At 67.5% G+C, this 56,855-nt stretch carries 54 protein-coding genes, 1 tRNA gene and 1 riboswitch (2 of these 56 cut by a window edge); of the genes, 26 read left to right on the forward strand and 29 right to left on the reverse strand.

The window, feature by feature from the left end:
- Both ACOGW9_RS13465 and ACOGW9_RS13470 read left to right on the forward strand, forming a co-directional pair.
- Window positions 1–1,803, forward strand: the final stretch of a protein-coding gene (locus tag ACOGW9_RS13465) for a RecQ family ATP-dependent DNA helicase (RefSeq protein ID WP_419912073.1). It extends 3,402 nt beyond the left edge of the window; 1,803 of the gene's 5,205 nt are visible here — the last part of the coding sequence; its start codon lies beyond the left edge, outside the window; its stop codon occupies window positions 1,801–1,803.
- Window positions 1,804–2,181: 378 nt separating this feature from the next.
- Window positions 2,182–3,765: a DEAD/DEAH box helicase gene (locus tag ACOGW9_RS13470; RefSeq protein WP_419912075.1), complete on the forward strand. Its 1,584-nt coding sequence runs from the start codon at window positions 2,182–2,184 to the stop codon at window positions 3,763–3,765.
- Window positions 3,766–3,772: 7 nt separating this feature from the next.
- Here ACOGW9_RS13470 and ACOGW9_RS13475 read toward each other — a convergent pair whose 3' ends face one another.
- Window positions 3,773–4,270 (reverse strand): RES family NAD+ phosphorylase, encoded by a 498-nt coding sequence (locus ACOGW9_RS13475; protein WP_419912077.1) that lies wholly within the window; start codon window positions 4,268–4,270, stop codon window positions 3,773–3,775.
- A 39-nt stretch (window positions 4,271–4,309) separates the two neighbouring features.
- Window positions 4,310–4,648 (reverse strand): helix-turn-helix domain-containing protein, encoded by a 339-nt coding sequence (locus ACOGW9_RS13480; protein ID WP_419912079.1) that lies wholly within the window; start codon window positions 4,646–4,648, stop codon window positions 4,310–4,312.
- A 292-nt stretch (window positions 4,649–4,940) separates the two neighbouring features.
- Between ACOGW9_RS13480 and ACOGW9_RS13485 the strand changes: the two genes are divergently transcribed.
- Window positions 4,941–5,861, forward strand: coding sequence for a P1 family peptidase (locus ACOGW9_RS13485; protein WP_419912081.1), 921 nt, complete (start codon window positions 4,941–4,943; stop codon window positions 5,859–5,861).
- Between the two features lie 466 nt (window positions 5,862–6,327).
- On the forward strand, window positions 6,328–7,530 hold the full coding sequence (locus ACOGW9_RS13490; RefSeq protein ID WP_419912083.1) for an acyl-CoA dehydrogenase family protein: 1,203 nt from the start codon (window positions 6,328–6,330) through the stop codon (window positions 7,528–7,530).
- A 46-nt stretch (window positions 7,531–7,576) separates the two neighbouring features.
- Here ACOGW9_RS13490 and ACOGW9_RS13495 read toward each other — a convergent pair whose 3' ends face one another.
- The 12 genes from ACOGW9_RS13495 to ACOGW9_RS13550 form a co-directional block, all read right to left on the reverse strand.
- Window positions 7,577–8,371: an enoyl-CoA hydratase/isomerase family protein gene (locus ACOGW9_RS13495; RefSeq protein WP_419912085.1), complete on the reverse strand. Its 795-nt coding sequence runs from the start codon at window positions 8,369–8,371 to the stop codon at window positions 7,577–7,579.
- Between the two features lie 43 nt (window positions 8,372–8,414).
- The gene (locus ACOGW9_RS13500) at window positions 8,415–9,572 is read right to left on the reverse strand and encodes a pyridoxal phosphate-dependent aminotransferase (RefSeq protein WP_419912087.1); all 1,158 of its coding nucleotides are present in this window, start codon (window positions 9,570–9,572) and stop codon (window positions 8,415–8,417) included.
- 89 nt (window positions 9,573–9,661) lie between these two features.
- Window positions 9,662–10,855 carry an ABC transporter permease gene (locus ACOGW9_RS13505; RefSeq protein WP_419912089.1) on the reverse strand — a complete coding sequence of 398 codons (1,194 nt, stop codon included), beginning with the start codon at window positions 10,853–10,855 and terminating at the stop codon, window positions 9,662–9,664.
- On the reverse strand, window positions 10,852–11,571 hold the full coding sequence (locus ACOGW9_RS13510) for an ABC transporter ATP-binding protein (RefSeq protein ID WP_419912091.1): 720 nt from the start codon (window positions 11,569–11,571) through the stop codon (window positions 10,852–10,854). The genes ACOGW9_RS13505 and ACOGW9_RS13510 overlap by 4 nt, the downstream gene beginning before the upstream one ends.
- Complete coding sequence (locus tag ACOGW9_RS13515) at window positions 11,568–13,082, reverse strand: peptidoglycan-binding protein (protein WP_419912093.1); 1,515 nt, start codon at window positions 13,080–13,082, stop codon at window positions 11,568–11,570. The genes ACOGW9_RS13510 and ACOGW9_RS13515 overlap by 4 nt, the downstream gene beginning before the upstream one ends.
- A complete protein-coding gene (locus tag ACOGW9_RS13520) occupies window positions 13,057–13,659 on the reverse strand; it encodes a hypothetical protein (RefSeq protein WP_419912095.1) in 603 nt (200 codons plus the stop codon). The genes ACOGW9_RS13515 and ACOGW9_RS13520 overlap by 26 nt, the downstream gene beginning before the upstream one ends.
- Before the next feature lie 2 nt (window positions 13,660–13,661).
- A complete protein-coding gene (locus tag ACOGW9_RS13525; protein WP_419912097.1) occupies window positions 13,662–14,408 on the reverse strand; it encodes a hypothetical protein in 747 nt (248 codons plus the stop codon).
- A 102-nt stretch (window positions 14,409–14,510) separates the two neighbouring features.
- Window positions 14,511–15,095, reverse strand: a complete 585-nt coding sequence (gene cobO / locus ACOGW9_RS13530; protein ID WP_419912099.1) for a cob(I)yrinic acid a,c-diamide adenosyltransferase — start codon at window positions 15,093–15,095, stop codon at window positions 14,511–14,513.
- Complete coding sequence (locus tag ACOGW9_RS13535; protein WP_419912101.1) at window positions 15,095–15,913, reverse strand: ABC transporter ATP-binding protein; 819 nt, start codon at window positions 15,911–15,913, stop codon at window positions 15,095–15,097. Before ACOGW9_RS13535 ends, cobO begins: the two co-directional genes overlap by 1 nt.
- Window positions 15,913–16,998: a FecCD family ABC transporter permease gene (locus tag ACOGW9_RS13540; RefSeq protein WP_419912103.1), complete on the reverse strand. Its 1,086-nt coding sequence runs from the start codon at window positions 16,996–16,998 to the stop codon at window positions 15,913–15,915. The genes ACOGW9_RS13535 and ACOGW9_RS13540 overlap by 1 nt, the downstream gene beginning before the upstream one ends.
- Window positions 16,999–17,010: 12 nt before the next feature.
- Window positions 17,011–17,907: an ABC transporter substrate-binding protein gene (locus tag ACOGW9_RS13545; RefSeq protein ID WP_419912105.1), complete on the reverse strand. Its 897-nt coding sequence runs from the start codon at window positions 17,905–17,907 to the stop codon at window positions 17,011–17,013.
- A 52-nt stretch (window positions 17,908–17,959) separates the two neighbouring features.
- A riboswitch (adenosylcobalamin (AdoCbl) riboswitch) is annotated at window positions 17,960–18,104 on the reverse strand.
- Between the two features lie 22 nt (window positions 18,105–18,126).
- On the reverse strand, window positions 18,127–18,513 hold the full coding sequence (locus ACOGW9_RS13550) for a DUF2784 domain-containing protein (protein WP_419912107.1): 387 nt from the start codon (window positions 18,511–18,513) through the stop codon (window positions 18,127–18,129).
- A 120-nt stretch (window positions 18,514–18,633) separates the two neighbouring features.
- Here ACOGW9_RS13550 and pncB point away from each other — a divergent pair, with 120 nt between their 5' ends.
- The gene (gene pncB / locus ACOGW9_RS13555) at window positions 18,634–19,944 is read left to right on the forward strand and encodes a nicotinate phosphoribosyltransferase (RefSeq protein WP_419912109.1); all 1,311 of its coding nucleotides are present in this window, start codon (window positions 18,634–18,636) and stop codon (window positions 19,942–19,944) included.
- Window positions 19,945–20,007: 63 nt separating this feature from the next.
- Here the strand turns inward: pncB and ACOGW9_RS13560 are convergent, their stop codons facing one another.
- Window positions 20,008–20,670, reverse strand: a complete 663-nt coding sequence (locus ACOGW9_RS13560) for a peroxiredoxin (protein WP_419912111.1) — start codon at window positions 20,668–20,670, stop codon at window positions 20,008–20,010.
- 160 nt (window positions 20,671–20,830) lie between these two features.
- On the reverse strand, window positions 20,831–21,982 hold the full coding sequence (locus ACOGW9_RS13565) for an NAD(+)/NADH kinase (RefSeq protein WP_419912113.1): 1,152 nt from the start codon (window positions 21,980–21,982) through the stop codon (window positions 20,831–20,833).
- A 68-nt stretch (window positions 21,983–22,050) separates the two neighbouring features.
- Here ACOGW9_RS13565 and thiD point away from each other — a divergent pair, with 68 nt between their 5' ends.
- From thiD to ACOGW9_RS13585, 4 genes are all read left to right on the forward strand, one after another.
- Complete coding sequence (gene thiD / locus ACOGW9_RS13570; protein ID WP_419912115.1) at window positions 22,051–22,893, forward strand: bifunctional hydroxymethylpyrimidine kinase/phosphomethylpyrimidine kinase; 843 nt, start codon at window positions 22,051–22,053, stop codon at window positions 22,891–22,893.
- A gap of 102 nt (window positions 22,894–22,995) precedes the next feature.
- The gene (locus ACOGW9_RS13575) at window positions 22,996–24,639 is read left to right on the forward strand and encodes an acyl-CoA mutase large subunit family protein (RefSeq protein ID WP_419912117.1); all 1,644 of its coding nucleotides are present in this window, start codon (window positions 22,996–22,998) and stop codon (window positions 24,637–24,639) included.
- Window positions 24,640–24,798: 159 nt separating this feature from the next.
- A complete protein-coding gene (locus ACOGW9_RS13580) occupies window positions 24,799–25,278 on the forward strand; it encodes a DUF4333 domain-containing protein (RefSeq protein ID WP_419912119.1) in 480 nt (159 codons plus the stop codon).
- A gap of 9 nt (window positions 25,279–25,287) precedes the next feature.
- Complete coding sequence (locus ACOGW9_RS13585; protein ID WP_419912121.1) at window positions 25,288–25,425, forward strand: hypothetical protein; 138 nt, start codon at window positions 25,288–25,290, stop codon at window positions 25,423–25,425.
- On the opposite strand, the gene ACOGW9_RS13590 is transcribed toward ACOGW9_RS13585, so the two are convergent.
- Window positions 25,426–26,409: an MDR family oxidoreductase gene (locus ACOGW9_RS13590; protein WP_419912123.1), complete on the reverse strand. Its 984-nt coding sequence runs from the start codon at window positions 26,407–26,409 to the stop codon at window positions 25,426–25,428.
- 127 nt (window positions 26,410–26,536) lie between these two features.
- Here ACOGW9_RS13590 and ACOGW9_RS13595 point away from each other — a divergent pair, with 127 nt between their 5' ends.
- From ACOGW9_RS13595 to ACOGW9_RS13610, 4 genes are all read left to right on the forward strand, one after another.
- Window positions 26,537–27,202, forward strand: a complete 666-nt coding sequence (locus ACOGW9_RS13595) for a NifU family protein (RefSeq protein WP_419912125.1) — start codon at window positions 26,537–26,539, stop codon at window positions 27,200–27,202.
- Between the two features lie 50 nt (window positions 27,203–27,252).
- The gene (locus ACOGW9_RS13600; protein WP_419912127.1) at window positions 27,253–27,987 is read left to right on the forward strand and encodes a PIG-L deacetylase family protein; all 735 of its coding nucleotides are present in this window, start codon (window positions 27,253–27,255) and stop codon (window positions 27,985–27,987) included.
- A gap of 126 nt (window positions 27,988–28,113) precedes the next feature.
- A complete protein-coding gene (locus tag ACOGW9_RS13605) occupies window positions 28,114–29,514 on the forward strand; it encodes an OB-fold domain-containing protein (protein ID WP_419912129.1) in 1,401 nt (466 codons plus the stop codon).
- 65 nt (window positions 29,515–29,579) lie between these two features.
- Window positions 29,580–30,782 (forward strand): acetyl-CoA acetyltransferase, encoded by a 1,203-nt coding sequence (locus tag ACOGW9_RS13610; protein ID WP_419912131.1) that lies wholly within the window; start codon window positions 29,580–29,582, stop codon window positions 30,780–30,782.
- 104 nt (window positions 30,783–30,886) lie between these two features.
- On the opposite strand, the gene ACOGW9_RS13615 is transcribed toward ACOGW9_RS13610, so the two are convergent.
- Together ACOGW9_RS13615 and ACOGW9_RS13620 are read right to left on the reverse strand one after the other, a co-directional pair.
- Window positions 30,887–32,866 (reverse strand): 1-deoxy-D-xylulose-5-phosphate synthase, encoded by a 1,980-nt coding sequence (locus tag ACOGW9_RS13615; RefSeq protein WP_419912133.1) that lies wholly within the window; start codon window positions 32,864–32,866, stop codon window positions 30,887–30,889.
- Window positions 32,867–32,882: 16 nt separating this feature from the next.
- Complete coding sequence (locus ACOGW9_RS13620; RefSeq protein ID WP_419912135.1) at window positions 32,883–33,860, reverse strand: lysylphosphatidylglycerol synthase transmembrane domain-containing protein; 978 nt, start codon at window positions 33,858–33,860, stop codon at window positions 32,883–32,885.
- Between the two features lie 189 nt (window positions 33,861–34,049).
- Here ACOGW9_RS13620 and ACOGW9_RS13625 point away from each other — a divergent pair, with 189 nt between their 5' ends.
- The 4 genes from ACOGW9_RS13625 to ACOGW9_RS13640 are packed head-to-tail and all read left to right on the forward strand — an operon-like array spanning window position 34,050 to window position 38,457.
- Entirely contained in the window at window positions 34,050–35,495 is a 1,446-nt protein-coding gene (locus ACOGW9_RS13625) for a TldD/PmbA family protein (RefSeq protein WP_419912137.1), read from the forward strand.
- Window positions 35,492–36,838 (forward strand): TldD/PmbA family protein, encoded by a 1,347-nt coding sequence (locus tag ACOGW9_RS13630; protein WP_419912139.1) that lies wholly within the window; start codon window positions 35,492–35,494, stop codon window positions 36,836–36,838. Before ACOGW9_RS13625 ends, ACOGW9_RS13630 begins: the two co-directional genes overlap by 4 nt.
- 3 nt (window positions 36,839–36,841) lie before the next feature.
- Window positions 36,842–37,567 (forward strand): PHP-associated domain-containing protein, encoded by a 726-nt coding sequence (locus ACOGW9_RS13635; protein ID WP_419912141.1) that lies wholly within the window; start codon window positions 36,842–36,844, stop codon window positions 37,565–37,567.
- An 11-nt stretch (window positions 37,568–37,578) separates the two neighbouring features.
- Window positions 37,579–38,457 (forward strand): undecaprenyl-diphosphate phosphatase, encoded by an 879-nt coding sequence (locus ACOGW9_RS13640; protein WP_419912143.1) that lies wholly within the window; start codon window positions 37,579–37,581, stop codon window positions 38,455–38,457.
- Here the strand turns inward: ACOGW9_RS13640 and ACOGW9_RS13645 are convergent.
- Both ACOGW9_RS13645 and ACOGW9_RS13650 read right to left on the reverse strand, forming a co-directional pair.
- Window positions 38,441–39,058, reverse strand: coding sequence for a hypothetical protein (locus tag ACOGW9_RS13645; RefSeq protein WP_419912145.1), 618 nt, complete (start codon window positions 39,056–39,058; stop codon window positions 38,441–38,443). The genes ACOGW9_RS13640 and ACOGW9_RS13645 overlap by 17 nt on opposite strands.
- Before the next feature lie 103 nt (window positions 39,059–39,161).
- Window positions 39,162–39,548, reverse strand: a complete 387-nt coding sequence (locus ACOGW9_RS13650) for an FmdB family zinc ribbon protein (RefSeq protein ID WP_419912147.1) — start codon at window positions 39,546–39,548, stop codon at window positions 39,162–39,164.
- 128 nt (window positions 39,549–39,676) lie between these two features.
- Here ACOGW9_RS13650 and ACOGW9_RS13655 point away from each other — a divergent pair, with 128 nt between their 5' ends.
- From ACOGW9_RS13655 to ACOGW9_RS13690, 8 genes are all read left to right on the forward strand, one after another.
- Window positions 39,677–40,840: a UTP--glucose-1-phosphate uridylyltransferase gene (locus ACOGW9_RS13655; RefSeq protein WP_419912149.1), complete on the forward strand. Its 1,164-nt coding sequence runs from the start codon at window positions 39,677–39,679 to the stop codon at window positions 40,838–40,840.
- Between the two features lie 24 nt (window positions 40,841–40,864).
- Window positions 40,865–42,076, forward strand: a complete 1,212-nt coding sequence (gene glp, locus ACOGW9_RS13660; RefSeq protein ID WP_419912151.1) for a gephyrin-like molybdotransferase Glp — start codon at window positions 40,865–40,867, stop codon at window positions 42,074–42,076.
- A 46-nt stretch (window positions 42,077–42,122) separates the two neighbouring features.
- Window positions 42,123–43,151, forward strand: coding sequence for a GTP 3',8-cyclase MoaA (gene moaA / locus ACOGW9_RS13665; RefSeq protein WP_419912153.1), 1,029 nt, complete (start codon window positions 42,123–42,125; stop codon window positions 43,149–43,151).
- A 37-nt stretch (window positions 43,152–43,188) separates the two neighbouring features.
- Entirely contained in the window at window positions 43,189–43,674 is a 486-nt protein-coding gene (gene moaC, locus ACOGW9_RS13670) for a cyclic pyranopterin monophosphate synthase MoaC (protein ID WP_419912155.1), read from the forward strand.
- Window positions 43,675–43,706: 32 nt separating this feature from the next.
- Window positions 43,707–44,225 (forward strand): hypothetical protein, encoded by a 519-nt coding sequence (locus tag ACOGW9_RS13675; protein WP_419912157.1) that lies wholly within the window; start codon window positions 43,707–43,709, stop codon window positions 44,223–44,225.
- A 122-nt stretch (window positions 44,226–44,347) separates the two neighbouring features.
- Window positions 44,348–44,420, forward strand: a tRNA-Ala gene (locus ACOGW9_RS13680).
- Window positions 44,421–44,473: 53 nt separating this feature from the next.
- On the forward strand, window positions 44,474–45,160 hold the full coding sequence (locus ACOGW9_RS13685; protein WP_419912159.1) for an SCO family protein: 687 nt from the start codon (window positions 44,474–44,476) through the stop codon (window positions 45,158–45,160).
- A 2-nt stretch (window positions 45,161–45,162) separates the two neighbouring features.
- The gene (locus tag ACOGW9_RS13690) at window positions 45,163–46,011 is read left to right on the forward strand and encodes a cytochrome c oxidase assembly protein (RefSeq protein WP_419912161.1); all 849 of its coding nucleotides are present in this window, start codon (window positions 45,163–45,165) and stop codon (window positions 46,009–46,011) included.
- On the opposite strand, the gene ACOGW9_RS13695 is transcribed toward ACOGW9_RS13690, so the two are convergent.
- Window positions 45,998–46,126 carry a hypothetical protein gene (locus ACOGW9_RS13695; protein WP_419912163.1) on the reverse strand — a complete coding sequence of 43 codons (129 nt, stop codon included), beginning with the start codon at window positions 46,124–46,126 and terminating at the stop codon, window positions 45,998–46,000. The genes ACOGW9_RS13690 and ACOGW9_RS13695 overlap by 14 nt on opposite strands.
- On the reverse strand, window positions 46,126–48,711 hold the full coding sequence (locus ACOGW9_RS13700; RefSeq protein WP_419912165.1) for a M1 family metallopeptidase: 2,586 nt from the start codon (window positions 48,709–48,711) through the stop codon (window positions 46,126–46,128). The genes ACOGW9_RS13695 and ACOGW9_RS13700 overlap by 1 nt, the downstream gene beginning before the upstream one ends.
- Before the next feature lie 77 nt (window positions 48,712–48,788).
- On the opposite strand from ACOGW9_RS13700, the gene ACOGW9_RS13705 reads away from it, so the two are divergent.
- Complete coding sequence (locus ACOGW9_RS13705; protein WP_419912167.1) at window positions 48,789–49,916, forward strand: adenosine kinase; 1,128 nt, start codon at window positions 48,789–48,791, stop codon at window positions 49,914–49,916.
- A 9-nt stretch (window positions 49,917–49,925) separates the two neighbouring features.
- On the opposite strand, the gene ACOGW9_RS13710 is transcribed toward ACOGW9_RS13705, so the two are convergent.
- The 6 genes in view from ACOGW9_RS13710 to ACOGW9_RS13735 are tightly spaced (at most 59 nt apart) and all read right to left on the reverse strand, a layout consistent with a single transcriptional unit that may run on beyond the window.
- Window positions 49,926–50,909 carry an alpha/beta hydrolase family protein gene (locus ACOGW9_RS13710; protein WP_419912169.1) on the reverse strand — a complete coding sequence of 328 codons (984 nt, stop codon included), beginning with the start codon at window positions 50,907–50,909 and terminating at the stop codon, window positions 49,926–49,928.
- Window positions 50,906–51,916, reverse strand: a complete 1,011-nt coding sequence (locus ACOGW9_RS13715) for an ABC transporter ATP-binding protein (RefSeq protein ID WP_419912171.1) — start codon at window positions 51,914–51,916, stop codon at window positions 50,906–50,908. Before ACOGW9_RS13715 ends, ACOGW9_RS13710 begins: the two co-directional genes overlap by 4 nt.
- Window positions 51,913–53,910 carry a dipeptide/oligopeptide/nickel ABC transporter permease/ATP-binding protein gene (locus ACOGW9_RS13720; RefSeq protein WP_419912173.1) on the reverse strand — a complete coding sequence of 666 codons (1,998 nt, stop codon included), beginning with the start codon at window positions 53,908–53,910 and terminating at the stop codon, window positions 51,913–51,915. The genes ACOGW9_RS13715 and ACOGW9_RS13720 overlap by 4 nt, the downstream gene beginning before the upstream one ends.
- On the reverse strand, window positions 53,907–54,851 hold the full coding sequence (locus ACOGW9_RS13725) for an ABC transporter permease (RefSeq protein WP_419912175.1): 945 nt from the start codon (window positions 54,849–54,851) through the stop codon (window positions 53,907–53,909). The genes ACOGW9_RS13720 and ACOGW9_RS13725 overlap by 4 nt, the downstream gene beginning before the upstream one ends.
- Window positions 54,852–54,910: 59 nt before the next feature.
- Window positions 54,911–56,677 carry an ABC transporter substrate-binding protein gene (locus ACOGW9_RS13730; RefSeq protein ID WP_419912177.1) on the reverse strand — a complete coding sequence of 589 codons (1,767 nt, stop codon included), beginning with the start codon at window positions 56,675–56,677 and terminating at the stop codon, window positions 54,911–54,913.
- A gap of 48 nt (window positions 56,678–56,725) precedes the next feature.
- Window positions 56,726–56,855: the 3' end of a phospho-sugar mutase gene (locus ACOGW9_RS13735; RefSeq protein ID WP_419912179.1), read on the reverse strand. Its footprint extends 1,586 nt past the window's final position; the window shows 130 of its 1,716 coding nt (coding positions 1,587–1,716); the start codon falls outside the window, past its right edge — the gene reads right to left on this strand; its stop codon occupies window positions 56,726–56,728.

The raw sequence follows: 56,855 nt of genomic DNA on the forward strand, positions 1-56,855 counted from the left end.
CAGAGCGAGCAGGCCGAAGTGCTTCGTCGTGCCCGCAATGGGGCCTACAAGTTGCTGTACGTGTCCCCGGAGCGCCTGTGGTCGAGTCGTCTGAGGCAGGCCTTGGCCGACGTCGAAGTCTCGGCGGTGGCCATCGACGAGGCGCATTGCATTTCCCAGTGGGGGCATAGCTTCCGCCCCGAGTACCGGACCATCGCACAGGCGGTAGGCGAACTGTCGTCGGGCGTCCGTCCCCCAATCTTGGCAGTGACCGCGACTGGCACTCGAGAGGTCACTGGCGACATCGTCGCGAGCCTCAGGATGCGTGCTGCACCGGTCACCGTGGAGCTGGACCCCAACCGAGCCGAGCTCTGCTACTACGTCGAAGACTGCGACTCGTTCGACGAGCGCGATGTCGCAGTCATGCGGATCGCCGAGGCCTTCCGGCATCGAGCGATGATCGTGTATGTGCCCAGTCGAGCGACTGCCGCACGCTTGTCCGAGCTGCTGCGGCTCGACGGCCATACTGCGCGGCCGTATCACGGCGGCATGACGTCGGCACAACGCGTGCACACCGAAGAGGCCTTCCGATCTGGCGAGATTGACGTGGTCGTTGGCACGAACGCGTTCGGCTTGGGCATCGACAAGCCCGATGTGGAGGTGGTCGTTCACTTCGAAATGCCTGCCTCAATCGAGGGCTACGTTCAGGAAGTGGGGCGCGCGGCGCGTGGCGCCGCCGATGGCAGTGGGTCCGGTGTCGGTCACTGCATCCTGCTGAGGACGCCCGGTGACTGCGGTGTCCATGAGTCGTTCATCAGAGACGCAACTCCCAGTCTTGATGCGGTCATGCAGCACTGGCAATCGCTCGTGATTGCCAGTGAGCGGATGGACGCGCCGGTTGCGCTCGAGGGGCTCGCTGGCACTCGCTCCGCTGCGAAAGACCGCGACCGCGAACATCTCGAACTCGCCGCGCACTTGCTGGCCGAGCAGGGATGCGTCGAGCGCATCGAAGACATGATCGAGGAGGGCATCGTCCGGGTCCTTCCCGGTGCGGCTCGGCACCCGAGTGCTGAAGGCGGCGAAGGGCCGCTCAGTGCCGACGCGTGTGAGGTCCTGGAGTCGCTCAGCGGTATTGATGAGCGAGCATTCGGCATTCGCTTGTGGGCATCGGAGTTGGGTTGGACATCGCCGCGTCGACTCGAACGCGCACTTGTCGAGCTCAGCTATGCCGAGGCTGTCGACCTGTCGGCGTGGCAGGTCTCGTCGATGTGGCGCCGAGTACCTGGCAAGACCCCCGATTTTGCTGCCATCGACGAAGCGCTCGAACAGCGCAGGAGTGCAGTTCGCAAGCTCAGCGACAGCGCGAAGCGATATCGCGACAGCAACCGGATCTGCCGCCGTCGGATCCTGCTCGACTACCTCGGCGTCAACCCAGCGCCGAGCTGCGCGGCCTGCGACGTCTGCAGATGCGATCTGGAGCGGCCGTGGGAGCAGGTAGCGATCTCGCGCGAACATCTCGACGAAGCCCTCAACGCTGAAAGCGTGATATTTGAGATCGCCGCCGAGGTGCCCCCCGGGGATCGGAACCGGCGACCGCCGTCCCGGGTGAACATCGAGCGGTGTCTCGCCGGCGAATCCGGCGACGGCACTCGCAGTGAGTTGTCACTGCCATTGCGCACGCACCGGCTGTACGGTCGGTTGGCTGCCTTGGGCCAGCGTGGCGTCCGGCGCGAAGTCGACCGTCTGCTTCGCGAGGGCAAATTGCGCGTCGAACGTGTCGAAAGTCAAGGCACCAGCTGGGAGACACTGCGCTTGATGGCGTAGATAGCCACAAGCCCATCAGGAGTGCTCGCGCGCTTGAGTTCGGCGCTGCCCGTACCGGTCGCAACGGCAGCCGAGACCTCCTTGCCTCGAACTTCACGGCTACCGTGAACGCCCTGCATGGCTTTCCTGCTCCCTGCGAATCTCGTCAACAATATGGAAGTGCCGGCGCCGCTACGGCAAGCCGCCCAAGCGTTCCGGGATTGGTTGCCGGAGCAGGTCACAGTGACGCTCCATACGGACGCGGAGTCACGACCGGCGGCTGACGACGTGCCGTCAGCTGGTTCCCGGGACGGCAAGAGCAGGCCCTACTTGGTCGTCTTGCATCCGGCTCTTGGCGTTGTGTTCTTGGATTTCGTCCCAGGGAGCACGGTTCGCGCCTTGGGGACCAGTCGCCGCTCGCGTGCTGTCCTTCGGCGCTTCGCCGAGGAGACACGTGAACATCTGGGCCAGCAGTCCGATGAGGTCCGCGGGCGGCTTGCCGCCCAAGGCTTGACCGACGAGAGCGTGCCGGTCGCACTCGCCGTGGCAGCACCGAGGCTGACGCGCGCGAGGGCGCTCGCGGGCGGCCGAGCCGACGTGGACCAGTTCCTGCTGCAGGACGACCTCACGTCCGCGTCGATTGAAGCTGCGTTGCGGCGCGTGATTGCCCAAGCTCACGGCGGCCGACTGCACCTGGGCGCGACCCTCAGCGCCGCAGACGAGCGCCGCGTTCGAGCGGCCATCAATCCTCAGCTGATCGTGCACCGTGAGACGCCGCCCGAGCAGGGTCAGCTCGTGTTTCGACCACCGGACGGCGGCGAGGACGTTGTCGGAGTGCTGGATCGACGTCAAGAGCGTCTTGCCGATCACCTCGGCAGCGGTTACCGAGTCATCAAGGGCGTAGCGGGTTCCGGCAAGACTCTTGTGCTCACCTTTCGAGCACGGCATCTTGCCCGCCATCACCCGCGCTGGCGCATCTTGCTGACGTGCTTCAACCGGCCGCTCGCATCGTCGTTGGCACGTCAGCTCGATGGCCTTCCTCGAGTCGAAGTTCGCACCGTCGACGGCATGGCAAACCAGATCTGTACGGCACTTGGGATTCGGACGGACCACTTGGGCAACGAGAAGTACGACCGCCGAATTCGAGAGGTGCTGCAAGCGATTGAAGCCAGTCGCGTGCCGGAGCACTTTCGCTACGACGCTGTCTTGATCGACGAGGCTCAAGACCTCGACAAGAGCCGGACCCAGATGCTCTTCGGACTCTTGAAGCAGCCATGGAACGATTTCGTAGTTGCTCTCGACTCGGCGCAGAACCTGTATCGGCGCCAGCCGGGGCTCCCACCCCCCGCTCAACACCCTCCGGATTCGACGGATACGACCGAGATCAGCGGCCGTGGCCGGACCGAGATACTGCGCTTGAACTACCGAAACACCTACCAAGTCCTCAAGTTCGCTGACGACTTCTTGCGTGCAGACGGTTTGCTCGAGAGCGGCGATCTGGAAGATCCGGCGACCTACATCCCGCCTGAGGCCGCAGAACGGACGGGTCCCGAGCCTGATGTACGTCCATTCTCCTCGAGCGACGCCGGCTATCAGGCCATCTGCACAGCCCTGCGCCGGTCGCACGACGAGGGCCTCCGCTGGTCAGACATGTCGGTGCTTGCCGGCAATTGGGATGCGCTCAATGACTTCGAGCGTTTAGCTCGGGAGCAGCGAATCCCTACCTTCAAGCTCGCGGACCTCGACAATCGCGGCAGCGAACCCGAGGACGGCGTGCGCCTGTCGACGCTGCAGCACGCCAAGGGTCTCGAGTTCGCTCGGGTGTACATCATCGGTGTGGATGACATCAGAGGCGGCCCCGACGCTGACGTCACCCTGCAACGTCGTTTGCTGTATGTAGGCATGACCCGCGCCACCGATGTACTCAAGATCGCAGTTTCTGGCAGCGGTGCCATCGTCGAGTCGCTCTTGGAAGCCCGCTGAGTTTGAGTCAAAGGTAGGAACCGAGTTCCTCTGTCCTGACAATTCGCACTCTGCTCCTCGGGAACTGTGCCTCGAAGAGGACGATGACACGGCCGATGCCGGTGGCTGATGGGGCACGTAGGCCGCCGAACCCTGCCCTTGCGACTGCTTCGCCTACCTGTTGGCAGCGAGTCCAGTTCTCGGCGACGATGTCGTTGAAGCTGAGCCCGGCTGTCTTGAGAGCGTCGGGCGCGGCGAGATCTGCGAGGTGGACGCCGTTAAGGGCGACGTGGTGCAATGCGCGCGGAAGCAATGACGCGGCACCCCGGCCTTGTCCGTCCGCCATTCGCTGGAATTCGGCAATGCACGTCGGCAACGAGTCGGCCAGATAGATGGCGGCACTGCCGCTGGGACGATTCCATCGACCGCCGAATTTTTGGGATCCGCCGCCGGAGAGCGGTTGGCGACCGGGGGACGTGTGCCGGAAGGCCACTGCGTGGAGCACGGTCGACGAGAAGTCGGTCACGAGTTTCGGAGCAGCGCATGTGGCCGCGGGGGTCCGGAACTACACAGTGACGCCGTCGGCCAGGGCTTCAAGAAGCGCCACAACCGATCGGTAGTCGCCGGCGGCGATGCGGTCGGCGGGCGAGTCGTGGTCGAGCAGCCGGTTGGGGGCGAACAACCAGAGCGACAAGTCGGTGGGTTGGATGACCGCGGTCGCCTGCTCGGCCACGTAGGCCAACTCGAGCAGCCGTTGCCGGGCATCAGGCTGCGGCCTGCTGCCGCCCCGGTTCCAGCGGGCAACGGTGCGGGCGGACATGCCGACCACGCGCCCGATGTCATCTTGTGTGAGTTGAGCAGATTCTTGAAGAGCTTGGACGCGCTCGGCGATACCGGTCGACATGTCCCAACACCTCTCGCTACGCCGCTTGCGCACTGTTGTGTCAGTAGTTTTGACTTAGTTCTGTCAAGTAGAATAGCATGTAATATGGCATTGATATCGGACAGCCTGTCGAAGAGCGCGGTCTCGTCTGCTCGATGACCCGATTCTCTGTGACATTGAGGCGTGAGTCGCTCATGGCGAGAGCGCATGCCGACGAGACTGCCCGAAGCTCCCGCTCGGACCATCATGGTTTTTCGGTCTCAGCGAGCGAGACCTGGGTCGGCGGATACATCAGCGCGTAGGGTGCGCGGCCATGGCGTTGGGATTGCCGTCGGTGCTGGTCGGTTCATGGACTGACGACGACGCAGCCACCGGGGTGACCGTGGTGCTCCCGCCGCCAGGCACCTTGGGCGCCATGGCCGTGCGCGGCGGTGCGCCGGGGACTCGCGAGGCCGCTGCGCTGAGTTCGACGGGCGCCGGCGTCGAGTGTCACGGGGTGGTGCTGTGCGGCAACAGCGTCTTTGGCCTTTCTGCGGCGGACGGCGTCGTGCGCTGGTGCGCCAGCCAGGGCCGCGGGCTTGACATTCGCGACAGCATCGTGCCGGTAGTGGGCGCGGCCGTCGTGTACGACATCCAGTCTCCGGACAGCGAGCGTCCGACCGCGGCGGCGGGATGGGCTGCCTGCGAGGCGGCCAGCGCGGACGAGCCTGCGACCGGTCGGGTCGGCGTGGGGCGGGGCTGCACGATCGGCAAGGTCGCCGGCCGGGATTTCTCTGTGCCCGGCTGGCTGGGCGCTGCGGTGGAGCGCTCGGGCGATGTGGTCGTCGGTGCGCTGGTGGCGGTCAACGCCCTAGGCGACGTGATCGACACTGACGGGACCATGCTGGCCGGCTGCACGGCGCCGCCAGGGGCTGAGCGCTATCCGCATGACCCGGTCGAGGCGATTCCCGGGTTCACCGGGCGCGGCACCGAAGAGCCCGAGTCGCCCGAGCGTGGCAACACGACGATCGGCTGTCTCGTGACGAATGCCCGCCTCACCAAGCCAGAGGCCTGCCGAGCGGTCGATCTGGCGCACACGGGAATTGCCCGGGCAATCGAACCCCCGCACACGAATTTCGATGGTGACGCGCTGTTCCTGCTCGCGACCGGAGAGGTCGACACCCAGCCGGACCTGGTGGCAATGCTGGGGGCTGCTGCCGTTGCCCGAGCGATCCGATCGGAAATCGTTTCCTAATCCGGCCGTGATTGTGGCAATCTGGTCGCACCAGAGAAAGGGGGTGGTCCAAGCAATGCCGAAACGCAACAGGACTCTGGAGGTGGCCGGGCGCTGAGGCGGCCCGCTTCCGAGAAGGGGACGTCTCCATCAGGTGGCGACTCCAACCCGGACCACCGAACCCCACAAGATCCGCGTGTTGGTCCTCACGCGGCCGCTGCCCCGCCAACCGGCGGAGGCGCGAACACGATCTTCGGGTAGCAGCAGGCCCCTGCTCAGTCGAGCGGGGGCCTGCTCGCGTCTGAGGGCACCCAACCAAGAGGCTGAGCCCCGGGCCCGAGCGGCCCGCGAGCGAAGCGAGCTAGAGCGGCAAGCACAGGGCGAAGCCGTGGCCCGAGCGGCCCGTGAGCGAAGCGAACATGAGCGGGGAACGAAAGGTTCGACGACGGGAAGGTGCGCCTACCCACGCGGCCTCTAGGGTCCGCACATGGACTTCGACTGGCCGGACGATGACGATCCTCGCCGCGTCGCTGTGCGCGACTGGCTCGACGATCACGACGGAAATCCGAGCCAGGAAGCGCTGGCACACGCCGGATACGTGGCACCGCACTGGCCGAAGCCCTACGGGCTGGACGCCGACCCCATCACCCAGCTGCTAATCGACGAGGAGCTGGCCGTCGCCGGCGTGAAGCGCCTGGCGGGCGGCATCGGACTGGGCTGGGCGGGTCCGACGATCATCTACGGCGGCACCGACGCTCAGAAGGAGCGCTACCTGTGGCCGATCCTCACCGGCGAGGAGGTGTGGTGCCAGCTGTTCTCCGAGCCCGACAGCGGCTCAGACCTGGCGAACCTGGCCACACGAGCGGTGCGAGACGGCGAGCGGTACATCGTGAACGGCTCGAAGATCTGGTCGTCAGGAGCGCACCGCAGCAAGTTCGGCATCCTCATCGCCCGCACTGATCCCGATGTGCCCAAGCACCGTGGCGTGTCGTACTTCATCTGCCCGATGGACACGCCCGGCTTGGAGTTGCGCCCGATCATCGACATGACCACGGCCTACTCGTTCAACCAGACGTTCTTCACCGATATGGAGCTGCCGGTGGAGAACCGGATCGGCGACGAGAACGACGGCTGGCGGCTGGCCAAGATCACGCTGGGCAACGAGCGAGTGTCGCTCTCGGGCGAAGGAGCGTTGTGGGGCAGCGGCCCCAGCGCTGCCGACCTGCTCGACGTCGTGCGGTCGGCCGGGGGCGTGTCAGATCCGGTGATGCGCGACCGGGCAGCGCGACTGCATATCGAAGGCGAGGTGCTGCGGCTCATCCGGCTGCGAACGCTGAGCGCCCGCCTGCACGGCCGCCAGCCCGGGCCCGAGGCCAGCGTGCGCAAGGCGTTGGCAGACGATCACGGCCAGCATGTCATGGGGCTGGCCAAGGACTTGGCCGGCGCTCACGGACTGCTCGCCAACACGGGCCCGCTGGGCACATCGCCGGAGTTCCCCAAGACCCAGGCCGTGGTGGAGGGCTGGAACGGCTGGCACGGCGGCTACCTGTTCAGCCCGGCTCTCACGATCGGCGGCGGTACTTCGGAAGTGCAGCGCAACATCATCGCCGAGCGGGTGCTGGGCCTGCCCCACGACGTCGACGTGGAGTCCGGCAAGTCCTGGTCGGAGGCCCGAGCCTCCCTCGCCTGAACGTCGCTGATCAGATCGGGCTGATCAGATCGGGATCGGCCCTCGGTTAGCGGCCAGTGAACGTTGGCGGGCGCTTCTCGAGGAATGCCTGGACGGCTTCCTTAGTGTCCTCGGTGGTGAAGTTGAGCGACTGAGCCATGCCTTCGCCTTCGAGCGCAGTGGCGAAGTCGGCCGAGGCGTTGAGGGTGAGCAGGCGCTTGGTCATCGCAACGGCGATGGGCGGCCCGGCCGCGAGACGATCGGCCCAGTCGTCGACGAATGCGTCGAGCTCGCCGTGGGGCACCACCTTGTTGACGATGCCGAAGTCTTCGGCCTGCTTGGCATCGATGACGTCAGCGAAGAACGCCAGCTCCTTGGCGCGGTGCAGGCCGATGAGCCGAGGCAGGATCCAGGTGCCGCCGAAGTCGACTGACAGGCCACGACGGGCGAAGATCTCGCTGAAGCGAGCCTGGTCGGAGGCCACGATCAGGTCGCAGGCGAGGGCGAGGTTCATGCCGGCGCCGGCTGCCACCCCGTTCACCTTGGCGATGACTGGCACCATGATCGAGTACAGCGCCGACACGGTCTGGTGGATCACGTTCAGCCCCTGCAGCGCATGCCGCCGTGGGCCGTCGCCTCCATCGGCGGCCAGGTCAGCGCCGCTGCAGAAGGCGTCGCCCGCACCGGTCATCACCACGCAGCGCACCGTGGGATCACCGCCGATCTCATTCCACGTCTCGCGCAGCTCGGTGAACATCTGCGGGCTCGCCGCGTTGAGGCGCTTGGGCCGGTTCATCGTGATGGTGACGACGCCGTTGTCCGCGGCGTCGATGATGAGCGTCTCCAGTTCTGCCGATTCCATGAGTGGCGACGCTAGTGGTGGGACGCGGGTTGCGCCCGAGGGCTCAACCTCGATGCTTGGCCCACGCGGTGAGGCGTTCGACGGTCTGGACCATGTCGTCGTTGCTGCCTGCGAACGAGAACCGGATGTAGCGATGTCCCTCTGCGGGGTCGAAGTCGATGCCGGGCGTGGTGGCGATGCCGAGTTCCGCGAGCCAGGTCGCGGCCAGCTCAGCGCTGTCGTCGGTGAGGTGATCGACGTTGGCATAGATGTAGAACGCCCCGTCAGGCGGGGCGATGCGATCGATCCCTGCCGCGGGCAGGCCGTCGAGCAGGATCTGGCGGTTCGTCCGGTAGCGGGCGACGTTGGCTTCCAGCTCGTCGATGCTGTCGAAGGCGCCGAGTGCGGCGTGCTGGCTCACCGTGGAAGCGGCGATGGTGGCGTTCTGGGCGAGGCGCTCGACGGGTGAGACCAGATCGGGCGGCAGCACCAGCCAGCCCAACCGCCAACCGGTCATCGAGAAGTACTTGGAGAAGCTGTTCACCACGACCGCGCTCGGGCTGTGCGCCGCAGCGGTAGCGGCTTCGGTTCCGTAGGCGATGCCGTGGTAGATCTCGTCGGAGATCAGCCGCACGCCGGCGTCATGGCACCAGCGGGCTAGCCGGCCCAGTTCGTCTGCCATGAGCATGGTGCCGGTCGGGTTGGCGGGACTAGCCACGACCAGCCCATCGAGCGGGCCGGCGCTCGTGACCATGTCTGCGCTCAACCGGAAGCCCGACTCGGGCGTGACGGCAATCTCGACGACCTCGATGTCCAGTGCTTCGAGCGTGTTGCGGTAGCAGGGATAGCCGGGCGCAGTCACCGCCACCCGGTCGCCGGCCTCGAAGCATGCCAGGAACGCGAGCGTGAATGCCCCGCTGGCGCCTTGGGTAACGACGATGCGGCCCGGGTCGGTGTCGTGGCCGTACCAGTCGGCGTAGTGCTGGACCAGCCTCGTGCGCAACGGTTCGATGCCCACGGCCGACGTGTAACCCAGCACGTCGTTGTCGATGGCCGCCTTGGCAGCAGCGCGCGCGCCTGCCGGCGCCGGGGTAGATGGCTGGCCGACCTCCATGTGCACCACACCGCCGCCGGCAGCTTCCCGGTCGGCGGCAGCCCGCATCATCTCCATCACAAAGAACGGCGCAATGTCCGCCCGCTCGGAGACCTTCAAGCCGCTCACGAAGCGCCGCCGTGCCGTTGCATGGCGTCAGAGGCTAAGAGACAGAGCCCTGGGCCCGAAGCGCAGGGCGTTGCAGGGCTCGGCATCCCTCAGGCCGAGCGGAGCGCCTCGGTGGGAGACACCCGCGCAGCTCTGATCGCCGGGTACAAGCCGGCGATCACGCCGATGGCGACCGCCGCAGCGAACCCGCCGATCAAGGCAACTGGTGGAATGATCACGCGCCATCCTTGGGCGAGCGAGTACCCGTAGGTCACCGCAACCCCCAAGAGCACACCTGCTGTGCCGCCCAGGGTCGCGAGCGTCAGAGCCTCGGTGAAGAACTGCCGACGGATGTGCGCCCTCGTCGCCCCGATGGCGCGCCGGAGGCCGATCTCCCCGCGACGCTCAATGACCCCGATCACCATGACGTTTGCCACGCCGATGCCGCCCACCAACAGCGCCACCGCGCCTAAGCCCAAGAACAGCGAGGTGAAGGAGCTCTCCGCGGCTGACCTGGCTTCGAGCAGATCCGACGGCCTGCTGATTTCCGCCTCCTCGGGATTCTCCGGGTCGACCGTCGCGGCGAGCACGTCTCGGGTCGCATCGATGTGGTCCTCGTCAACGCGTACATACACCGTGGCCGGAGCCAGCTCGGCGTCGTAGTAGCGCTCGGCTGCCCGGTCGCCGATCAGCACAGCGCGATCGAGGTTGGCGGCGAGTGCGAAGGGCTCGAGAACTCCGGCCACCTCGACCCAGCGGTCGCCGATGTACAGCCGCACCGGCTGGTCGAGGTTGCGGACTCCCAGGCGTTCGGCGGCGACCGCCCCGACCACCGCCACCGGATGATCGCGGGTGGCCTCCGTCAGGAATGAGCCGAGGGCGATGTCGCCGTTGAGGGCGCCCAGGAGGCCCGGATCGGTGCCGTACACGCTGATGCCCCCGGTGAGGTCTTCGGGCACGAGATCGTTGCGGTACACGCCCGCGTCGACTGCGTACACGGCGGACGTTGCCTCCACTGTGGGCACGCGGCTGACCGTCGCAACCGAGGTCTCGGGCAGGGCCGCATCGCCCGCACCGAAGCCCGAGCCTGCCTCGATGGTGAGCAGATTGGTGCCGAGCGCGCCGATCTGGTCGAGCAGCGCCGACTTCGACGAGTCCGACAGGCCCAGGACAGCCACCAGCGATGCGATGCCGATGGCAATGCCCAGTGCCGACAATGCCGAGCGGAGCCGGCGCGCTGCCAACGATCCGAGACCGACCCGCGCTGTCTCGGATGCGCGCAAGCGGCTCGGCGCCAGGTTCATTGCGGGATCGTCCCTGTGTCGCGCACAAGACGCCCGTCGAGAATCTGCAGCTGTCGGGGCATCGCAGCGGCGATTGCTTCGTTGCGGGTGATGACAACAATTGTCCGACCTTCGTCGTGCAGCGAGAACAGCAGCTCGATGATCGAATTCGACGAGGCGGAGTCGAGATTGCCGGTGGGCTCGTCGGCCAGGACAAACGCCGGCCCGCCGACGAGCGCCCGGGCGATGGCGACGCGTTGCATCTCACCGCCGGACAGCTCGTCGGGTTTGTGCCATCTGCGCGCACCGAGCCCGACACGCTCGAGCACAGCCTCGGCCGCCTTGCGCCGATGTGGCCGGGTCGCGCCGGTGTACAGCAGACCGTTCGCCACGTTGTCGATCACCGCTATCCCAGACAGGAGGAAGAAGCGCTGGAACACGAAACCGACGCGCCGACCACGGATAGCCGATAGCTGGTTGTCCGTCAGCAGCGAAGTGTCGGTGCCCTCGATCAGCACCGAACCGCTGGTGGGCTGATCGAGCGTGCCCATTACGTTGAGCATCGTCGACTTGCCGCTGCCCGACTGGCCGACGACTGCGACCATCTGACCCCGGCCGATCTGCACCGAAACGTCGTCCAGCGCCTTGATGGGCGGCGATCCCGGATAGATCTTGGAAACGTCGCGCAGCTCGATAGCCGGTGGTTGCGGATCGGGCACGGCCCTCCGGTCGCTCAACGGGGAACCACCACTCGCATGCCGGCCTCGAGTTCTGGGCTGAGCACTTCGACGTCGCCGTCGACGAACAGTCCCGTCTCTACGCCGATCAAGCGAGCGCTTCCGTCGTCGGCGAGAACCTCTACAGCGCTTCCTCCCTCGACGAGGGCAACCAGCGCGGTGGCGGGCACGACCAAGGCATCTGCAATGAGGGTTTCGGTGATTTCCACCATTACCGACGCGCCGATCCATACCGCCGAGGCTGGGCTATGGAGCTGAATGGTCAACTCGACGATGTTCTCGCCCGTCGCGGGGTCGGCGACCGGGGACGGATTGATGGCGACAACGGTGGCTTCGACATCGGTGCCATCGGGCAACTCCACGTTGACGATGATCCCCTCGCTGACCAGGTCCCTGTCGCCGAGGGGAAGGTTGGCGGCGACGCGCTGGGTGGTGGCCATGACACCGCCGGTCGGCGTCTCGATCACCGTCAGCGACGCAAGCGTCGTACCGGCTGGCAGATCCTGGCCCACCTCGATGCCCGTCGACCAAGGCCCGATCTGCACCGGACCATCGACGAACAGCACATCAGCGGTGCCCACTGTCGCGTCGACGCGGTGTCCGACTTCCTGCTGCCAACGCTGCACTGCCGCGGCCGTGGCCTCGTCGAAGACGCCGTCGGCGACCCGCTGCTCCCGGTCGAGGTAGCCGAGCTCGACGAGGTTCTCCTGCAGCTGACGGACATCGTCGCCGGAGGTTCCCGGCTCCATGGTGCGATATGCGGGCATGCTGCCGAACAGGACGATGAGCGAGTCCTGACCCTGGCTGAGATCAGCCCAGTTGGCCTCAGCGGCGTTGAGCCCTGCTTCAGCACTCTGGACTGCCGACGTGAGCGTCGCGAGCTCCGTTTCCGACGGGGGAGCCAACAGGTCCGCCAGGGCCTCTTCCGCAACCAAGATTGCTGCGTTCGCGGCGTCGATCTCTGCGTCTGAGGGGCCGGCGCGCAGGTCCGAAAGTGCTTCTGAGGCAGCGGCGAGATCGGCCCGCGCCTGGGCTCGCGTCGCCTCGGTGGGATTGTCGAGAAGGTCGAGTGTTTCCTGTGCCGCGAGCACCTGTGCTTCGGCATCGTCGATCTCTGCGTCCGACGGGCCGTCGGTGAGATCGTCGAGTGTTTCCTGTGCGGCGAGCACCTGTGCCTCTGCCTCATCGACCTCAGCTTCGGTCGGACCGGCGAGGAGTTCGTCGAGCGCCTCTTCGGCGGTCAGCAACACGGCGCGCAGTTCGTCAATCTCGGCGTCAGTGCCGCAGCACTGCAGTTCGTCGCGGAGCCGTTCCCAGGCGATCGCCACAGCCGCTTCGGCCGATTCGATCTCGGCTTCCGATGGCTCTGCGAGCAATTCTGCGAGTGCTTCCTGCGCCGTCACCAAGTTGGCCTTCGCCGAGTCGATCTCGGCTTGTGTTGCTCCGGCAATCAACTGGGCAAGATGCTCTTGCGCGGCGGCGAGGTCAGAACGGGCCTGCGCGCGCAGCATCCGTGGGGTTGTCGAGGTGCTCGAGAGCTTCCGCAGCAACGGCCACAGCCGCCTCGGCGGTGCGGATCTCAGACACAGTGGGCGCTGCGATCAGCTCGTCCCGCGCCTCGATGGCCGTGGCAACATCGGCTCGTGCCGCGGCCATGTCGGCATCCGAAGGCCCTGCTCGGGCGCTGCTCAGGTCGTCTTCAGCAACCATGAGCGAGTCCTGCGCCGATGCGACTTCGGCCAGCGCATCGGCGGTTTCCGCGTCGGTCGGGGGATCCAGGATCAGGTAGATCGATTCGCCCCGGCCCACGACGGTGCCCTCGGCAGCAAGATGAATCAGCGATCCGTCGCTACGGGCGGCGAGTGTGACTGTGCCTTCGTAGTCGAGCGTTCCTTCGATCTCGAGGTACTCGGTGAGGTTGCGCTGTTCGATCAGCGTCGTGGTGAGGCTCGACTCGGCCGCGTCGCTCAAAGTGTCGTCTGAGCCATCGCGGAGGAGTACGAGCGCGACGATGAGCACGATCCCAGCGATGACGATGAGCACTGCGGCGACAGCGGCAACTCTGGTCCGTCGGCCTGTGCGCGCCATGCTCATTGTCCCGCCTGCGGCTGACCGCCACGCTGCCCCGGGGCGATCGACACCTGCTCGGCGCAGATGTCCATTGCGGCGCTCACATCGGGATCGTCGAAGTCCAAGTCACCGAACGGGCGAGCGGCCCCGCCGCCTCCGCCAGGGCCGAATCCGCTGGTGTCCGGGTCGCCGACGTCGATGCCGTTGTCGCGCAGGCACTGGGCGAATTCGAGCAGTCGGTCGGCCCGCTCGGCCTGGGCCTCCGCGAAGTCCTGACTGCCTCGGCCGAACGCGAGGCCTTCAAGTAGGCCCCCGCATGCTTCGCGCGCTGCCGGCAGATCCGGATCGCGCCCGATGCGCTGCAGATTCTCTGCCGACTGGGAGGCACCGCCGGCGCCCGGCCGCAGACCGAAGCTGATCGTGCCGTCAGCCTCGACGATCGGGTCGGGGAACTCCACGCCGTTGTCGCGCATGCACGCTGCGAACTCCAGCAGGCGCTCCTCGTCGCCGACGGCTTCGTCGGCGCCGTCCTGTTCTGCGTCAGTCGACGCCGTGTCGGTCGATGCAGGAGCTGTGGTTGCGCTTGGTGAAGCGGGCACCTCGGAAGGTCCGTCAGAGCCTGCAGCCGTGAGCGCTTCGGCGGCACTGGTCGACGTGCTGTCAAGCAGCGTTGGCAGGCCGTTCTGGTTGCCCTCTGAGCAAGCCATTGCCACCAGTGACATGACTGCCGCGATTGCGAGCAGCGATGGGCGGAAGAATCTCAGCACGCGGGTTCGCCTCCGAGTAGCCGTAAGGGGGTGCACGCACGGTACGAAGCCGAGATGAGAAGAATCTGAGAACGCGGCACACGGGCACGCGCCCACAGCGGCTCAGTAGTCGATGCCCTTCTTGGCCGCGATCCCCGAGTCGTAGGCGTGCTTGGCCTTGCGCATCTCGGTCACGGTGTCGGCGAAGTCCGTCATCCACTCCGGCGCATCACGCCCGGTCAGCACCAACGAGACATGCTCTGGCCGATCCCTGAAGGTGGCCTCCACGTCTGCGGCGTCGATCCAACCCCAGTTGAGCGGGTAGGTGATCTCGTCGAACACCACCAGCCGGTGCTCACCCGCCGACACCAGTTCCTTGCCGTGCCGCCAGGCCTCGCGGGCCTCGGCTTCGTCACGCGTCAAGTCCTCGCTGTCCCAGGTGAAGCCTTCCCCCAACGACCAGAAGTCGATGCCGAGCGGTTCGGCCATCATCTGCTCGCCGGTCACCCAGTCTTCGGACTTCAGGAACTGCACGACTGCGACCGGCCAGCCTCGGGCGCGTGCCCTCATTGCCGTGCCGAAAGCCGCGGACGATTTGCCCTTGCCGTCGCCGGTGTTCACCACCACGAGGCTGCGCGCTGTGCGCAGCCCGTCGGGGCGGGGATCCTCGGTGGGCGGCGATTCGGTGTCTGACGGTATGTCGTTCATCAGGACTCCTTGCTGGTGGCGAGCACTGCCAACTCCGCTGCCTCGAATCCGGGAACCGGCGCGGAGGTAGGGACGATGACCGGCCCCTCCGGATCGTCGATCACGCGGACGTGTGCCCCGAAATGCTGAGCGATGGTCTCCACCGTAAGCACTTCAGCAGGCCGACCGCACTGCGCGATCCGGCCGCCGGAGAGCACCGCCACGCGGTCGCCGTAACGGGCCGCGAGCGTCAGGTCGTGCAGCGTCGCGATGACGGTCAGGCCGCGCTCGCGCCGCAGCGTCTCGACGAGTTCGAGCACGTCTTGCTGGTGCCCGAGGTCGAGCGCCGTGGTGGGCTCGTCGAGCAGCACCACTTCGGTCTGCTGCGCGAGCGCCCGGGCCAGCACGGTGCGCTGGCGCTCGCCGCCAGAGAGCGACTGCACGGTGCGCTCGCTGAAGCCTCCGAGATCCAGCCGTTCCAACACTTCTGCGGCGATCCTGCGATCGCCAGCGGTCTCGGCCGCGAATACGCCGCGATGTGGCGTGCGTCCCAGCAGTACGTAGTCGGCCACGAGCATGCCAGGGGGGATCACCGGAGTCTGCGGGACATAGGCGACGTGACGGGCTCGTGCTGACCGGCGGCGATCGCGCAGCCCGTTGATGTCGATGCTTCCCCGGAACGGCACCAGCCCGAGCACAGCCCGCAACAGGGTGGTCTTGCCTGCGCCGTTGGGCCCGATGACGTTGACCCACTCGCCGGCTGCAACCTCCAGGTCGGCGCCGCGCAGCACAGGAGTGCTGTCGAGCGTCACGCTCAGCGATCGGATCCGCACAGCCATCACCAGACCTCCCGGCGCGACGTGCGGAGCACGAGCACGAAGAACGGTGCGCCCAGGAAGGCGGTGACGACACCGATCGGCAGCTCCGCCGGCGAGAGCACCGTGCGCGCCGCCAAGTCGGCGAACACCATGAAGGCGCCCCCGAACAGCACCGACAGCGGCAGCACCACCCGGTTGCTGGCCCCGAACGCAAGCCGCACCGTGTGAGGCACGATGATCCCGACGAAGCCGATGAGCCCGCTCACCGAGACGGCAGCGGCCGCTGCCAGCGATGCCGCCAGCACCACGACCAGGCGAACTCGCCGCGGATTGACACCGAGGGCTGCAGCCTCCTCGTCGCCCACCGCCAGCACGTCCAGCGCCCGGCGGTAGCGCATCACGACGGCTGCGGTGAGCACGAAGTAGGGGAGCATCAGCGCGGGCTCTGACCAGCCAGATGTTGCGATCCGGCCGAGGATCCAGGCGATGATCCTGCGAAACGCATCGCTGTTGGCCTGCAGCACGTAGGTCTGGCATGCCGTCAGGAAGCTGGCGACGGCAATGCCGGCGAGGATCAGCGACGCCGTCGAGCGCCCGCCGAGATGGCCCGCCGCGTATGACACCGTGACGGCCACGAGTCCCCCGGCGAATGCAGCGAGGGGCACCGGGTCGAGTGCACCGGCACCATCGCCCACATTGGCGGTGATGGCGATCGTGGCGCCGAGACCTGCACCGGCGGCGATGCCCAGCAGGTACGGGTCCGCGAGCGGGTTGCGGAAAGCGGCCTGGTAGGTGGCACCGCTCATGGACAGCGCCGCACCCACGAGCAGCCCGAGCACGACGCGAGGCAAGCGGATTTCCCGGACGATCGCAGCGTGTGCATCGCTGAGCCCCGAGTCGAATGCCAAGCCCGGCAGCGCGTCCGCGAGCTCGAGCGCCACCCGATGTGCGCTGATGCCGACCGGCCCGATGGTGAGCCCCGCGATGACGGCCACGACGACCGCAGCGGCGCCGATGCCGAGCTGCCGCAGCCTCAGATCCGCAGCCTGCAGTGCCGCGTCGGCGCTGGCCCACGAGCTGGAGCCGGTCGCGCGAGCGTCAGTCACGGCAGCGTTCGATCAGCCCGCAGCGCCGATGTCGACCAGCGCGTCGGAAATGGCAGCAATGAAGTCCACCAAGCGGGGTCCCCACCTGGACACGATGTCGTCGCTGAGTTCGACGACCCTGCCCTCCTGAACCGCGGTGAGCTGATTCCAGCCCGGGCGCGCCGCCACGGTCTCGGCGTTCTGGCCGCAGCACAGCGTGTCGGCGAGGAAGATCAGGTCCGGGTCTGCGTCGACCAGGTATTCGTCGCTGAGCTGGGGATAACCGAAGTGACTGCCGTCGGCGTCGGCGGGATCGGCGACGTTGTCGAGCCCGAACAGCCCGTACACCTGTCCGATGAAGGTGCCGCTCGTGACGCTGTACAGCGTGTTGTCGAGCTCGTGGTAGTAGGTCAGTCCCGAGGCATCGGGCGCGGCGGCGATCAGGTCGGCGATGTCGGCCTGCATGTCGGCGGCGAGCTGAGCCGCCTCGTCGACTTGGCCGGTGACGTCGCCGAATTGGGCTATCTGGGCGTAGACGTCGTCGAACACGACCGGTGCGTCGTGGGCGAGCACGGTGATGCCCAGTGCCTCGAGTCCGGCGATGAGTTCGCCGTTGGTCTGCAGCACCACGAGGTCGGGCTCGTACGACGCAATCGCCTCGAGGTTCGGGCTCCAGCCGTCGAGGTCGGTCACGGGGGCCTCGGGCGGGTAGTAGGAGAACTGGTCGACGGCCACGACACGCTCGCCTGCACCGATGGCGAAGAGGATCTCGGTGCCGGTGGGGGAGATCGACACGATCCTGCCGAATTCGTGTTCTTCTGCCGACTCGGCGTCGCTGCCCGTGCAGGCCGACGCCACAATGGCAAGCGTCAGCAGTGCCCACAGCAGTCGCAGTGGCAGGGCCGCTCGCTTGGAGGCGGTGCGGTTCATGGTGTTCTCCCTTCTGCTCGAGTTCAGGGCCGAGCAGCGGGAGCACCCACCGCACGAGCCGCTCCTTACCTCGAGGAATCGGTTCGCGAGATGGCGGCCGGGAGGCGACCGGACTCGTCCCCGGAAGGGGCATCACCGTTGCGGGACAGTGCCGGGATCTCACCGGCTTCGCTCACGACAACCGGGTGTGAGTCTAGGGCGCGGCCGGGACGCGAAGGGTTAGTTCGGAGCGGACTCGCCGGAGCCGGCCGCGGGGCTGCGAATCAGCCGCCAGTAGCTGACCACGACCGGGATCACGAGTGCGAGCAGGATCACCGAATTCACCCGGCCGGTGATGCCTTTCGAATAGAAGGGCTCCACGAGGTAGTGGGAGGCGAAACCTGTCTCATATGGCTCCCGACCGGCGCGAAGCAGAAACCACTTCTCCCAGGTGGTCAGCGGGCAGTCGGAACCGGTGATGTTCACCAATCCGGCTGCGCCGAATGCGGCGAGGTGCCACTTCATCAGCTTCGGTCGGCGCTTCGCGGCAAACCCGCCGACCAGCAGGAACACGATGTAGGCCAGATGCGACGCAGCCATGAGCCGCGCCAGCCCGACGAGTGCCATTGCCGCTCACGCTATCTGTGCATGTCGCGGGACTGCTGAGACGAGCGGCTTCAGCGAGTCGGAATCGCCACGGGCACCCTGGCCTCAGCGTCGGGCTTGCGGTGCGGGCAGACTTGTGGCGTGGGCACGGCCATGATGACCGACCTCTATGAGCTGACCATGCTCGATGCGGCCCTGCAATCGGGGGTGGCGTCGCGGCGCTCGTGCTTCGAGGTATTCGCCCGGCGGCTGCCGCCGGGCCGCGGCTACGGAGTGGTGGCGGGCCCGGGCCGGCTGGCCGGGCTGCTGGCTGACTACCGGTTTGAGGCCGACGACCTTGACTACCTGGCAGGGCTCGGCCGCTTCAGCGACGGCTTGCTCGATCATCTGGCGATGTTCCGATTCGACGGCGATGCCTGGAGCTACCGCGAGGGCGATTTCTACGTGCCCGGCAGCCCAGTGCTGCGGGTCGATGCGTCGGTCGGCACCGCGCTGCTGGTGGAGACGCTGGTGCTGTCGGTGCTCAACCACGACTGCGCCGTGGCATCTGCGGCTGCACGGATGCACGATGTCGCCGAAGGACGTCATCTCATCGAGATGGGCGGCCGCCGCACCCACGAGCTGGCCGCCGTCGCCGCCGCACGTGCGGCATGGCTGGTGGGTTTCGATGCGACGTCCAACCTGCTCGCCGGTGAGCAGTTCGAGATCCCGACAGCCGGCACCGCTGCCCACGCTTTCACGCTGGCGCACCACGACGAGGAAGCAGCCTTCGAGGCGCAGATGCGTGCGCACGGCCTCGAGACCACGCTGCTCATCGACACTTTCGACCTGAGAACGGGACTCGAACGGGGTCTGGCAGCGGCGAAGCGTCTCGGCGGGGTGCCCGGTGCCGTGCGCATCGACTCGGGAGATCTCACGGTCGAGGTGCCCCGGGTACGGCAGTGGCTCGATGACGCCGGCGCCGAGTCGACGCGCATCGTGGTGTCGGGAGATCTCGACGAATACCGCATCGCCGACCTGGCGGATCTGCCGGTGGACGGCTACGGCGTGGGCACCCAGCTCGTGGTGGGCTCGGGCCATGCGACCGCTGGCATGGTGTACAAGGCGGTGGCCATCGCACGGCACTCCGGCACATTCGAGCCGGTGGTGCCCGTCTACAAGGAATCAGAGGGAAAGGCCACCCGTGGGGGCGTCGTGCGGCCCTACCGGGTGGTGCGCGATGGTGAGGCTGTGTCGGAGACGCTCGTCGAGCAGGATCGCCCCGGGCCCACCAACAGCCGGCCGCTGCACGTTCCGCTGCTGCGATCCGGCCAGAACGCCTATCCCTACACGCTTGCCCAGGACCGTGTTTTCCACCAGCGCGTCCGCGCCGAACTGCCCGAATCGATGCGCCGCCTCGACGGCGCCCCGGCATTCGAGGCTGAAGTCGTTGGCGAATCCAGCCTGAGCTAGGCGCCTGGCTGCGGCCTGTGCTGCTGAGGGTGCCGCAGCCTTGTGTCGAGCCGCGGCCCGTGTTTACTTGCCCGGCTGCGGCACCAAGCGCAGGTAGGGCAGCGGTGATTCCCAGCCGTCGGGGTACTTCTCGGCGGCGGCTTCGTTCGAGACAGCGGGCACGATAATGACGTTCTCGCCCTGCTGCCAGTTGGCCGGCGTGGCGACCTGCTCGGCGGCGGTGAGCTGGCACGAGTCGAGCAGGCGCAGGATCTCGGCGAAGTTGCGGCCGGTGGTCATCGGATAGGTCAGCGATGCCTTGATCTTCTTGTCGGGGCCAATGATGAACACCGTCCGGGCCGTGGCGTTGTCGGCCGCGGTGCGGCCCTGCGAGGTGTCGCCCGCGTCGGCGGGAAGCATGTCGTAGAGCTTCACCACGTTCAGTCCAGGATCGCCAATGAGCGGGTAGTTGACCTCGTGACCGGTCGCAGAGGCGATATCGGCCTTCCAGCTCGTGTGGTCGCTCACCCCGTCCACGCTGATGCCGATGATCTTGCAGTTGCGTGAGGCGAAGTCGTCCTTCAAGCCGGCAACGGCACCCAACTCGGTGGTGCACACCGGCGTGAAGTCCTTCGGATGGGAGAAGAGCAGCGCCCAGCCGTCGCCGATCCAGTCGTGGAAATTGATCTCGCCTTCGGTGGTGTCGGCAGTGAAATCGGGTGCGGTGTCATTGAGACGCAGCGCCATGTTCGTCCTCCTTGCGATGCGGCGAGTGCCGTGGTGCGCGAGCCAGCACAGCCGTGCCGCGGAGGATAGCCGCATTTGACGATAAATCCGACCGGATTAGTCAGGAATTGATCAGCCGGACAGATGCAGCCGTCTGCAGTCCCCGAACGGGCACCAGGCCTCAGCAGCAATCGCGTATCGGCGTGCCGTCGGCGTGGTGGTAATGGACGTTGGAGGCCTCGCTGAGCGCACGGTCGCCAGTCGGCGCCCGAGAGGTTTCGAATACCCCGGCAGCGGCCCCCAATTCCAGTGCCCGGTCCACGTCCACCACTCGGGGCCCGCAGCGCTGAATCGCAGCACGCACGACGTCATCTGCACCGATCGTGCGTTCCCGGTCGCCGTCGAGCGATAGCACCGTCGGGCCCCGAAGCTCCACGGCCTCTCCCAGCTCGACGCTGCGGTGATCGATCACCGGCACCGTTCGGTACAGCCCGGGCGCCAGCGCCACGCGCATCGGCTGCCCGCCAGGTCCGCACTCCACCAGCACGCCGGCGTCGTCGTCGAACGAGCAGGGCCGCAGCAGCCCCGCCAGCGAACTGAGCCCGATGCTGGCCGGATGGGCGCGCGACACGAGCACCTGCCGCATCCGCACCCCGTCCGCGGGCATGCGATTGCCGACGAAATCGTCGGCCAGCGTGACCGCATCGATCAGTGCGATCTCGGTCCAGCCCCCCGCCGGCTCCGCCTTCTGCGATGCGTCGTTCTGCGACGTCACGGTGATCAGCTTCGACCGGGGCGCGCACGTTTCAGCGTCCACCACGCCGGTTGCCACCAGCCCCGCAGCGGCGCCGGCGACGGTGGGCTCGGTCAGGCTGGGAAACACGTTGTTGGTACCGGTGGACATCGGCACGAGCGTCGCCTCGGGCCAGACCCCGCAGACCGTGCGGTTGGTGCCGTCGCCGCCCAGCGTCACCAGCACGCTGACATCACGGGCTCGCATGGCCTCGACTGCCCGGATCGTGTCGGCGGGCGAGACCGTCGCCCCCACGTCGACGATCTCGATCTCGGCGTCGATGCGAAGGTCGGTGAGCGCCCCGGTGGCGATGCCGAACGGTTCTGCCATGGCCACGATCCGTGTGGCCCCCGCGGTGACGGCGCCGATGACTGCGCGCGCGATCCGGTTGCGCTTGTCCTCAGTGGTCGACACTGCGCCTCGCGCCGCCACCCGGCGAACGTCGCGCCCCGAAACCGGGTTGGCGATGATCCCCACGGTGCCGTCGGCGCAGATGCGACCAGTGCAGGAATCGCTCGGTCTCGAAGCTGTTCCGGCCATCGCTCGCCGACGCTAACCACAGGGGAGGGTGACTGCCGCGCCGCGCTCCCAACTGTTGTACTTGGGACATGGCCGGTGGGATCGCGAGCGAGAACCCTCATCCGCCCGCGCAGCACGCCTGGTGGCCCGCGGCGTTGACCATTGCAGGGGCCGATTCTTCGGGCGCGGCCGGTCTCGCGGCCGATCTGCTGGCGTTCGCGGCATGCGGCGTGCACGGGGCATTCGCGCTGACGCTGGTATCGGCGCAGAACACCACCGAGTTTCGGGCCGCGCAGCCGGTAGATGCCGAGCTGGTGGCAGCGCAGATTCACGCAGTGCTTGACGACATGCCCGTTGCTGCGTCCAAGACGGGCCTGCTGCTCACGGCGGAGACCGTCGCGGCGGTGGCATCGATAGCAGCCCGCCGTCTTCCCCAGTTGGTGGTGGACCCGGTGCTGGTGGACGGGGCCGGCGAGCCCATGCTCAGCTCGGAGGCCGAGCGATCTATTGCGACGCGTCTGCTGCCGAACGCCCGAGTCGTGACGCCCAACCACCTTGAGGCAGGCCGACTCGTGGGCAGAAACCTCGGTGACGAGGTCGAGGCGTGGATCGAGGCAGCCCACGAGCTCGCATCCACGGGCCCAGAGGCCGTGGTCGTCACCGGTGGTCGGGTCCGGACCGGTGAGACGATCACCGATGTCGTCGTCCAAGGAGGCAGCGTCCGACTGCTGTCTGCGCCGCGCATCGAGACCCGCAACATCCGGGGGTCGGGCGACGTCTTCTCGGCAGCTATCTGCGCAGAACTGGCCAAGGGCACGGACTTGGACTCAGCGATTGACCGTGCCCATGACCTGACGGCACGCGCTATCTCGGCGGGAGCCGATCGCCTTCTCGGCAGCGGCCGCGGACCCGTCGATCCGCTGAGCCTCTGAGATCGACCTGCAGGTGCCTGCATACACTTCAAGCGCCGAAGGTGATGTCAACACTGAACGCACCTCGGCAGTGACGGGACTGCGGATCTCAGGAGGCCACGGGTGACACGCGAGCGCTGGCAAGCAGAGTTCGAGGCCACCCCGGTGCGCGACGCCGACTTCTCCACGATGAGCGGCCTCGAGCTTGACCCGCTCTATGCGCCTGCGGAGAGCGAACCTGATCCTGAGGTGGGTTGGCCGGGACAGTTTCCCTACACGCGTGGCGTGCATCCCAGCGGCTACCGCGGCCGGCTGTGGACGATGCGCATGTTCGCAGGCTTCGGAACGCCCGAGGACACCAACAAGCGCTTCCACGAGATCCTCGAAGCTGGCGGGGGCGGATTGTCGACCGCGTTCGACATGCCCACGCTCATGGGACTCGACTCCGACGATGTCATGTCGCTGGGCGAGGTTGGCCGCTGCGGCGTGGCCGTGGACTCCATCGAAGACATGGCGACGCTGTACGACGGCATCGACCTCGAAGCCACCACCACGTCGATGACCATCAACGCACCGGCCGCCACCATCTGGGCGATGTTCGTCGCCAATGCCGAAGAGCACGGTGCGGACCGCCGCAACCTCGGCGGCACGCTGCAGAACGACATTCTCAAGGAGTACCAAGCCCAGAAGGAATGGGTGTACCCGCCGCGGCCGTCGATGCGCCTCGTCGCCGACACCATCGAGTTCGCTACCCACGAGATGCCCCGCTGGAACTCGGTGTCGATCAGCGGCTACCACATCCGTGAGGCGGGTTCGACGGCGGCACAGGAGCTCGCCTTCACCTTGGCGAACGGGTTCGCGTACGTCGAAGCCGCTGCAGAGCGGGGACTGTCCACCGACGAATTCGCGCCACGGCTGAGCTTCTTCTTCAATGCCCACATCGACTTCTTCGAGGAGATCGCCAAGTACCGGGCGGCGCGCCGCATCTGGGCCCGCTGGATGCGCGACCGCTACGGCGCTGCCAACGAGCGCTCGACGATGCTGCGGTTCCACACCCAAACAGCGGGTGTCTCGCTGACGGCCCAGCAACCCGAGATCAATATTGCGCGCACGGCCATCGAGGCGCTCGCCGGGGTGCTCGGTGGCACCCAGAGCCTGCACACCAACTCGATGGACGAGGCCTTGGCACTGCCGACCGACAAGGCGGCCCGGATCGCCCTGCGGACACAGCAGATCATCGCCCATGAGACCGGTGCGGCGAACGTCATCGATCCTCTGGGCGGCAGCTGGTTCATCGAGGAACTCACCGACAAGCTCGAATCCGAAGCAGAGGAGATGTTCGCTCACATCGACGCGGCCGGCGACGGCTCGATGCTGGAGGGGGCGTTCCGGCTGATTGACGAGGGCTGGTACCAGTCCGGCATCGCCGATGCGGCGTATGAGTTCGAGAAGAAGGTGAATGCCGGCCGCCGGGTTGTGGTGGGCGCCAGTGCGTTCACCGAGGGCAACGAGGACGACGAGATCGACCTGCTCAAGATCACCAACGACGACGAGCAGCGACAGATCAAACATCTGGCCCAGGTGCGGGCCGACCGCAGCCAGGCCGCTGTCGACGACGCTTTGACGGCGCTGCGCCGCGCCGCGGAGACCGACGCCAACCTCATGCCGCACCTCATCGACACCGTGCGCACCCGGGCCACCGTGGGCGAGGTAACCAACGCGCTCGCCGACGTCTTCGGCCGCTACCAGGAGCGGCCCTTCATTTGAGCGAGCGTTGGCGTTATTTCGTCTGATCAAGGGCTAATGTCCCGACTGCCCACACCGGAGGTCGCCACATTGACCAGACCGTCCACGCAGGGACGATCCCGCGTGCCGGGGCGACCGGCAAGCTGCCGCGACACGAACGGTCTCGCGCGGATTCTGGCAATGCTTGCCGTGGCGGCCATGGCAGTGGCGGCGTGCGGTGGCGAACCGGATCAGACACAGCTCGAACGCGAAGTCCAGGATTACCTGCAGAGCGTCGTGGCGCCAGCGGAACTCACCGATGTCAGCTGCCCGCCGAATGCTCCGATCCGGCCCGGTTCGACGTTCCTGTGCAACGGGCTCGTCGAGGGCGCCTTCTACGAAGCGCACGTGACGATCATCGACGAGCAGGGCCGCCGGGAAGTCCGGCCGCGCCAGGCAGTGATGCAGGTGAACGCCACCGAGACCGCCCTTGGCGCCGAGGCGGCGACTGCCTTGGGCTTCGATGTCCAGGCGGATTGCGGCGACGACCAGTACCTCGTCGTCTCGGTCAACCAGACCTTCTTGTGCAAGCTCTCCCAGTCGGGCAGCGAGGCAACGCAGGACATCGAGGTGAAAGTCCTGAACGAGAACGGCGCGATCGAATGGACACTGAAGGGCTAGGCCCAGCGCATGGCACGTCATCGTTATGACGCGGCGGGCAACCTGCGCCCGCTGCGCCAGCGTCAGCCCGGATTGTGGTGGACCGCAGTCCTCGTCGTAGCAGCAATGCTGCTGACCGGATTCGCTGCAGTCTCTTCCCTGCTGTAGTCAGCCGCGCACGTCTACCACAGTGCGACCCTGCACCTCGCCGGCCAGGATCTTCGGCCCGAGCGCCGCGAGGTCGCCGAGTCCCACGGTGGTGGTCATCGAGGCCAGCAAATCGCGGTCGACCAGCTCGTCCAAGCGCTCCCATGCCGCCTGGCGCGGCGCAAATGGGCACATGACCGAGTCGATGCCGAGCAGGTTCACGCCTCGCAGCAAGAACGGGATCACGGTCGTGTCCAGCCCGTTGCCCCCGGCCAAACCGCACGCCGCCACGCTGGAGCCGTAGGACATTTGCGTCAGCACATTGGCCAGCGTGGTGCCGCCCACTGCATCCACGCAGCCGCCGAACCGTTCGCTGCCGAGCGGTCGCTGCGGCGGTTCGGCCAGTTCGGCCCGGTCGATGATCTCGCTCGCCCCGAGGGAGCGCAGGTAGTCAGCGGTCTGCGGCCGGCCCGTCGAGGCGGCGACGGCATGGCTGGCGGCCGACAGCAGGTGCACCGCAACGCTGCCCACCCCGCCCGCGGCCCCGGTCGCCAGGACTGGACCCGCACCGATGCCGTGGTTTTCGAGAGCTTGAACAGCCAGCATCGATGTGAATCCTGCGGTGCCCAAGGCCATCGCGTCGAAGGTCGACATCCCCGCGGGCAGGCGGACGAGCCAATCTGCGTTGACCCGCGCGCGCTCCGCGTAGCCGCCCCAGTGCGTCTCGCCGACCCGCCAGCCGGTCAGCACGACCCGGTCGCCGGCGGTGAAGCGGCTGTCGTCGGAGGACTCCACCACACCGGCGAAGTCGATGCCGCCCACGTGCGGGTAGTTGCGAACCAGCCGGCCGATCCCGCCCAGGATCATCCCGTCCTTGTAGTTGAGGGTGCTGTATTCGACGGCCACGGTGACGTTGCCCTGCGGCAGTTCGCTGTCTTCGACAGATTGCACCTCGGCGGTGACGACCCGATCTTGTTCGTTCAGCATCAGCGCTCGGAATGTCATGGCGTCCCCTTGGTGTCTTGCGTCCCTGCGTGCGCAGGGCTCGAACCAGCGGGACACTACTGCCGTTCGTCAAATCGCCGTTGGGAGCGCCCACGGTGCTGCGAGATGCCGTCAGTAGGCTGCGCCCATGGCCCTGAGCGACCCGATGGCTCCCGCTGACGCAGTGCGCGAATCGATGATGGAGACGCGGCGCGAGACCTTCGACGTCACGCCGGCCGCGCTTGAGAAGGTGATCGAACTGCGCAACAGCGAAGTCGACGGCGACCAGCTCGCGCTTCGCATCGAGGTGACCGGCGCCCAGGGCGTCGACTACACCTACGACCTTGCCTTCGAGCTGCTGGCCGAGGCCGACGCATCCGATGTGCCGTTCGCAGTCGGCGGCGGCCTGACGGTGCTCATACCCGATCGCGATGTCGCGAAACTGGACGGTGCCTCGCTGGACCTGCCATCCAATCCCAATCAGCCGGGGCTGGTGCTGCGCAACCCCAACCGCCCAGACCTCGGGCCCAACGCCGAGCTTGACCTCAACGGCAGCGTCGAGGACAACGTGCGCGAGGTGCTGACCAAGCGCATCAATCCCTCGATTGCCGCTCACGGTGGCTTCGCCGAACTGGTTTCCGTCGAAGACGACACCGTGATCGTCAAGCTGGGCGGAGGCTGTCAGGGCTGCGGCATGGCCAACGCAACGGTCACCGCTGGCATCGAGCGCACCCTGCGCGAGCTGATTCCGGAGGTCGAGCGGGTCGTCGACCTCACCGACCACGCCTCGGGCGAGAACCCCTACTTCACCTAGCGGCTGAGCCGAACGGCGAAGCCGCGGCCCGAGCGTCGGAGGTTCTGGCTGTGGGCGTGATCCTCACCGATCAGGGCGAGATCGAAGCGCCCGCACGGGCGCTGATCATCGTGGCCCATCCCGACGACATCGATTTCGGCATGGCGGGCACTGTTGCCGCGCTGACATCTGCCGGGTGCCACGTGGCGTACTGCCTGGCGACGAGCGGGGAAGCAGGGGACGACGACATGTCTCACACGCCAGAGGAGCTGGCGGCGATGCGGCAGGCTGAGCAGACCGCGGCTGCAGCGAAGGTGGGTGTCAGTGAACTGCACTGGCTCGGCCATCCCGATGGCATGGTCGTGGCTGACCTCGGCCTGCGGCGCGACATCGCACGCGTGATTCGCATCTCACGCCCCGACGTGGTGCTGTGCCAGGCCACGATCCCCAACTGGGACCACATCTACATCTCCCACCCGGATCACCTGGCCACTGCTACTGCGGCGATGGCCGCCGTGTACCCCGATTCGCGCAATCCGCGTGCGTTCCCGGAGCTCCTCGACGAGGGGCACAAGCCCCACAGCGTCAGCGAGATCTGGTTGATCGGCACTGAGCCGAACCGGTGGATCGACATCACCGACAGCTTTGGCTGCAAGGTCGAAGCGCTTCGTGCACATCGCAGCCAAACCGCGGAGATGGACGATCTCGAAGGCCGTCTGCGTGAATGGGCTGCCGATACCGCAGCCGCGGGCAGCCTTCCCAGCGGTCGGCTGGCCGAGGCGTACCGAGTCGTGCCCGCGGGCTAGGCGACACGGACGCTCCACGCCGTAGGCTCCTGCGCTGGCCGGTGTGCGCAGGAAACAGCCGACCGGACCGCTTGAGGGCCGACGATGACGGCGACGATTGCAACCGCAGCGACGGGAGAACCGACGATGGGACGAGGGATCATTGCGTACGGGGCCTATGTGCCGTACTGGCGGCTGGACCGCTCCAAGATCACCGCAGCGATGGGCTCTGGCGGCGGCCGCGGGCACCGAGCTGTAGCCAGCTACGACGAGGACACCACCACGATGGGTGTCGAGGCTGCGCGCAACGCACTGCGCGGCAGCGACATCGTGCCCGACTCGGTGCTGTTCTCGACCGCCAATCCTGCATACATGGACAAGACGAACGCTTCTGCGATCCACGCTGCGCTGGACCTGCCCCAATCTTCATGGGCGGTCGACGCTGGTGGCGCGCCGCGTTCTTCGGAGGCGATCTGGGCGCTTGCCGCGGCCAATCGGGGCACCAATCTGGCGGTCGCCTCGGATCTGCGCACCGGTCGCCCGACCAGCGGCGACGAAGCCAGCGGCGGCGACGGTGCAGCCGCCTTTATCTTCGGCGATGACGCCGTGTCGCCGGTGCTGTGCGAGTGGCTGGGCGGGGCAGTCGCGACCGCCGAATTCACCGACCGCTACCGCCAGCCGGGCGATGCGTTCTCGCGCATCTGGGAGGAGCGGTTCGGCGAGCAGGTGTACCTGCCGCTCGCGAACGACGCCATCGAGCGAGCACTGGCCGACGCCGGTATCGGCCTTGACACCATCGACAAGATCGCGATCGTGGGTCTGCACGCTCGTGCGGTGCGCGGCCTCTCCCGGGTGGCAGGCGACAAGCTGGTCCCCGATCTGACCGGCGACGTCGGCAACACCGGCACTGCGCATGCGGCGATCGTGCTGGCCTCGGTGCTCGACGAAGCGGCACCGGGCGAGACGATCCTGCTGGTCCATCTCGCCGACGGCGCCACGGCCGATGTGCTGCGGACGACCGACGCCATCGCCGACCATGTGCCGTATGCGCCGGTGCGCGCCCAGATCGGTCGGGGCAACGACGCGCTGGATTACAACAAGTTCCTGACGTGGCGTGGCTTCCTCGACCGTGAGCCGCCCCGCCGGCCGGACCCGGAGCGTCCCGGCGCTCCGCCTGCGTTCCGCTCCGAAGACTGGAAGTACGCCTTCGTCGGCTCACGTGACCGCAGCTCTGGCGCCATCCATCTGCCCCCGATGCGCGTGTCGATGGAAGGCGGCGCGGTCGACGACATGGAGCGCGTCCGCATGGCGGATGTGCCTGCGACGATCGCCACCTTCACGGTCGACCGGCTGGCGTTCTCGCTGTCGCCGCCCATGGTTGCCGTGGTCATCGACTACGACGGCGGCGGGCGCTTCCAGGCTGAGATGACCGATGTCGACCCCGAAGAGGTGCGCATCGGCGACCGCGTCGAGATGACGTTCCGCCGGCTGTACAGCGCGGAAGGAATCCACAACTACTTCTGGAAGGCTCGCCCGGCTGCTGGCTGACGCAGCAACGGACACGGGTCAGCGGCCATAATGTCAATACCCAACCCACCACAAGGCAGGCACACATGAGTTCACATGGCATTCGCGACAAGGTCGCGATCGTCGGAATGGGTTGCACCCAGTTCGGCGAGCACTGGGAGCGCAGCGTCGATGACATGCTCACCGACGCCGCACACGATGCGTACGCATCGGCGGGAGTCACCCAGGACGACATCGACGCCTTCTGGCTTGGCACGATGGGCTCGGGAGTCTCCGGCCTGACGCTGTCGAAGCCGCTGCAGCTCGACTACAAGCCGGTGACCCGGCTCGAGAACATGTGCGCCACCGGCTCTGAGGCATTCCGCAACGCTGCCTACGCAGTGGCTTCGGGCGCCTACGACATGGTCATGGCGATCGGCGTGGAGAAGCTGAAGGACTCCGGCTATTCGGGTCTGACGGGTGCACGCCCGCCTAGCGACGGCACCGATTCCACCATCACGGCACCGGCCACGTTCAGCCTGCTGGCTCCGGCGTACGCCCACAAGTACGGGCTCGACGAGGAGACCATGAAGGAGGTTCTCACCCGCATTGCGTGGAAGAACCACCGCAACGGCTCGCTCAATCCCCGGGCGCAGTTCCGCAAGGAAGTCGCCAAGGAGACCATTGCTGGCTCGCCGCTGATCGCTGGTCCGCTGGGCATCTTCGACTGCTCGGGCGTCAGCGACGGCTCGGCTGCCGCGGTCCTGGTACGGGCTGAGGACGCCCACAAGTACTGCGACAACCCGCTGTACATCAAGGCCCTCAGCTTTGCGTCCGGTCCTGCGACCGGCGCGCTGGACAGTACCTACGACTACACGACGTTCCGTGAGGTCGTGGCGTCGGCGACGGAGGCCTACAAGCAGGCCGGCATCACCGACCCGCGTTCGCAGATCGCGATGGCCGAGGTGCACGACTGCTTCACGCCCACCGAGCTGGTCCTGATGGAGGACCTCGGCTTTGCCGAGCGTGGCCTGGGCTGGAAGGAAGCCATGGCCGGCACGTTCGACCTCGACGGCGACCTCCCGGTCAATCCCGACGGCGGTCTCAAGAGCTTCGGCCACCCGATCGGCGCATCCGGCCTGCGGATGCTCTTCGAGTGCTGGCTGCAGCTGCGCGGTCAGGCCCCGCCGGAGCGGCAGATCCCCTCGGTCACCGAGCAGGGCAAGACGCTGGGCCTCACCCACAACCTCGGCGGGCAGCCGGGCGCGGCGGTGAGCTTCGTCTCGGTCGTCGGTTCCGAGCTGGGCTAGCCGTTTCTCGTGCCCGCAGCATTGCTGCGGCGCTGACAACTCAACGCATGACGGCCCGGGGCGCTCGCTCCGGGCCGTTACGCGTCCCCTCGCGTTCTCGGTCGCTAGGCCGTGATGCGGGCGAGGGTCTTGGTGACTGCGGCCGCAATGCCCTTGGCGTCGAGGCCGAGTTCGGCCTGCAGCTCCTGGGCGGTGCCATGGGGGAGGTACGTGTCGGGGGTTCCCAGTTGGGTGATGCGTGGGACGGTCGGGGCGTCGAGCTGCTGGAGGGCGTCGTTGACGAGGCTGCCGAAGCCGCCGACCCGGACGCCGTCCTCGACGGTCACGACGAGCGGATGCGATGCAGCGTCGAGGATCATGGCCCGATCCAGCGGCTTGAGCACCCGTGGATCCCACAGCGAGATCTCGACGCCCTCGGAGCTGAGCAGCTCGGCAGCCTCGGCGGCCGCGCTGAGTGTCTGCCCCGCCGCGAGCACGCAGGCGTCGGAGCCCGTGCGGTGCTGGCGAGCTTGCATCCGCATGCTGCGGGGTGATGTCGGGAGCGGCTCGATGGCCCCTGCCAGCGCACCCTTGCCGCGCGGCCAGCGAATCACGACAGGGCCATCGGTGATCTCGAGCGCGTGACCGAAAGCGACCGGCAGCTCGTCGGGCGACGACGGCGCGAACACCGTCATGTCGGGGATGCGCGTGAACATGGCGATGTCGTAGACCCCGTGATGAGAAGCGCCGTCGGGGCCCGTGATGCCAGCCCGATCCACGCAGAGGATGACCGGCAGACGGTGCAGCCCGATGTCATAGAGCGCTTGGTCGAAGGCGCGGGCCATGAAGGTCGAATACACCGCCACGACCGGCCGGAGACCTGCGCGCGCCATGCCCGCCGCTGAGGTCAGCGCGTGCTGTTCGGCGATGCCCACGTCGTAGAAGCGTTCGGGAAATTCGCGCTGGAACGGCAGCAGGCCGGTGGAGCCGCCCATGGCAGCGGTGATCGCCACGATGTTGCTGTCATGCCGGGCTGCGGCGATGAGCGTCTCGGTGAATGTGGCCGTGTAGTCGCGCACGACCGGCTCATCGGACACAGCCAGTGTTTCGACCGTCGCCGACTCCTCCGGTGCAGCCGCAGGTTCTGCCGGGATCGGCCCGGCAGGGGTGAGTGCTGGAGAGGTGCCTGTGGCGGGGTCGAAGAGCCCGATGTCGTGCAAGTGCTTTTCGATGTCGTGCTCGGCGGGGGCGTAGCCGCGGCCTTTCTGGGTCACCACGTGAACGACGACGGGGCCCCCGGAGTAGGCGGCCGCATCGCGAAATGCCGACTCCATGGCTCCGATGTCGTGGCCGTCGAACGGTCCGAGGTAACGCACGCCGAGCGTCTCGAAGAACGCCGGCGGCTCCCACATCTCGCGCATGGCCGCCGCCGCGCTGTCCAGTCCCCGCCGCACGCCGTCGCCGAGAGGCACGCGCTCGAGCAGGTGATCCACGACCCGCCGCCCCTGCACATAGTGCGGCGACTGGCGCAGCCGTGACACGGCGGCCGACAGCCGGCTGACGGTCGGCGCGTAGGAGCGACCGTTGTCGTTCAGCACGATGAGAGCACGCTGCGCGTAATGGCCGAGATTGTTCAGCGCCTCGAAGGCCATCCCGCCGGTCATCGAGCCGTCCCCGATCACCGCGATAACGCGACGGTGCTCGTTGCCGGTCAGCCCGAAGCCCGCAGCGAGACCGGACGCCCAGCTGAGCGAGGTCGAGGCGTGGCTGTTCTCGACGACATCGTGGGGTGATTCGGCGGCGCTGGGGTATCCCGACAGACCGTGGCGCTGGCGGAGCCGATCGAAGCCCTCCCGGCGACCCGTGATGAGCTTGTGCACGTAGGCCTGATGGCCGGTGTCCCAGACAATGACGTCTCGCGGCGATTCGAAGACCCGATGCAGCGCCACCGTGAGCTCGACTGCGCCGAGATTCGATCCCAGATGTCCGCCGGTGCGCGAGACGGCCTGCACGATGAAGTGCCGTATCTCTGCGCAGAGTTCGTCGAGCTGCGCGGGGCTGAGCGCTCGCAGGTCAGCCGGACTGGTGAGCTTGGCGAGGTGCACTGGTGGTTCAGGGTACTCAGGGTCCGAGCGGGACTTCGGCGGGCACCTTGCCGCGCCTGCGACGTCCGCCGAGCGCCAGCGCTGGCGCTCCGGTCAAGCTCACCAGCAGCGTCAGCGCGTACAGCAGCCAGCCCAGCAGCACGGCTTCGCCCTCGTTGACACCGTGGGCGTCGAGGAACAGCACGAGAGCTCCTTCACGTACCCCGAGCCCGCCGATGGCACTCAGATTCTGCACGATCAGCACCATTGGCGCGAATGCCAGCCAGGCCCGAAGACCCGGATTCACTCCGATGGCGGCGCCAGCCAAGGCAGTCGCTGCCACCAAGAGGAACTGGTAGGCCAAACCGACGCCGAGCAAGCGCAACGCGGCTTGGGGTTGTCGCCGGAACACGCTCAGACCCGTGTGCACTGCGCCGAGTCCTTCTCGGATGCGTGTACCGCCCGCGAGCCGGCCGAGTCCGCGGGGGTGTTCTGCGACCCAGACGATGAATGCGAGCACGATCAGCGTTCCCAGCGCGAGTCCGCCCGCGATCTGTCCGCCCGAGTGTCTCAGCAGGCTCGGCTGAGACACCAGCGCAGCCAACGTGAGCAGCGGCAAGACAACCCATCCCGTCAGCCGTTCGATGATGACAGTGGCGAATGCGTTGGCCTGGCTGCCGCAGATGCGACCCAGCCGGTTGACGCGCAGCACGTCACCGCCGATGGTCGTGGGCAGGAAGTTGCCGACGAACAGCGCGGCGAGGTAGATGGAAAGCGTCGAGCGTCCCGACACCCGGACGTCGAGCGTGTCTGCCACCTGCCACCAGCGCACGGCCGCCATGATGAACGCCGCCGCGACGACGAGAGCAGCGGCGGTCAGCCAGGCGGCGGCAGCGCTCTTGGAATCGACGTTGAGCGCCGAGAGTTCGTCACGACTGACGATCAGCAACCACGCGAGAAGGCCTGCAGTCGCGCCGACGCGGAGCACCGTGACGAGGCCGTGCGGGATGCGCACTCAGGCTGCACTCCCACGGAGCCCGCTCAGAGCGGCACTGGTCGCAGCACCGCTGCGCACTTCCCTCCCGAAGCGTTTCACGTGGCTTCGCACAATAGTGTGGCCGCACTGCGGGACATGAGTCGCGGACACGCGTCTCGCCGACGATTCGGATATCCCCGCAGCCAACCCACGACAACGGCGCACTCCATGACTCCGACGACCCCCACCATCACTGCCGACAGCACCGGAGCCGGACCGCTCGTCGACCTTGACGTTGTTGATGCGACTTTGCGGGAAGCCCTGCGTGCCGGTGGCGAGTGGGCCGAGCTGTTCGCGGAGGATCGATCCTCGACTGGCGTGCTGTTCGACGAGGGACGCGTCGAGGAAATGAACTCGGGTCGGGACCGCGGTGTCGGGATCCGGGTGACAGCGGGCGAGGTGACGGGCTATGCCCACACGTCGGACATGACGCCCGAGGGACTGGCTGACGCGGCACGAACGGCAGCGGCGGTGGCGACCCGCTCTCCGGGGGGCGGGACGGTGGACATGGAGTCGTTCCGCGGCGGCGGCACGACGGAGCCCCGCGTCAAGGTGCTGCCCACGACCGTCGGCGCGGACCGCAAGGTGGCGTTGCTGCGGGCGGCCGACGAGGCCGCGCGCTCCACCCACGAAGCGATCACCCAGGTCACCGCTCGCTACGCCGACAGCCGCCGCCGGATCTTGGTGGCGAACTCCCATGGCGTCTGTGCGGCTGACGATCAGGTCCGCACGCTGTTTTCGGTGAGCTGCGTGGCGAGCGGCGACGGCGGCCTGCAGACCGGCCGCGAGACCGTGGGCTACACAGTCGGGTGGGAGCTGTTCGACGACTGCGACCCAGCCGAGCTGGCCCAGCGTGCGGCACAGCGCGCCGTCACCAAGCTGGCCGCCCGTCCGGCGCCGAGCGGCGAGGTGCCCGTGGTGATCGCCCGGGGCGGCGGCGGCGTGCTGTTTCACGAGGCCTGCGGGCACGGGCTCGAAGCCGACCTGGTGCGCAAGGGCGCGTCGGTATTCCGTGACCGGGTGGGCTCGCAGGTGGCTGCCGAGGGTGTGACGCTGGTGGATGACGGCACGATGGGTCCCGAGTGGGGCGCGCTGAGAATCGACGACGAGGGCCATCCCACGCAGCGCAACGTGCTGATCTCTGACGGCGTGCTGAGCGACTACATGTGGGACTGGCTGCGGAGCCGGGACGACGGGCGCGCGCCGTCGGGCAACGGCCGTCGCCAGAGTTACACGCACCTGCCGATGGTCCGCATGACGAACACCTTCGTCACGAACGGCGACATTGACCCCGACGACATCATCGCCGACACCCCTACCGGCGTGTATGTGGCCCAGCTCGGCGGCGGGCAGGTGAACACGGCGACCGGCGACTTCGTGTTCGGCATGACCGAGGCCTACCTCATCGAGGACGGCAAGATCACCGAGCCGCTGCGCGAAGGCAACTTGATCGGCAACGGCCCCCAGGTGCTGGTGGACATAGATGCGATCGGCAACGACTTCGCGATGGGCCATCCCGGCACCTGCGGCAAGGACGGCCAGGGCGTCCCCGTCGGCGACGGCCAGCCCACCCTGCGGGTGCGAGCCCTGACCGTCGGGGGCACCGCCGCGTGAATCCCGATGAGCTGGCCCGGTTGGCGCAGCAGGTTTGCGAGCGGGCTGCGGGCAACGAGCAGATCGAGGTGTGCGTCTCGACGGGGCGCTCCACCACGGTGCGGGCGTACAACGGCGAGGTGGAATCGCTGCGCTCGGGCGTGACCGCGGCAATCGGCGTGCGTGTGCTCGATGACGGTCGCCAGGGATTCGCGTTCGCCGGTTCGCTGGATCCCGATGTGGTGTCTGACACGCTGGAAGCGGCGCGCCGCAACGTTGCGTTCGGCGAGTCGGACCCGCACCAGCGCCTTGCCGAGCCCGACGGCGTGGAGCCTCCCGGACTGGAACTCGGTGACCCGGCGGTGCTGAGCGTTCCTGATTCGGACAAGATCGCCGCGGCGATCGATCTCGAGCGTCGCTGCCTGGATGCCGATCCGCGCATCTCTGGTGTGCGTGTCGCCGCTTGGAGCGACGGCTGGTCGCAGTCGGCCCTGGCGTCGAGCACGGGCATCTGCGTGCGGACCTCGACGGGAAGCTGCTCGATCGGCGCCCAGCCGCTCGCCACCGACGGTGACGAGACCCAGATCGGTTACGCCGGCGATGCCGCTCGGCGGCCCGACGAGCTCGACGTCGAACGAGTCGTCACGGAGTCGACCAAGTTGGCCACCGGACAGCTGGGAGCGACCAAGCCGCCCAGCGAACACCTGACGGTCGTGCTCGCCCCCTCGGTCGCGGCCGCCTTCATCGGCGTGGTCGCGAGCGTGCTCGCAGCGGACAGCGTGCTCAAGGGGCGCTCCCCGTTCGCCGACCGCGTGGGCTCTCAGATCGCCGACGAGCGCTTGAACCTGGTCGACGACCCGACCGACCCCGGGACCTTGGGCGCCACGAACTTCGACGGGGAAGGGCTGGCGGCCCGCCGCAACATGCTGATCTCCGCCGGCGTGCTCGACAGTTTCCTGCACAACGCGTACACCGCCCGCCGATCAGACACGGCCTCCACCGGCTCGGCTGTCCGAGGCACCCGGTCCGTTCCCGGAGTCGGCATCCACGCGCCCGTCGTGGCCACCGGCGACATCGCCAACGACAAGCTCAACGCGTCCATCTCCGATGGCGTCTTGGTGCGGGGCGTCAGCGGACTGCACAGCGGGGTCAATCCCACCAGCGGCGACTTCTCGGTCGGCGCGTGGGGCCATCGCATCGCCGGCGGCGAGTTGGCGGAGCCCTTCAGGGAAGCCACGATCGCGTCCACGCTTCAGCGGATGCTGCTGGGGATCTGCGGCATCGGGGCGACCGCCGAGCCGCTTGCGGGAGGCCTGTCGATGCCGCCGCTGGTCGTCGCCGACGTCGCGCTGTCGGGGGTGTGAGCTGTGCCTCGAACGCCCGCCCCAGCAGCCGTCGAACGGCACCCGCACTTGGCAGACGACTGCCCCGCGGGCTGGGTGCGCGTGGATTTTCACACCCACACCATGTGGTCGGGGGACTCGACGACTACGCCGGAGGAATTCGCCGAGTGCCTCGCGGAGAGCGGCATAGACGTCGTGTGCATCACCGACCACAACGCCGTGCGTGGCGCCCAGCAGCTGCAAGGCGAGCTGGATGCCCGCGTCGTGGTGGGCGAGGAGATGAAGACCCATGCCGGCGAGCTCATCGGCCTGTTCCTGACCGAACGGGTGCCGCAGGGTCTGGCACCCGTGGCGGCCGCGCAGGCGATTAAGTCGCAGGGCGGGCTTGTCTATATCCCGCACCCGTTCGATCCGCTCCGCAACAACCTCCGTCACGACGTGCTCGATGAGCTTGTCGCCGAAGGCCTCGTCGACGGCATGGAGGTGCTGAACTCCAAGACGAGCCTCAACAGCCTCAACTCGCGTGCGGCGCGCTATGCGGGCGAGCACGGCTTGGCGCCGGGCGCCGGCAGCGACGCCCACGTGGCAGAAGCACTCGGGGGCGCGTACCTGGAGATGCCGGACTTCGACGACAACGATCCGGCCGGCTTCCTAGCGTCGATGCGCCAGGGCTGGGCGGTCGGCCACCACTATGACCCGCCCCGTCGCTGGAGACCGCGCATCATCCCATCGGTGGGGAGCGACGACTAGGGGCTGTTGCGTTGGGTGATATCGCCGGCGTCGCGGACGTGGGCGTCGCGATCGTGCTCGGCCTGCTGCAGGGGCTGACCGAGTTCTTCCCGGTGTCCTCCAGTGCCCACCTCGAGCTGGTGCCCTGGCTGGCCGGCTGGGACCTCTTCGATGGCGACAACGAGCTGGAGAACTCATTCGACGTGGCGCTGCACGTGGGCACGCTCGCCGGAGCGGCCCTGTACCTGCGCGCTGACATCGCCCGCTATGCGGTCGCACTGTGGCGCGGCATCCGGGGCAACCCCACCCCCCACACCGTGGTCGCCGTCAGCCTTGCCGTCTCGGCGATCCCCGCGGCGCTGGTGGGACTGGCACTGGAAGACGTCGTGCTCGACCTGGCGGAAGAGCCGCTGCTGATCGCAGCATTGCTGCCCGCGTTCGGCTGGTTGCTGTGGCGGTCCGACGTGACGGCCGCCCGGCGGGGACTTGAGCGCGAGCGCCACACGTACGGTCTGCGGGACGCCGCCGCCATGGGTTTCGCGCAAGCGATGGCGTTGCTGCCAGGTGTGAGCCGCTCGGGTGTGACGATCACGGCGGGGCGATGGCTGGGCTTCGACCGCGCAGCGGCAGCGCGGTTGGCGTTTCTCATGAGCTTGCCGGTGATCGCCGGGGCGGGCCTCTACCGCGCGGGCACGCTGGCACAGGCCGCTCCCAGCGCGGTGCACGTGCAGCTGATCGTCATCGGCGCCGCGACGGCCGTCGTGTCGTCGTGGGCTGGCGTCGCTGCGATGGTGCGGTTGCTGGACCGGATGGGCCAGCGCACCCAGCGCTCGCCGTTCGCACTGTTCTTCGGCTACCGGGCAGTGTTGGCGGTGGCGGTCGCCGTGGTCGTGTTCAGCGGGTTGCGCTGAGGACGACGGGAACGATCACTCCCGTTGCGCTCGCTCGAGCGACTGATTCGAGGTCCGCAGCATCAACCTCGACCAGCCACCGCTCTGCCTGCGAAGCGAGGACGTGGGCCCGGACACGATCTGCGCTGACGTTGGCCTCGGCGGGATTGAACGGATCGATGTCGGCGAAGAGCATCAGCTCGACTGCGGTTCCGGGCCGCACCTCGGGGGCGTGGGGGCCGACGCCGATGCCGATACCGCGACGCCCCGGAGTGACGCCGGAGGTCGGATCGATGTCGAGCTCGGTCAGCAGGCCGCCGCGGGGCACGGTCCGGGTGACATCGCCTACGTCGAGAGTGCTGGTGAGCGCCCCAGCAGGGACCAGGTGGGCCGGGACTTCGACCAGGTCGACGTTGCCTTCCACCGAGGTCCCGATTGCCAGCGGGGAACTCGCCGCCAGCACACGCACGGGGGCGCCCCATGCTGCGGCAGCCGACCGCGCCCGTCCTTGCGTTCCGGCCACGAGCACCAGCGCGACGAGCGCAACGACGCCGACTGCGGTCCAGTGCACGAGATTGGGTCGGCGCTGCCAGAGATCGCCGAGCTGTGACAGGAGCGTCATGGGAGCCTCCGTCGCACATCACCGCAGCGGCTGTGCCGCTGCGGGCGTGTTTCGATCACCGCAGCGGCTGTACCGCTGCGGGATTGTCTTGATGCGGCGGGCGTCAGCCTGACGCCGAGGCGGCCCCGACGGAAGAGCTTTCCTTGCCTCCCGACGGGGTCGAATCCTTGGTTCCTGTTTCGTTGCTTGTGCTGGATGAGCCGCTGGCAGAAGTCGTCGACTTCGAACGGCTCTCGGATCTGCTGTCGTTGCGGTAGAAACCGCTGCCTTTGAAGCTGATGCCGACGCTGGAGAACACCTTGCGGACCTCGCCGCCGCACTCCGTCACCGACCCATTGAGCGCAGCGCCGTCAGCCGGCAGCGGGCACACCGTGATCGGATCATCGCTGAAGCTCTGCTGGCGCTCGAAGGTCTGACCACAGTCGGTGCAGCGATACTCGTAGATCGGCATGAGGTCTCCGTTGCGGCGTCCAGCCAGAAGTCCGGCCACGCCCCTGTCCCCAAGGGGAGCGGCGAGCGTCGGACCGTCGGGCAGTGTAGCGAGGCGTCCCCGGGGGAGCCCGAGCTCATGCGGGGTGGCGGGTGCTCGGGTTTCCGACCGAGCTAGCTTGAGTCGCCGTGCACGACGCTGAAGCACTCGGGGAGCGCTACGGCGTCGACGCCCGCACGGCCCGGTTGCTCAGCGAGTACGGCTTCGATCCCGACGTGTTCGACCGGCTGCGCGCCGAGTTCATCGACGGGTCCGTTCGAGCCGGCTCAGGCGCCATGGCCGAGGCGAACTGGGTTCGCGGCCGCATCGAGCCACCGCGCGACGGCGATCTCGTGCGGTTGCCGCCGACCGGTTCGCCTGAACGCAAACGACTCGACCTCGCCGGCCGCGAGGCGATTGCCGCTGGCCACGTGGGCGTGTTGTTGCTCGCTGGAGGCATGGCCACCCGCTTCGGGGGAGGCGTCAAGGCGCTGGCCGAGATCATCCCGCCGCTGACCTTCGCCGACGTCAAGATCGCTGACTTGCAGCAGCTCGCGAGCGAATTGGATTGCGCGATCCCGCTGGTGCTCATGAGCAGCTTCCAGTCCGACAGCGCGTTGCGCCGCTGGGCTGCGTCGGCGGGCGACGGTGCGCGCGTGCCGGTCGCCATCGCGCCGCAGGGCATCTCCATGCGGCTCTCGACCGATGGCGGGCTGTTTCGTGACCGTCACGGCGTTGTGTCGCTGCACGCTCCGGGCCATGGCGATGCGCCGTGGGCGATGCGCCACAGCGGTGTGCTGCAGCAGTTCGCCCGCAGCGGTGGGCGGCACCTGTTCGTCACCAACGTCGACAACGCCGCAGCCACGCTCGACCCGGCGGTCATCGGAGCGCACTTGGCCGCACAGCGCCCGCTCACCTGCGAAGTCGTCCCGGGCCATGCGGCCGGCGGCGCGCCGTGGCGGGTGGACGGTCGGCTGCAGATCGTCGAGGCCTTCCGCTTGCCGCCGGGGGTCGATCCGCTGGCGACCGGTGCCACCAACACCAACTCCCTGATCGCCGATGTGGAGGTGTTCGAGGCGGACTGGCCGCTCACCTGGTTCGAGGTGCGCAAGGTTGCCGACGGCACCGAGGTCGTGCAGTTCGAGCGACTGATCGGCGAATTGTCGGCGTTTGTGGACACCACGATGCTGCTGGTCGACCGCGATGGGACTGACGGGCGTTTCCAGCCTGTCAAGGACCCCCAAGAGCTCGAAGCGCGCCGCCCAGAGATCGCCCGCATCCTCGCGGCCAGGGGGGTCACAACCGGCGGGTAGTCCCTCGCAGGTACATTTCGCCCTGTGCTGCCACTTGAGACCGCGCGTTCATATGTCTTGGATCGGTGCCCGGCTCGCAAGCCGGAGCGTGTGCCGGTTGCAGACGCACTGGGCCTGGTGACTTCCAGCGAGATCATCGCGTCCGAGAGCATCCCGCAATTCGCAAACACGGCCATGGACGGCTTCGCCGTGCGGTCGGCCGATGTGGCGGATGCGCCGTGCGAGCTGCGCGTCGTCGAGACGATTCCGGCGGGCCACGCGCCGCAGGTCACCGTCGGCCCCGGCGAAGCCAGTCGCATCATGACCGGCGCAATAGTCCCTCCGGGTGCCGACGCTGTCGTCATGGTGGAGCGCACGGCGATCATCTCGGAGCCGTCAGCCGACCCGGAGATCGTGCGCGTCGAGGTCAGCGTCCCTGCGGACAATCACGTCCGGCCCATCGGCGACGATCTGGGAGCCGGTGAGCCTGTGTTCCCCGCCGGAACGGAACTCACTGCCGGTCACCTCGGCGTGCTGTGCAGCCTCGGCATGACCGAGGTGGAGGTATTCGGGCGGCCACGCGTCGGCGTGCTGTCCACCGGCGACGAACTGGTCGACGACGGAAGCCCGCTGCAGCCGGGCCAGATCCGCGATTCCAATCGCCGGACCTTGCTGGCATTGGCGCAACGGGCCGATGTGACGCCAGTCGATCTCGGTCTCGCTCCCGACGATCCGGACGCAATCGAGGCTGCCCTGCGCACCGGCACCGAGACGTGCGATGCCATCGTCACCTCCGGCGGTGTCAGCATGGGCGACTTCGACTACGTGAAGGCGGTGCTCGACCGCATCGGCGACATGCGGTGGATGCAGGTGGCCATCAAGCCGGCCAAGCCCCTGGCGTTCGGCACGGTGGGCGACGTTCCGGTGTTCGGACTGCCCGGCAACCCGGTGTCTTCGATGGTGTCCTTCGAGCTCTTTGCCCGGCCCGGTCTGCGCTCGATGATGGGTCACCCGCAGCCGATCCGGCCCCCGGATCTGGCGTTCGCTGCCGAAGACCTGCCCCGGCGCCCCGATGGCAAGACGCACTTCATGCGGGTGCTCGCCACGCCGCTGGGCGGCCGCATCGAGGTGCGCTCAGCCGGAGGCCAGAGCTCGCACATGCTGTGGGCCATGGCGAAGTCGAATGCGCTGGCGGTCGTGCCCGATGGCACGGGAGTTCGCGCCGGAGACAAGGTCGACGTGCTCCTGCTCGACTGAGGTCGCCCGACGTCCTGCGAGCAGGCGACTGGGTACGCTCACATCGATGAACGGTTCAGCGGGGGCTCTGGCTCAAGCACGACCGGCGGATCTCGTCGATCCGTTCGGCAGAGTCGTGGGCGATCTGCGCATCTCTGTCACCGATCGGTGCAATTTCCGCTGCCAGTACTGCATGCCTGCGGAGGGCATGACATGGCTGCCCCGTTCGGAGATCCTCAGCTTCGAAGAGATCGAGCGATTCGCCAAGGTCTGCGTGGAGCGCTTCGGCTTCGAGAGCATCCGGCTGACCGGAGGGGAACCCTTGGTGCGGGCTCATCTGCCCCAGTTGGTGGAACGTCTCGCCGCACTGGGTGTCGACGTGGCGTTGACGACCAATGGCGCCACCTTGCGCATGCATGCCAAGCCGCTGGCAGACGCAGGACTGTCACGCATCAACATCAGCCTCGACTCGCTGCGGCGTGATCGGTTTCTCGAGTTGACCCGGCGCGACGAGCTGGACCGGGTCCTCGACGGCATCGACGCAGCCATCGACGCCGGGCTCGCGCCGACCAAGATCAACACCGTCATGATGCGCGGCATCAACGATGACGAGGTCATCGACTTTGCCCGGTTCGGACGGGAGCGCGATATCGAAGTCCGCTTCATCGAATTCATGCCGCTGGAGGCCGGTGACGTCTGGACGTCGGCAGTGGTGGTGCCCGCAGACGAGATCTTGGCGGCGATCTCGGAGGTGTTCCCGACCGAGCCCGTCCAGCGAGCCAATGAGCCTGCCGAGCGCTATCGATACCTTGACGGCGGCGGACATGTCGGTGTCATCGCCAGCGTCACTAAGCCGTTCTGTGACAACTGCGACCGGGTGCGACTGACGGCTGAGGGCCAATTCCGCACCTGCCTGTTCGCGCTCGACGAGTTCGACATGCGTGAGATCCTGCGCAGCGGCGCTGCGGGCGACGAGCTGGACGACCGGCTGGCCGATGCGATCCGAGGTGCGGTCGGCACCAAGTGGGCTGGTCACTCGATCGGACAGGTCAACTTCATCCGACCGAAGCGCACGATGAGTCAGATCGGCGGCTGAGGGCCGCCGACCATGAGAAACAGAGGCGGCTGAGGACATGGCCGAGTCACCCTTCACCCACCTCGACCCGCTCGGCCGGGCACGCATGGTCGATGTGACGCCAAAGGAGGCATCCCACCGCCGGGCGATCGCTCGCTGCCGTGTGCACATGGCAGCCGAGACAGCGTCGTTGGTCGCTCGCGGCGCGATCGCCAAGGGAGACGTCATCGCGGTCGCCCGGGTGGCCGGCATCCAGGCCGCCAAGCGCGCCCCGGACCTCATCCCCCTCTGCCACCCCCTGCTCGTCGGCGCGGTGTATGTGAACTTCGAGATCGCCGACACGTGGATCGAGATCGAGGCCCAAGTCGAGACGGTGGATCGAACCGGCGTCGAGATGGAGGCGATGACGGCTTGCTCGGTCGCCGCGCTCACCATCTACGACATGTGCAAGTCCGCTGACCGCTCGATGGTCATCGGCGACCTGACCCTGTGGGAGAAGACAGGCGGCAAGTCAGGCACGTACCGCCGCGACGTGGCAAGCTAAGTGGGCAGGCCCGCCAGCGAGGCAGGTGTTGCGTGACTCAACTGGTCTTGGTGCTCCTGGCGATCGCTTGGGTCGTGGTGTTGGCACCCGATGTCGCTCGGCGGTTCCGGCCGCGACGCCGCGCAACGTCATCGCTTGACCAATTCAGGCAGCAGCTCGACTCGCTCGGGCGGTCGGTGCCTGCCGCGGCCGACCTCTCGCAGCGACAGCGTCCGAAGGACAGCGGCGAATCGCAGCCGGGTCCCGCTCGGCGTCGGGTCGGCCCGTCCACGACGATGCCCACCACACCGCAGCAAGCAGCAGTCCGCCGGCGGGACATCGGGTCGCTGCTTGCGCTGTGCATGCTGGTGACTATGGCCGGCACGCTGGCGACCGGTTCGCTCTGGGCACTCGCTGCATTCGTTTGCATGGGTGGGCTCACCGCCTCGTATGCCGGTTTGGTGGTGCGCCGGCGACGAGCCGCGCCGACCGCTGAGGTGCACTACCTGCCGTTGCGAGACCAGAGCTCCTCGTCGACGGTGAAGATGGTTCGCCGAATGGCGAACGAATAGGCGCGGCGCCGAATGGCGAACGAATAGGCGCGGCGCCGAATGGCGAACGAATAGGCGCGGCGCCGAATGGCGAACGAATAGGCGCGGCGACAGCCGCAGGTATATTCGGCCCCCGCCCGTTAGGGGGTGTAGCTCAGTTGGTAGAGCGCTTCGGTCGCATCGAAGAGGCCAGGGGTTCGATTCCCCTCACCTCCACGTTGAGCCCCAGGGACCGCTTGGTGAGGTTCCGGCTCACGCGGGGGCCCTCGATGCTGGGCCGATTCATCGCGTGCCTTCTGGTGGCGGCGCTCGCGACGGGCGCGTGCGCGTCTGCGGACGAGTCCGAGTCGCGATATGAGGGCCTCGCCGTGGCGCCCTCGCAGTTGCGGGAGATACCCCAGATGGAACTCACCGATACCTCGGGCAACGATTTCCACCTGGCGGACGACACCGAGGGGCAGGTGCGACTCGTGTACCAGCTCTTCACGAACTGCCCCGACATCTGCGGGGTCCAGATGGCGCAGCTCGCCAGTGTGCTGGGGCGACCAGGGGCGCCCGGCAACGTGCAGGTCATCGCAGTGACGGTCGACCCCGACCGGGACTCGCCGGAGATCCTGCGTGCCTACCTCGACCAATTCAGCACGGAATTCGTCGGCATCGTCCCGCAGAGCGAAGAGCAGCTGACCGAGCTGCAGAACGCGCTTGGATCGCTGGCATCAATCAAGGTGTTTCCTGCCACCACGACCGAACACGGTGACACCGCCGAAGCGGACGGGTCGATGACGCACGACCACGGCGCCTACGACGTCGCCCACGATGGCCGCGTCTTCGCATTTGCACCCAACGGCTGGGGCTACGCGCAGTACCCGTACCCCACCCGGCAATCCGAATTCGATCACGACCTGCCGATCCTGGCGGGCATTGATTCGGACGATCCCGCCGATGCAGGCTTGTAGTCATGCGGTTCTGGTGCTCAGCGCTGCAGGAGCCTTGGACATGGGCATGGCGTGCCTACCCCGGCGTGTGGGCAGCGTCGGCAGCCATCGCCGTGCCCTATGTGTGGGCTCGACGCCGCATCCGCCAGACCCATGCGCTGTCGCAGGATTCCGCGTCGGCTGCGCTGCACCGGCGGCAGGCGTGGTTCTTCGGGGCTGGGGTGGTGGCGTTCTGGGTGGCATCGGATTGGCCACTGGGCGTCCTCGGTGCGGGCTATCTGGCGTCGGCGCACATGGCGCAGTTCATGCTGTACACGCTGGTTGCGGCACCGCTGCTGGTGCTCGGCACGCCCGAGCCGATGGCGAGGCGGATCCTGGCGAAGCTGCGCCTGTACCGGTTCATGACCCGGCTGACCCAGCCGGTCTTCGCCGGTCTTGCGTTCAATGCTTGTCTGGTGGCGACCCACTCGCCCTGGGCGGTGGACACGCTGCGGGCGAACCAAGCGGGTTCGTTCGTCATGGACGTGGTGTGGCTGATCTCCGGCGTGGTGGTGTGGCTGCCGATCTGTTCTCCGCTCGTCGAGCATCGACTGCAGCACTATCCCGGAAAGATGGTGTACCTGTTCCTCGCGCTCGGCGTCGTGCCGGCGGTTCCGGCCGGGTTCCTCACCTTTGCCGGCTTCCCCCTCTACGCCACCTACGAGCTGGCGCCGCGCTTCTACGGTCTCGACGCAGCCACCGATCAGCAGATGGCGGGGCTCATCATGAAGCTGGGCGGCATCCCGATCGTGTGGGGAACCATCCTCGCCATGATGATGCGATGGGCCGACGAGTCGAAGCAGGCCAGCCTCGCGCCTGCTAGTCGGCGATGACAAGCGCCCAGTAGATCACTGCCGCCAGCAGGGCTGCGGCGGCAGCGAGTGCGCGAACGGACAGCCACACCTCGTCGCCCGGCCGCATCGGCCGCCGCGGTGGCCGGCCGAACATCAGCCGAGGCGGGCGCTCTCGCGCTCGCGTAGCCGGACATTCACCCACATCTTCTCGAGGTGCTGGGCGACGGTGAGCGCGCCCTGCGGCACCTCGTGTTCGGCGAAGAACGCCTCGACCTCGTCGGCGAGTTCACGGGTGTTCAGCCCGCGTATGCCGCCGACCATGCGGGGGATGGAGTTCTGCGGGAAGCGGCTGGTCAGTTCGTCCCACTGGTCGCGAACGAACTTCCACGCCACGGGACCCCAGTCCAGATGTGTCATGGCAGCTCCCAGCATGTAGGGGGCGTTCTGGGTGCGCACCTCGGTGGCGATCAGCTCGAGCGTTCGCTCGAACAGGTCGCGCGGCTCGAATCCCAGCAGTGCCTGCAGGTAGCGCAATTCGCTCTGGGGGGTATCTGCTGAGCGGTAGAGATCGATCATCCGCTCGTAGTCGGTCTGGTCGCCTGCTGCTGCTGCGACCTGTACGGCTGCGGCAGCCAGATTCGGCTCGACCGCATTGCCGTTGCCGATGGACGTCTCGAAGATCTCTCGTGCGCGAGTGCGCACCAATTCGTCACGGCCGCGGCCGCCCGCGGCTTCGAACAGCACCCCGCGCAGCTCCCGGTCGAGATCCGGCTCGCCCGGCTGGGGCTCGAATCCCAGCACGCCGAGCGCGGTCGTTGCCAGGTCCCGGATCAGCACCTCCAGAGCCGCCCTGCCGGTCGGCTCCGCGATGGCGTGCAGCCCCTTGAGGCCCCCGATCATCCGCTGCCACACGTGCAGGTCGGTCTCGAGTCCCAGGTCGGTGACGAGCTCGATGAACTCGGCCGCGCTGGCGTCGCCCGCGACGACGGCTGCGTAGGTGTCGTCCACCAACCCGTAGCGCTCGATGGGGTCGAGCACTTCGAGGGCCTGGCGCGCCACTGCCCCGAGCAGATCGCCGCCGTAGCGAACCCGGTAGTAACCGTGCCCGCCCGAGTTGACGACCGCCCAGGAGACCGATCCGCCCAAGTCGACAACCGTCGAGGCGCCCGAGAGCAAGAACCGTCGCTCGACAGTGCCTGTCCCAGCGAGCTGGGCACGCACCATGACCGGCACACTCCACAATTCGCTGTCGCTCTGCCCAGCGCTCGCGGCGTTCGGAGCGTCGCCGCCGTAGGTGAACCGCTGCTGGGAAACCTTCAACCCGTCGGGGTGGCGCTCGACGGACAGGATCGGGTAGCCGCCCTTGAAGATCCAGCCGTCCATGACCGATCGCACCGGCTCGCCGCTGGAGGTCTCCAGCGCATCCCACAGATCGGTCGTGGTGGTGTTGGCGTAGCTGTGGCGCTCGAGGTAGTGCTGCACGCCGACCGCGAACCGATCAGGGCCGAGGTACTGCTCGAGCATGCGCACGACCGCCGCGCCCTTCTCGTAGGTCAGCACGTCGTACATGCCCTCGGCGTCGGCTGGTGAGATCACCTCGTACTCGACGGGACGGGTGGAGCTGAGCGCGTCGACGTCGAACGCCGCACCCCGCTCGATGCAGAACTCGTCCCAGCGCTTCCACTCGGGTCGGAAGGCATCGGTGGTGGCCACCTGCATGAACGTGGCGAACGCCTCCTTCAGCCAGATGCCGTTCCACCAGTCCATCGTCACGAGATTGCCGAACCACATGTGGGCCAGCTCGTGGGCCACCACGTCGACTATGCGCAGCAGTTCCGCGGTGGTGGCCTTCTGCGGGTCGGCCAGCAGCAGCGTCTCGCGGAAGGTAATGGCGCCCATGTTCTCCATCGCGCCGAAGGCGAAGTCGGGCACGGCGATGAGGTCCACCTTGGTGCCCGGGTAGTCGATGCCGTAGTAGTCCACGAGCCATGCCAGCGCGAACGCTCCGGCTTCCAGCCCGAAGCTCGTCAGGGCCGACTTGCCCCGCACATGCACGATGCGCAGCGGCACGCCGCCCACGTCGACGGGATCGGTGGCCTCGAGATCGCCGACAATGAAGGCCATGAGGTAGGTGGACATCTGCATGGTGTCGGCGAAGGTGTCGCGCCGGCGGCCGTCGGGCAGGGTCTCCGACGACACGACCTCCCCGCAACTGACTGCCATGAGGCCGGCCGGCACGATCATCGTGACGCCGAAGACCGCCTTGAGGTCCGGCTCGTCGAAGCACGGGAATGCCCGCCGGGCGTTCGTGGACTCGAACTGGGTCGTCGCAATGGTGTGGGTCTCGCCGGCCTCGTCGACGAACGTGGACCGGTAGAAGCCCCGGAGCTGGTCGTTCAGCACACCGGCGAATATGCATGCGATCTGGAGGTCGCCAGGTTCGAGCCGGCTGCCGTCTGCGGGCCGCAGCAGCATCCGCTCGGTGTCGGGATCGAACGAGATATCGGCCCCGACGGTCCTGTCGCCTTGGCGCAGGGTCGCATCGGTGCATTCGAGCTCTGCGGCGTTGAGGGTGACGCTGTCGATCGACGCATGCACCTTGGCGTCGATGCTGACTTCACCGACGAACCGCGCCGCCTCGAGGTCCGGCTCGATGAGGATGTCGTAGCGGACGGGGTGCACGTCACGCGGCAGCCGGTAGGGGTTGGCGTCGGGCGAGCTATCAGTCAGAAGCGTCACGGCGCGCACACTACCGACGCCCTCGCTGCGGGAGCAGGTCGTGCGAGCGGGCGAGTCGAGGTGCTAAGCCCACGTGCGTGGAATCGGCGGCCGAGCCCGAGCCTCTTGACGTGGTCGGCATCGGGAATGCACCCGATGCCACTGCCGAGCCCGAGCCGCTTGACGTGGTCGGCATCGGGAATGCACCCGATGCCACTGCCGAGCCCGAGCCGCTTGACGTGGTCGGCATCGGGAATGCAATGGTGGATGTGCTGCTGCGCGCCGATGACGCCGTCGTCGACGGTCTGGGCATCGTCAAGGGGGCGATGACGCTGGTGGATACCCGGCGGGCAACTGAGCTTGCCGCCATGGTGGAGCTGCTCGGCGGCGCCGACGAGATGACGCCTGGCGGGTCGGTGGCAAACACCATGCTGGGCATCGCTGCGCTCGGCGCCCGCGCCGGCTACATGGGACGCGTCTGCGCGGACGGGCTCGGCGATCTGTTCGTCGCCGACATGTCGGCACATGGGGTCACTCAGGCAACTGCAAGAGCGCCGCGTGACGACCCCACGGGACGCTGCACCGTCGTCATCACCCCTGATGGCGAGCGAACGATGAGCACCTACCTGGGTGCGTCCGCCGGTTTCGCACCGGCTGACGTGGACTGGGACATGGTGGGCCGAGCCCGCACCGTGCTGCTGGAGGGCTACCTGTGGGATCCGACGGCTGCCCGGGCGGCACTGCGCGAGGTGGCCGAGCACTGTGCCGCGCCCGGCAACGACTGCCAGGTTGCACTCAGCCTCTCGGACTCGTTCTGCGTGGACCGCCACCGGCGCGAGTTCATCGACATGGTCGACCGGTGCACGAACATCCTGTTCGCGAACGCCGCCGAGCTCAAGGCCTTGTACCAGACCGACGATCTCGACGAGGCGCTGGCGGCGGTGCAGGGCCAGGTGGACATTGCATCGGTGACCCTCTCGGCAGCAGGCGCGGTTCTCGTGACGCCTGATGAGATCGTGCAGGTGCCGGTCGAACCGGTCGACAACGTCGTCGACCGCACCGGCGCCGGCGACCTGTACGCAGCAGGCGTGCTGTACGGGCTGGCTCAGGGATTCGACCTCGAACGGTGCGGCCGCTTGGGCTCGGTGGCCGCCGCCGAAGTCATCTCACACGTGGGCACCCGACCGCTCGTGCCCCTCGACGAGCTGGCCGCCGGGGTGATCTGAGGCGAAGCTTCACCGCCGCTCGAAGGACAGGATCGGTGCGCCGAACTCGCGAGGCCCTTCAGAGTTGAGCCAGGCCATAGCGTCTGCATCGTCGGCGATGTAGGCCTGCCAGAACGCCAGCGTCGTCTGTTCGACAATCCTCCGATGGTGTTCGTTCGCGGCAAACATCGCCATGCTGCCGCTGATGCCTCCCAGTCCGTGGTCGGCACCCTCCATCCAGGCTTCGTACTTGTCACCGGGCGGCGCGAACAAGAACGGCTCACGCTTCCAATTCGGATCGTCGGTGGTGGCTCCCATGTCCTTGCTGCCGGTGATGTTCAGCAGCGGGCAGGCCACGGTGTCCCATGAACCGTCTCGCAATCCCTGCTGGTTGCGACCTTGTCCGCTCGCGAGCACCACAGCGTCCACCCGGTCGTCCCGGAACGACGTGGGCCCCGCGCCCGGCAGGTCGATCGTGACGCCCGAGAGCAATTGGCTGGTGTAGGCGCCAAAGGAGTGCCCGCCGACGCCGACATGTGCGGCATCGACGGTTCCGGCGAAGTCCGCCACGCCGTCGAGCAGCACCGGTGCTCGGTCCAGCACGGCTATCGCGTCAGCGACGCGTGCCAGCCACCACGCGGGCTGCAGCAGGTTGCCCAGCATGAACTCGTAGACCTCGGGCACCGTGACCCACTCGTTGTCGTCGATGTGGTGCCGTTCGAGGCCGAACTCGGGATGATTCCTGGCGACGTGCTCGATCGAGTCCTCGAACGTCGGTTGAACCACGACAAAGCCGTGGCTGGCCCAGAGTTCGGCCAGGTCGCGGCTGCGATGGCGGGAGCCGCCCAGCCCATGGCACCACACCAGCAGTTTGTGCGAACCGGCGGCGATGGGGTAGCGGCAGGTGAGCTCGATCTCGCGGTCCCGCGGCTCGTCTGTGGCAACGAGGTGCTCGGCCATCCCGACTGTGTGGGGACCAATGCCCGCGTAGGCCCCAGCTGCGTGAGCGTTCATCCGACGATCTCCTTGCCATCGGGGGCGTAGAGCACGCACGCCACGCGCCGGTCGCTGCCCAAGTCGAACATCGGCGGCTGTTCGTCCACGCACGCATCGTGAGCGTGGGGGCAGCGAGTGCGGTACGGGCAGCCTGAGGGAAGGTTGAGCGGGCTGGGAATCTCCCCGAAGCTCCGGCGGCCGTCAGAACGCCGTTCGCGCTGTCGAACCGGATTCGCCACGGGCACTGCGGCCAGCAGCGCCTGGGTATAGGGATGCGCCGGCTCGGCGTACAGCTCTTCGGCCGGTCCCTCCTCGACGATGCTGCCCAGATACATCACCGCGATGCGGTCGCTGGCGTGGTGCACGACGGCTAGATCGTGTGCGATCAGGAGGTAGGTGAGCCCGAGCCGTTCCTGGAGTTCCTCGAGAAGGTTGATGACCTGGCTCTGGGTGGACACGTCGAGCGCACTCACCGGCTCGTCCAGGATCAGCAGGCGTGGGCGCAGCGCCAAGGCCCGCGCAATGGCGATGCGCTGGCGTTGCCCGCCTGAGAACTCGTGCGGTTTGCGTTCGAGGTGCTCTCGGGACAGCCCGACGAGTTCCAGCAGCTCCTCGCATGCCGCCAGCCGGGCTGTCTTGTCGAGGCGCTCGTGGATGTCGAGCGGCTCGCCCACGATGTCCGCGATGACCATCGAGGGGTTCAGCGACGAGGCGGGGTCCTGGAAGACGGCCTGAATGTCGCGGCGGATCTCCTTGGGGTACTTGCCGTCGAGTTCAGTCAGGTCGACGCCGTCGAAGCGCACTGAGCCGGACTCGGCCTGCACGACGCCCAAGATGGTGTTGCCGGTGCTCGACTTGCCCGAGCCGGACTCGCCGACGAGCCCCAGCGTCTGGCCCTGGGCGATGTCAAAGCTCACACCGTTGACTGCGTGGATGTCGACAGCGGCCAGGCGAAAGAGGCTGCGAGGACTCCGGTAGGTAACAACGAGGTCCCATACGGCGAGCAGAGGCTCTGCGCCGCTCATCGGGCACCCTCCAAGGTGAGTTCTGCTGCGCGTACGCAACGAACTTGATGTGCGTTCTGCACCTCGATCGCCACCGGCGCAGCAGTGCACTGCGTGGTGGCGTAGGGACAGCGCGGCGCAAATCGGCAGCCGCTCGGCCATTCGCCCGGCTGCGGCACCACGCCCGGTATCGACCGAAGGGCCGTGCCGCGGTGACCGGCTTGGGGGACCGCACCAAGCAGGCCCTCGGTGTAGGGATGGCGCGGGTTCGCGAACAGCTCGCTGACGTCGACCTCCTCCACGATCTCGCCGGCGTACATCACCGCGGCCCGGTCGCAGATGTCCGCCACGACGGCCAGATCGTGGGTGATGAACAGCATCCCCATGCCGAGCTCGCGTTGCAGGTCTCGCAGCAGTGCCAGAACCTCCGACTGGACCGTCACATCGAGCGCGGTCGTCGGCTCGTCGGCAATCAACAGCATCGGTTCGCACGACAGCGCCCGCGCGATGGCGACACGCTGCGCCATGCCGCCCGAGAGCTCGTGGGGAAACGCCCGGCTGCGCGCCGCCGCATCAGGAATCCCCACCATCTCCAGCAGTTCGATCGCGCGCCTGCGAGCGGCCCTGCGGTTCATGCCCCGCTTGACGCGCAGCACTTCGGAGAGCTGATCGTCGATCCTGAATGCCGGATTCAGGCTCGTGGTGGGGTCTTGGAAGATGGCCGCCGCTTGCGTGCCCCGAATGTGCTGGAGATCGCGGGGCGGCAGCGCCGACACGTCTTGGCCCCCCACCAGGATCGCCTCGGCGGTTGCTGCCCCGGGTTCGGGTACGAGGCCCAGCACCGACATCGCCGTCACGCTCTTGCCGCAACCCGACTCGCCGACGAGACCGAGCGTCTCACCTGGCCGCACATGCAGCGACACGTCGCTGACGACGGTCAGCGGAACCCCGCGCGGCGAGGGGAACTGCACGTCGAGCGACGAGATGACCAGAACTGCATCGGGTGGCACATCAACCTGCTCCCGCCGGCCCGGCAGTGCATCACCTGCGCCCGAACTGGCGGCCGATGGGCTTCGTGCCCCGGCCTGCAGCGTGGCCGTTTCGCCGACGCCGCGCCCGATCGAGTCGCGAATGGCGTCACCGAGCAGGTTCACCGCCAGCACGACCAGGGCGATGGCGATGCCCGGCGGCAGGGCCAGCCACGGGTGCAGGTTGATGAACTGCGTCGCCGAGGTCAGCATCGTCCCCCAGCTGGCATCGGGAGGCTGCACCGCAAGGCCCAGAAAGCTCAAGCCTGCTTCGGCGAGCAGGATGGTTCCGGTCGTCAGCGTGATCTGCACGATGAGCGGCGCGGCGACGTTGGGCAGGATCTGCTTGCGCACGATGCGGCCGGTGCTGGCCCCGACGACACGTGCGGCTCGCACGTAGAGCTCCTCGCGCTCCGCGATGACGACGCCGCGCGCGAGCCGCAGGAAGGCCGTCGAGAACAGCAGGCCCAGTGCGATCATCGACTTCGTCAGACCCGTTCCGAGCACCGTGATGATGACGATGACCACCATGATCCCGGGCACCGAAACCACGGCTTCGACAATGCGCATCACGATGCGGTCCCACCAGCCGCCCATGTAGCCGATGAACAGCCCGATCGGCACGCCGATGACGACGGCAACCGTCAGCGCTTGGGCAACCGCGATCAGCACGATGCGGGCTCCGAAGATCAGACGGCTCAGCACATCCCTGCCGAAATCGTCGGTCCCCAGCCAGTGCTCTGGCGACGGACCTTGCATCGTGTTGAGCAAGCTCTGGTCGAGCGGGTCGTAGGGAGCGATCCAGGGCGCGAAGATCCCTGCCACCAGCACGGCCAGCACGATGAGCGACGCGGGAATGACGGCACGCTTGGCGAAGAAGCGCCGGGCGAATCGCTGCCGGGAACCCAGCAGACCGCCGGGTGCGCCCGACTGCTGGTCGGCAACAGGCGAAGCCGCGAGCCCGGATCCGGGCGAGACATCCGTCATGACGGCCGGGCCTTCGGGTTGAGGTAGCCGTACAGCAGGTCGGTCACGAGCTGGGTGAGCACCACGACGATCACTGAGACGATGACGACGCCCTGCACGAGTGGCACGTCTTGGCGACGTACAGCGGTAACGGCCAGTGAGCCGAGCCCGTTCACCGAAAAGACCTGCTCCACGATGATCGCGCCGCCCAGCAGCACGGTGACCTGGAACGCCAGCACCGTGACGACGGGCAGCATGGCGTTCTTCATCGCGTGCTTCAGCACCACCCGGCGCGAACTGAGGCCTTGCGCGCGGGCGGCGCGGACATAGTCCGACTGCAGAACGCCGACCATCGCGCTGCGGGTCTGGCGTGCGAGGATCGCAGCGGCACCCGTCCCGAGCGCGATGGCCGGCAGCGTGATGCTGCGCAGCCACTCGGCGGGCGATTCGGTGAGGGGCGTGTACCCGGTCGCGGGGAACCACCGGATCTTTACAGCAAAGACAACGGCCAAGATCAGCGCGAGCCAGAAGTTCGGCAGCGCTTGGCCGATCGTGGCACCAGCGGTTGCGGCCCGGTCGGTCCAGCCGCCCGGTCGCAGCGCCGCAATGAGGCCGGCGCTGACGCCGATGACGAGCGCAACCACCACAGCCGCAAGCGTCAGCGACAGCGTCACCGGCAATCGCAGCAGCACGGCGTCGGTCACCTCGACGCTGTTGAAGAACGATGTCCCCAAGTCGCCTCGCAACGCATCGGTCAGCCAATCCCAGTACCGCAGAGGCCATGACTGGTCGAGGCCGAGCCGCTCATGCACCAGGTCGACCTGCTCCTGGGTGGCGTCCTGGCCCACGATCAGCTCGGCGGGGTTACCCGGGAGCAGGTCGGTGATCGAGAACGTCATCAGCGACACGATGAACAGCAGGGGGACGAGCGCGACCAGCCGCTGTGCCGCGAGCTTCAGCATGCGGCGTCAGGACAGTTCATGGATGATCGCCGACGTCCGGCGTGGAAGACGGGTTGCGGCTAGCCGCCGAGCCGGAGTCCATGCCAGATCGGTGCCTCCGCTTGCGCGGCATCGACCCGGATCGTCGGATTCTGCGCCAGCTCGGACGTGGTGCCCAGCACGATTTCGCCGCTCGTGATGAAGAGGACGGATCTCTCCTCAGCGAGGAGCTCCCACATCTCGTGGTAGTGGGGAGCGCGCTGGGAAGGATCGAGGCTCGCCGAGCCGAGTTGGTTGAGCTCCGCGTATCGCGGATTCGGCTCGTGTCCGAACGGGTTGAATGGAGCGTCGGCATTGAGATAAAAGGCCGGGTAGCCCGAGGGGTCCGTGCCGACGACCCAGTACAGCATCGTGATGGGGAAGTCGGTGCTCCGGCTGCGGCCGGCGAGCGTGCCGGGCTCGAGCACTTCGACGTTCATGTCGATGCCGATGTCTCGCCAGAACTCGCCGAGGACTTCCGCGTGCCGGCCGAAGAAACCGATGGAGGGCATGGTGAAGCTGAGGCCGTCGGCGTAACCCGCCTCTGCCATCAATTGCCGCGCTCGCTCGGGGTTGAACTCGATCTGGTCGTCGAGTGCATCGTTATGCGCCCAATGGCCCTTCGGGTACGGCTGCAGATTGGGAGTGCCGTAGCCGAAGTCAACGACCTGTGCAAAGGCATCCCGGTCGATGGCGATCGACATCGCTTCGCGGACAAGCGGCGAGGCAAACGCCGGCACGACGGTGCCGTCGCGGTCGAGAATCGGGGTCATGAGCACGAGATTGGTGCCCATCCGGATGACACCGAGCGAGCTGTCAGCCCCCACCTCCGCAGCGGCCGGTCCAGCGATATGAGCGAAGTCAAGCTGGCCGGTCTTGAGAGCGTTGACCCGGGCCGCCATGTCGGGCATGTCGTACACCTCGATGCGTTCCACGCCTTGGGCGCTCGGATCCCAGTAGTTGTCGTTCAGCGTGTAGATGTGGACGTCGCCCTCGCGGCTCTCGGCGGCGTTGTACACCCACGGGCCTGTGCCCACCGGGTTGCGGTCGAGTGCGGGATCGTCCATTGCCGCGGGACTGATCATGAATCCTGCGACTGACGCCATATCGGTGATGAAGCCCGGGGACGGCCGCGCCAACGTGACGACCACGGTGAACTCGTCAGCAGCGCTCACCGAGTCGATCACGGCAAACTCCGACCTGATGCCGATTTCCTTGCCGCGCTCCAGGTTCGCCTTGACCGCGGCGGCGTTGAACGGTTCGCCGTCGCTGAAGGTGACGCCCTCCCGCAGCGTGATGGTGACGTCCAGACCGTCCACGGAGTAGCCGGTCGCAAGGACTCCCTGGATCGAGCCGTCTCCGCCGCGCTCGCTGCGGAACAGCCGCTCGTACACCGGCGTCAGCCAAGGAAGGCCGCCGCCCTGGAAACTGTGCGGGTCCATCGTGACGAGCGACACGAGCGGCGCGGTACGGATGGTGCCGCTCGGGGCGGGGAATTCTGGGGCCGTGTCTTCGGGCTCCGGCTCGTCCTCTTCTGCCGCACCAGCGGCGTCGTCGTCCGCTGCGGGTTCGTCGGCTGCCGGTTCGTCGGCCTCTGGTTCGGGCTCCGGCGCTGCATCCTCAGTCTCGGTGACGGCCGCACTGGTGTCCGCACTCGGCGTGTCTGCGACACCATCGGCCGCGTCATCGTCGGTGCCGCAGGACACCGCCAGCAGCGACATCGCCGCGAGCAGTGCGATCAGCAGCCGGATGGGGCGTCGTCGCGCACCCCTCCCCGGACTCGGACGGGTACGCGAATGGCCGGACATGACTGCCCCCCAACTGGTTGTGTCTGGCACGACGTTAGTTCAGTGTGGCTAAAGGCTGCAGAGGCAGTCCACGACCTCCGCGGCGATGGCCTCGAGCAGTTCCTGCAAGAGACGGCGTTCGGCGCGGATGTCTGTGGGCCTCGGTCTGACGGCTTCGAGGTAGATCTTCGCCTTGGGC

Origin of the sequence: Candidatus Poriferisodalis sp., from assembly GCF_965203655.1 — a bacterium.
Taxonomy (GTDB): domain Bacteria; phylum Actinomycetota; class Acidimicrobiia; order Acidimicrobiales; family Poriferisodalaceae; genus Poriferisodalis.

Coding starts and splice junctions, on each gene's coding strand:
- ACOGW9_RS13595 (WP_419912125.1), top strand. CDS start 26,537: ATGGCCCTGAGCGACCCGATGGCTCCCGCTGACGCAGTGCGCGAATCG.
- ACOGW9_RS13605 (WP_419912129.1), top strand. CDS start 28,114: ATGGGACGAGGGATCATTGCGTACGGGGCCTATGTGCCGTACTGGCGG.
- ACOGW9_RS13610 (WP_419912131.1), top strand. CDS start 29,580: ATGAGTTCACATGGCATTCGCGACAAGGTCGCGATCGTCGGAATGGGT.
- ACOGW9_RS13580 (WP_419912119.1), top strand. CDS start 24,799: ATGCTTGCCGTGGCGGCCATGGCAGTGGCGGCGTGCGGTGGCGAACCG.
- ACOGW9_RS13490 (WP_419912083.1), top strand. CDS start 6,328: ATGGACTTCGACTGGCCGGACGATGACGATCCTCGCCGCGTCGCTGTG.
- ACOGW9_RS13690 (WP_419912161.1), top strand. CDS start 45,163: ATGCGGTTCTGGTGCTCAGCGCTGCAGGAGCCTTGGACATGGGCATGG.
- ACOGW9_RS13515 (WP_419912093.1), bottom strand. CDS start 13,082: ATGCTGCGCGCGCAGGCCCGTTCTGACCTCGCCGCCGCGCAAGAGCAT.
- ACOGW9_RS13720 (WP_419912173.1), bottom strand. CDS start 53,910: ATGACGGATGTCTCGCCCGGATCCGGGCTCGCGGCTTCGCCTGTTGCC.
- ACOGW9_RS13725 (WP_419912175.1), bottom strand. CDS start 54,851: ATGCTGAAGCTCGCGGCACAGCGGCTGGTCGCGCTCGTCCCCCTGCTG.
- ACOGW9_RS13590 (WP_419912123.1), bottom strand. CDS start 26,409: ATGACATTCCGAGCGCTGATGCTGAACGAACAAGATCGGGTCGTCACC.
- ACOGW9_RS13480 (WP_419912079.1), bottom strand. CDS start 4,648: ATGTCGACCGGTATCGCCGAGCGCGTCCAAGCTCTTCAAGAATCTGCT.
- ACOGW9_RS13565 (WP_419912113.1), bottom strand. CDS start 21,982: ATGGCCGGAACAGCTTCGAGACCGAGCGATTCCTGCACTGGTCGCATC.
- ACOGW9_RS13485 (WP_419912081.1), top strand. CDS start 4,941: ATGGCGTTGGGATTGCCGTCGGTGCTGGTCGGTTCATGGACTGACGAC.
- ACOGW9_RS13710 (WP_419912169.1), bottom strand. CDS start 50,909: ATGAACGCTCACGCAGCTGGGGCCTACGCGGGCATTGGTCCCCACACA.
- ACOGW9_RS13625 (WP_419912137.1), top strand. CDS start 34,050: ATGACTCCGACGACCCCCACCATCACTGCCGACAGCACCGGAGCCGGA.
- ACOGW9_RS13730 (WP_419912177.1), bottom strand. CDS start 56,677: ATGTCCGGCCATTCGCGTACCCGTCCGAGTCCGGGGAGGGGTGCGCGA.
- ACOGW9_RS13645 (WP_419912145.1), bottom strand. CDS start 39,058: ATGACGCTCCTGTCACAGCTCGGCGATCTCTGGCAGCGCCGACCCAAT.
- ACOGW9_RS13715 (WP_419912171.1), bottom strand. CDS start 51,916: ATGAGCGGCGCAGAGCCTCTGCTCGCCGTATGGGACCTCGTTGTTACC.
- ACOGW9_RS13560 (WP_419912111.1), bottom strand. CDS start 20,670: ATGGCGCTGCGTCTCAATGACACCGCACCCGATTTCACTGCCGACACC.
- ACOGW9_RS13545 (WP_419912105.1), bottom strand. CDS start 17,907: ATGAACCGCACCGCCTCCAAGCGAGCGGCCCTGCCACTGCGACTGCTG.
- moaC (WP_419912155.1), top strand. CDS start 43,189: ATGGCCGAGTCACCCTTCACCCACCTCGACCCGCTCGGCCGGGCACGC.
- ACOGW9_RS13550 (WP_419912107.1), bottom strand. CDS start 18,513: ATGGCACTCGTCGGGCTGGCGCGGCTCATGGCTGCGTCGCATCTGGCC.
- ACOGW9_RS13520 (WP_419912095.1), bottom strand. CDS start 13,659: ATGGCGCGCACAGGCCGACGGACCAGAGTTGCCGCTGTCGCCGCAGTG.
- thiD (WP_419912115.1), top strand. CDS start 22,051: ATGGCCGGTGGGATCGCGAGCGAGAACCCTCATCCGCCCGCGCAGCAC.
- ACOGW9_RS13495 (WP_419912085.1), bottom strand. CDS start 8,371: ATGGAATCGGCAGAACTGGAGACGCTCATCATCGACGCCGCGGACAAC.
- cobO (WP_419912099.1), bottom strand. CDS start 15,095: ATGAACGACATACCGTCAGACACCGAATCGCCGCCCACCGAGGATCCC.
- ACOGW9_RS13505 (WP_419912089.1), bottom strand. CDS start 10,855: ATGAACCTGGCGCCGAGCCGCTTGCGCGCATCCGAGACAGCGCGGGTC.
- ACOGW9_RS13685 (WP_419912159.1), top strand. CDS start 44,474: ATGCTGGGCCGATTCATCGCGTGCCTTCTGGTGGCGGCGCTCGCGACG.
- ACOGW9_RS13585 (WP_419912121.1), top strand. CDS start 25,288: ATGGCACGTCATCGTTATGACGCGGCGGGCAACCTGCGCCCGCTGCGC.
- ACOGW9_RS13535 (WP_419912101.1), bottom strand. CDS start 15,913: ATGGCTGTGCGGATCCGATCGCTGAGCGTGACGCTCGACAGCACTCCT.
- moaA (WP_419912153.1), top strand. CDS start 42,123: ATGAACGGTTCAGCGGGGGCTCTGGCTCAAGCACGACCGGCGGATCTC.
- ACOGW9_RS13695 (WP_419912163.1), bottom strand. CDS start 46,126: ATGTTCGGCCGGCCACCGCGGCGGCCGATGCGGCCGGGCGACGAGGTG.